This window comes from Sphingobacterium sp. 40-24 (genome assembly GCF_001899705.1).
GTDB lineage: Bacteria > Bacteroidota > Bacteroidia > Sphingobacteriales > Sphingobacteriaceae > Sphingobacterium > Sphingobacterium multivorum.
In genome coordinates this window covers 1-57,671 of the sequence record NZ_MKWH01000060.1, presented here as the reverse complement: position 1 = coordinate 57,671, position 57,671 = coordinate 1, and the positions used below count along the sequence as shown (strand labels likewise).

The 57,671-nt window shown below is 40.6% G+C and carries 46 protein-coding genes and 2 tRNA genes (1 of these 48 running past the window's edge); 36 read left to right on the top strand and 12 right to left on the bottom strand.

Annotated features, from left to right (window positions below):
• The 15 genes from BGP15_RS21960 to BGP15_RS21890 form a co-directional block, all read left to right on the top strand.
• Positions 1-585, top strand: partial view of a heme exporter protein CcmB gene (locus BGP15_RS21960; protein ID WP_046672334.1) — the 3' portion only. Its footprint begins 75 nt before the window's first position; the window shows 585 of its 660 coding nt (coding positions 76-660); its start codon lies beyond the left edge, outside the window; it ends in the stop codon at positions 583-585.
• Between the two features lie 37 nt (positions 586-622).
• Positions 623-1,285 (top strand): cytochrome c biogenesis protein, encoded by a 663-nt coding sequence (gene ccsA / locus BGP15_RS21955; RefSeq protein ID WP_046672333.1) that lies wholly within the window; start codon positions 623-625, stop codon positions 1,283-1,285.
• A 147-nt stretch (positions 1,286-1,432) separates the two neighbouring features.
• Positions 1,433-1,642: a CcmD family protein gene (locus BGP15_RS21950; RefSeq protein ID WP_046672332.1), complete on the top strand. Its 210-nt coding sequence runs from the start codon at positions 1,433-1,435 to the stop codon at positions 1,640-1,642.
• Positions 1,643-1,662: 20 nt separating this feature from the next.
• Entirely contained in the window at positions 1,663-2,646 is a 984-nt protein-coding gene (locus BGP15_RS21945) for a DUF6427 family protein (RefSeq protein WP_115047126.1), read from the top strand.
• A 175-nt stretch (positions 2,647-2,821) separates the two neighbouring features.
• The gene (gene bamG / locus BGP15_RS21940) at positions 2,822-4,147 is read left to right on the top strand and encodes a BamG family beta-barrel-assembly machinery protein (RefSeq protein ID WP_046672330.1); all 1,326 of its coding nucleotides are present in this window, start codon (positions 2,822-2,824) and stop codon (positions 4,145-4,147) included.
• Positions 4,148-4,155: 8 nt separating this feature from the next.
• Positions 4,156-4,785 (top strand): LPS export ABC transporter periplasmic protein LptC, encoded by a 630-nt coding sequence (gene lptC / locus BGP15_RS21935; protein ID WP_286752246.1) that lies wholly within the window; start codon positions 4,156-4,158, stop codon positions 4,783-4,785.
• A 293-nt stretch (positions 4,786-5,078) separates the two neighbouring features.
• Positions 5,079-7,184 (top strand): peptidylprolyl isomerase, encoded by a 2,106-nt coding sequence (locus BGP15_RS21930; protein ID WP_112373868.1) that lies wholly within the window; start codon positions 5,079-5,081, stop codon positions 7,182-7,184.
• Between the two features lie 62 nt (positions 7,185-7,246).
• The gene (locus BGP15_RS21925; RefSeq protein ID WP_286767611.1) at positions 7,247-7,768 is read left to right on the top strand and encodes a DUF2480 family protein; all 522 of its coding nucleotides are present in this window, start codon (positions 7,247-7,249) and stop codon (positions 7,766-7,768) included.
• A 117-nt stretch (positions 7,769-7,885) separates the two neighbouring features.
• Positions 7,886-8,671: a DUF3108 domain-containing protein gene (locus tag BGP15_RS21920; protein ID WP_070563318.1), complete on the top strand. Its 786-nt coding sequence runs from the start codon at positions 7,886-7,888 to the stop codon at positions 8,669-8,671.
• Between the two features lie 5 nt (positions 8,672-8,676).
• Positions 8,677-9,240, top strand: a complete 564-nt coding sequence (locus tag BGP15_RS21915; RefSeq protein ID WP_070563316.1) for a DUF3109 family protein — start codon at positions 8,677-8,679, stop codon at positions 9,238-9,240.
• Between the two features lie 50 nt (positions 9,241-9,290).
• Positions 9,291-10,262 (top strand): polyprenyl synthetase family protein, encoded by a 972-nt coding sequence (locus tag BGP15_RS21910; protein WP_070563314.1) that lies wholly within the window; start codon positions 9,291-9,293, stop codon positions 10,260-10,262.
• A gap of 1 nt (position 10,263) precedes the next feature.
• Positions 10,264-11,316, top strand: coding sequence for a TerC family protein (locus BGP15_RS21905; RefSeq protein WP_115047120.1), 1,053 nt, complete (start codon positions 10,264-10,266; stop codon positions 11,314-11,316).
• Positions 11,317-11,583: 267 nt separating this feature from the next.
• Positions 11,584-12,771 carry a C1 family peptidase gene (locus BGP15_RS21900; protein WP_286752243.1) on the top strand — a complete coding sequence of 396 codons (1,188 nt, stop codon included), beginning with the start codon at positions 11,584-11,586 and terminating at the stop codon, positions 12,769-12,771.
• A 111-nt stretch (positions 12,772-12,882) separates the two neighbouring features.
• A complete protein-coding gene (locus BGP15_RS21895; protein ID WP_286752242.1) occupies positions 12,883-14,121 on the top strand; it encodes a thioredoxin family protein in 1,239 nt (412 codons plus the stop codon).
• 53 nt (positions 14,122-14,174) lie between these two features.
• Positions 14,175-15,413: a thioredoxin family protein gene (locus BGP15_RS21890; RefSeq protein WP_286752241.1), complete on the top strand. Its 1,239-nt coding sequence runs from the start codon at positions 14,175-14,177 to the stop codon at positions 15,411-15,413.
• A gap of 111 nt (positions 15,414-15,524) precedes the next feature.
• On the opposite strand, the gene BGP15_RS21885 is transcribed toward BGP15_RS21890, so the two are convergent.
• Positions 15,525-17,648, bottom strand: a complete 2,124-nt coding sequence (locus BGP15_RS21885; RefSeq protein WP_286770735.1) for a prolyl oligopeptidase family serine peptidase — start codon at positions 17,646-17,648, stop codon at positions 15,525-15,527.
• A gap of 321 nt (positions 17,649-17,969) precedes the next feature.
• Here BGP15_RS21885 and BGP15_RS21880 point away from each other — a divergent pair, with 321 nt between their 5' ends.
• From BGP15_RS21880 to BGP15_RS21850, 7 genes are all read left to right on the top strand, one after another.
• Positions 17,970-20,138: a M1 family aminopeptidase gene (locus BGP15_RS21880; RefSeq protein WP_286752239.1), complete on the top strand. Its 2,169-nt coding sequence runs from the start codon at positions 17,970-17,972 to the stop codon at positions 20,136-20,138.
• Between the two features lie 60 nt (positions 20,139-20,198).
• Positions 20,199-20,954 carry a UDP-2,3-diacylglucosamine diphosphatase gene (locus tag BGP15_RS21875; RefSeq protein WP_070563293.1) on the top strand — a complete coding sequence of 252 codons (756 nt, stop codon included), beginning with the start codon at positions 20,199-20,201 and terminating at the stop codon, positions 20,952-20,954.
• On the top strand, positions 20,936-21,526 hold the full coding sequence (locus BGP15_RS21870) for a Crp/Fnr family transcriptional regulator (RefSeq protein WP_083295835.1): 591 nt from the start codon (positions 20,936-20,938) through the stop codon (positions 21,524-21,526). The genes BGP15_RS21875 and BGP15_RS21870 overlap by 19 nt, the downstream gene beginning before the upstream one ends.
• Before the next feature lie 66 nt (positions 21,527-21,592).
• The gene (locus tag BGP15_RS21865) at positions 21,593-21,922 is read left to right on the top strand and encodes a DMT family transporter (RefSeq protein ID WP_070563291.1); all 330 of its coding nucleotides are present in this window, start codon (positions 21,593-21,595) and stop codon (positions 21,920-21,922) included.
• Between the two features lie 98 nt (positions 21,923-22,020).
• Complete coding sequence (prfA, locus tag BGP15_RS21860; RefSeq protein WP_070563288.1) at positions 22,021-23,094, top strand: peptide chain release factor 1; 1,074 nt, start codon at positions 22,021-22,023, stop codon at positions 23,092-23,094.
• Between the two features lie 73 nt (positions 23,095-23,167).
• Positions 23,168-23,241: transfer RNA gene (locus BGP15_RS21855), tRNA-Asp, on the top strand.
• Positions 23,242-23,299: 58 nt separating this feature from the next.
• Positions 23,300-23,376: transfer RNA gene (locus tag BGP15_RS21850), tRNA-Asp, on the top strand.
• A gap of 63 nt (positions 23,377-23,439) precedes the next feature.
• On the opposite strand, the gene BGP15_RS21845 is transcribed toward BGP15_RS21850, so the two are convergent.
• Complete coding sequence (locus tag BGP15_RS21845; RefSeq protein ID WP_046672314.1) at positions 23,440-23,661, bottom strand: (4Fe-4S)-binding protein; 222 nt, start codon at positions 23,659-23,661, stop codon at positions 23,440-23,442.
• 62 nt (positions 23,662-23,723) lie between these two features.
• On the bottom strand, positions 23,724-24,965 hold the full coding sequence (locus BGP15_RS21840) for an MFS transporter (RefSeq protein WP_070563286.1): 1,242 nt from the start codon (positions 24,963-24,965) through the stop codon (positions 23,724-23,726).
• Between the two features lie 70 nt (positions 24,966-25,035).
• Here BGP15_RS21840 and BGP15_RS21835 point away from each other — a divergent pair, with 70 nt between their 5' ends.
• Positions 25,036-25,224, top strand: a complete 189-nt coding sequence (locus tag BGP15_RS21835) for a hypothetical protein (protein WP_286770734.1) — start codon at positions 25,036-25,038, stop codon at positions 25,222-25,224.
• Between the two features lie 75 nt (positions 25,225-25,299).
• Here the strand turns inward: BGP15_RS21835 and BGP15_RS21830 are convergent, their stop codons facing one another.
• Positions 25,300-29,346 (bottom strand): glycoside hydrolase family 2 TIM barrel-domain containing protein, encoded by a 4,047-nt coding sequence (locus BGP15_RS21830; RefSeq protein WP_286770733.1) that lies wholly within the window; start codon positions 29,344-29,346, stop codon positions 25,300-25,302.
• Positions 29,347-29,729: 383 nt separating this feature from the next.
• On the opposite strand from BGP15_RS21830, the gene BGP15_RS21825 reads away from it, so the two are divergent.
• On the top strand, positions 29,730-30,302 hold the full coding sequence (locus tag BGP15_RS21825; RefSeq protein ID WP_115047104.1) for an RNA polymerase sigma factor: 573 nt from the start codon (positions 29,730-29,732) through the stop codon (positions 30,300-30,302).
• Between the two features lie 24 nt (positions 30,303-30,326).
• The gene (locus BGP15_RS21820; RefSeq protein ID WP_236586131.1) at positions 30,327-31,433 is read left to right on the top strand and encodes a S1 family peptidase; all 1,107 of its coding nucleotides are present in this window, start codon (positions 30,327-30,329) and stop codon (positions 31,431-31,433) included.
• A 79-nt stretch (positions 31,434-31,512) separates the two neighbouring features.
• On the opposite strand, the gene BGP15_RS21815 is transcribed toward BGP15_RS21820, so the two are convergent.
• Positions 31,513-32,148, bottom strand: coding sequence for a peroxiredoxin (locus tag BGP15_RS21815; protein WP_070563280.1), 636 nt, complete (start codon positions 32,146-32,148; stop codon positions 31,513-31,515).
• A 413-nt stretch (positions 32,149-32,561) separates the two neighbouring features.
• Between BGP15_RS21815 and BGP15_RS21810 the strand changes: the two genes are divergently transcribed.
• Positions 32,562-33,698, top strand: a complete 1,137-nt coding sequence (locus tag BGP15_RS21810; protein ID WP_286770732.1) for an acyl-CoA dehydrogenase — start codon at positions 32,562-32,564, stop codon at positions 33,696-33,698.
• A gap of 74 nt (positions 33,699-33,772) precedes the next feature.
• Here BGP15_RS21810 and BGP15_RS21805 read toward each other — a convergent pair whose 3' ends face one another.
• The 4 genes from BGP15_RS21805 to uvrB form a co-directional block, all read right to left on the bottom strand.
• A complete protein-coding gene (locus BGP15_RS21805) occupies positions 33,773-34,177 on the bottom strand; it encodes a hypothetical protein (protein WP_286770731.1) in 405 nt (134 codons plus the stop codon).
• Between the two features lie 9 nt (positions 34,178-34,186).
• A complete protein-coding gene (locus tag BGP15_RS21800) occupies positions 34,187-35,437 on the bottom strand; it encodes a glutamate-5-semialdehyde dehydrogenase (protein WP_070563274.1) in 1,251 nt (416 codons plus the stop codon).
• Positions 35,434-36,465 (bottom strand): glutamate 5-kinase, encoded by a 1,032-nt coding sequence (gene proB, locus BGP15_RS21795; RefSeq protein WP_286770730.1) that lies wholly within the window; start codon positions 36,463-36,465, stop codon positions 35,434-35,436. The genes BGP15_RS21800 and proB overlap by 4 nt, the downstream gene beginning before the upstream one ends.
• 356 nt (positions 36,466-36,821) lie before the next feature.
• Positions 36,822-38,855, bottom strand: coding sequence for an excinuclease ABC subunit UvrB (uvrB, locus tag BGP15_RS21790; protein WP_286770729.1), 2,034 nt, complete (start codon positions 38,853-38,855; stop codon positions 36,822-36,824).
• A 283-nt stretch (positions 38,856-39,138) separates the two neighbouring features.
• Between uvrB and upp the strand changes: the two genes are divergently transcribed.
• The 8 genes from upp to BGP15_RS21750 all read left to right on the top strand — a co-directional run bounded on the left by upp (position 39,139) and on the right by BGP15_RS21750 (position 47,802).
• Positions 39,139-39,786, top strand: coding sequence for a uracil phosphoribosyltransferase (gene upp / locus BGP15_RS21785; protein ID WP_046672304.1), 648 nt, complete (start codon positions 39,139-39,141; stop codon positions 39,784-39,786).
• Positions 39,787-39,890: 104 nt separating this feature from the next.
• Complete coding sequence (locus tag BGP15_RS21780) at positions 39,891-40,364, top strand: ribonuclease H-like YkuK family protein (RefSeq protein WP_046672303.1); 474 nt, start codon at positions 39,891-39,893, stop codon at positions 40,362-40,364.
• A 52-nt stretch (positions 40,365-40,416) separates the two neighbouring features.
• Positions 40,417-41,019: a nicotinamide riboside transporter PnuC gene (pnuC, locus tag BGP15_RS21775; RefSeq protein WP_070563266.1), complete on the top strand. Its 603-nt coding sequence runs from the start codon at positions 40,417-40,419 to the stop codon at positions 41,017-41,019.
• A 23-nt stretch (positions 41,020-41,042) separates the two neighbouring features.
• Positions 41,043-41,576: an AAA family ATPase gene (locus BGP15_RS21770; protein ID WP_070563596.1), complete on the top strand. Its 534-nt coding sequence runs from the start codon at positions 41,043-41,045 to the stop codon at positions 41,574-41,576.
• 150 nt (positions 41,577-41,726) lie between these two features.
• The gene (locus tag BGP15_RS21765; RefSeq protein ID WP_070563263.1) at positions 41,727-42,137 is read left to right on the top strand and encodes a BrxA/BrxB family bacilliredoxin; all 411 of its coding nucleotides are present in this window, start codon (positions 41,727-41,729) and stop codon (positions 42,135-42,137) included.
• A gap of 394 nt (positions 42,138-42,531) precedes the next feature.
• Positions 42,532-44,043, top strand: coding sequence for an amidohydrolase (locus tag BGP15_RS21760; RefSeq protein ID WP_286770728.1), 1,512 nt, complete (start codon positions 42,532-42,534; stop codon positions 44,041-44,043).
• Between the two features lie 196 nt (positions 44,044-44,239).
• On the top strand, positions 44,240-45,142 hold the full coding sequence (locus BGP15_RS21755; RefSeq protein ID WP_070563257.1) for a GLPGLI family protein: 903 nt from the start codon (positions 44,240-44,242) through the stop codon (positions 45,140-45,142).
• On the top strand, positions 45,142-47,802 hold the full coding sequence (locus tag BGP15_RS21750) for a peptidase associated/transthyretin-like domain-containing protein (RefSeq protein ID WP_286770727.1): 2,661 nt from the start codon (positions 45,142-45,144) through the stop codon (positions 47,800-47,802). Before BGP15_RS21755 ends, BGP15_RS21750 begins: the two co-directional genes overlap by 1 nt.
• Before the next feature lie 262 nt (positions 47,803-48,064).
• Here BGP15_RS21750 and lipA read toward each other — a convergent pair whose 3' ends face one another.
• Entirely contained in the window at positions 48,065-48,946 is an 882-nt protein-coding gene (gene lipA / locus BGP15_RS21745) for a lipoyl synthase (protein WP_046672297.1), read from the bottom strand.
• A gap of 149 nt (positions 48,947-49,095) precedes the next feature.
• Between lipA and BGP15_RS21740 the strand changes: the two genes are divergently transcribed.
• A complete protein-coding gene (locus BGP15_RS21740; RefSeq protein ID WP_286770726.1) occupies positions 49,096-51,354 on the top strand; it encodes a beta-N-acetylhexosaminidase in 2,259 nt (752 codons plus the stop codon).
• Positions 51,355-51,708: 354 nt separating this feature from the next.
• Complete coding sequence (gene carB / locus BGP15_RS21735) at positions 51,709-54,528, top strand: carbamoyl-phosphate synthase large subunit (protein ID WP_046672295.1); 2,820 nt, start codon at positions 51,709-51,711, stop codon at positions 54,526-54,528.
• Positions 54,529-54,572: 44 nt separating this feature from the next.
• Here the strand turns inward: carB and BGP15_RS21730 are convergent, their stop codons facing one another.
• Together BGP15_RS21730 and BGP15_RS21725 are read right to left on the bottom strand one after the other, a co-directional pair.
• A complete protein-coding gene (locus BGP15_RS21730; RefSeq protein ID WP_286770725.1) occupies positions 54,573-55,511 on the bottom strand; it encodes a formylglycine-generating enzyme family protein in 939 nt (312 codons plus the stop codon).
• Between the two features lie 168 nt (positions 55,512-55,679).
• Positions 55,680-57,086: a Gfo/Idh/MocA family protein gene (locus tag BGP15_RS21725; RefSeq protein WP_286770724.1), complete on the bottom strand. Its 1,407-nt coding sequence runs from the start codon at positions 57,084-57,086 to the stop codon at positions 55,680-55,682.
• Positions 57,087-57,671: the final 585 nt, after the last annotated feature.

Sequence of the window (57,671 nt, the reverse complement as noted above, 5' to 3'; positions counted from 1 at the left end):
AACGGAATTCTACTATATGTCGTATCAACTGTTTTCGTCTGCTATCAAGCGTTCAAATCAGTTGATACGGCTACATGGAATGCATTATTTTGGATCATTATGCTCTTCGCTTCGATCAATGCAATCAACAAAAGCTTCGTCCAAGAAAACCCAAACCGGCAACTTTACTACTATTCACTGGTTGATCCCAGAGCGATCATTTTAGCGAAAGTCATTTACAATATGATGATGATGACCCTGCTGGCGATCATTGCATATTTTGTCTATTCGACGATATTCAGAAACCCTGTCGGTGATCCAACACTGTACTTCATTTCGGTCATCTTAGGCAGCATCAGTTTCGCCACAGTCTTTACCATGATCTCCGGGATCAGCTCCAAAGCAGGCAACAACAGCACCTTAATGGCCATCTTGAGTTTCCCTGCCATTATCCCACTGTTAATCGTATTAATCAAGCTATCCCGCAATGCAATAGAAGGCCTGGAAAGGGCTTCCAGCAGCAAAGAAATAATCGTATTACTTGCAATTAATGTAATCACCATCACTATTTCTTTATTGTTATTTCCGTACCTTTGGCGAGATTAAGTGTCAGAATTGAGAACAAACTAAATTCAATTTATCCATGAGAAAAAAATGGTGGAAAATATTAGCGGTAATGATTATCTGTGCGGTCATTATCAATGGTCTTTTGGGACCTGTTCCCCGCCTATTCATCCTTCACGAAAGCATACGCAACGTTTATTTTCATGTCCCAATGTGGTCGGCTATGTTCGTTATGTACCTGGTTTCTGTTATTTATAGTATCAAATACCTCAATACGGGCAAACAGGAGTATGATTTAATGGCCATTGAAGCCGTTAATACCGGAATAACATTTTGTTTTCTTGGACTTGCAACAGGTATGCTTTGGGCAAACATCACCTGGGGAGAACCTTGGCCAAACGACCCGAAGCTTAATGGCTCTGCCATAGCAACACTGATGTATCTAGCCTATTTGGTGCTCCGCAATGCGCTGGAAGAAGAACAAAAAAGAGCCAAAATATCGGCTGTGTACAATATCTTTGCATTTCCGATTATCATCGTGTTACTTTATATTCTGCCAAAGATGACAGACTCTCTTCACCCTGGAAGTGGAGGAAACGCAGCCTTTGGCGATTTAAAAATGAGCAGCGAGCTACGCCCTACATTTTATGCCGCGATGATCGGCTGGCCAATGATTGCAGCTTGGATTTGTTCACTTCGCTATAGAGTACGCCTGCTCGAAAAGAAAGACTTGAACGCATAATATTGAACGGCTAATACCGTACTTTATTTCTAAAATAAAGAAATCCGGTAAATCCCAATCAGTAAAAAACAGAATATTACATAAATCAAATAGCGTGTATCGAATCATACATAACAATGAAAACGACACGAATAATATTTTAAACAAATGAAAAAAATAACATTGTCAATCGCCTTACTACTCTTATCAACTTTGAGCACATTTGCACAGGATGATGTTGAGATGGCGACTGGATTACGTAGCGAAGGTAAGATCTACGTTGTTGTATTGGTCATGTTGGTCATTTTTCTAGGTTTGGCTTTCTTCCTTTTCTTGCTCGATCGCCGTATCAGCAAATTGGAAAAAAAGAATAAATAGCATTTTATTGATTGCATACGATGATTATAAGTCAGTTTAGAAATTATTCACCCATCAATATTTTATTTCTATCCATCGTGGGTTTTGTTTTATGCTTAGGCATATTTCTTCACCTTCCGGACAAACTTGATTCTGTAATCTTTGAGCCTGCCTTGGGGAATCTTTTGGGAGAAAATAACTTAATCAACTTCTCTCCTTCGACCAATGTTTTTATCACACTGATCCTGACGATTTCTCAGGCAACGATACTCAATCGCATCACAAGCCATTTTAACCTGCTGGGTAAACCCAGTTTCTTGGTTGCTTTGATGTACATGACACTGGCCAGCCTGTTTTTACCATTTTTGGTACTTTCACCCACACTGATCTGTAATTTCATTTCGATATGGATGTTAAGCAAATTGCTCTCCCTCTATCGGCAGACAGATGTTAAAGCCGAAATGTTTGATCTCGGTATGATTGTAGGTATAGGAAGTCTGATCTACTTCCCTTTTCTGAGTATGTTCGCCTTACTATGGATAGGCCTACTCATTTTTAGGCCATTCAACTGGCGCGAGTGGATCACACCTTTACTTGGCCTAGCAACGGTCTATTTCATCTTAGCGGTTATCTACCTTTGGATGGGTAAAATGGAGCAGTTTTATACCATTTGGCTACCGTTTACCTACAAATTCCCTACTGCTATTCGCATTCAGTTAGTCGATTATCTGGTACTCGTCCCAGTAATCTTTACGTTAATACTCTTCCTCTTGGTATTGAAAGACAATTTTTTCAAAAGTGTCGTGCATATTCGCAAGTCATTTCAACTGTTGTTTTTTATGTTATGCCTTGCGATAGTTTCTTTTTACTGGAATAAAAAACTAACGGAGGCCCATTTTTTACTTTGTGCCCCCTCCATCGCTATTTATATGGCTTATTATTTCACTTATGCCAAAAAGAAATGGTTTTTTGAAGTTGTATATGCCATCATAACACTGACCATAATCTACTTTCAGTTTTTCTAAACGACTGTACAATAAGTGTTTAACCTTTTTTAACAAAATCGGCTTAACAAGCTCGCAAAAATTGAATAGTTTTGTATGCGATTAAAAGCAAAGAACATTTAATATAAGAGTCAGATAACTCGAAAATTTCACTAAAACTAAATAAACATTAGTTTCTCAATTTTATAGATTGACCATGCAGAAACGCTTTACAAGCTCTCTAAGAAATAAATCACTCCAACTGTTGTTAGCAGGTGGAATTTTAGCTAGTTCTACTACCGCATTTGCACAAAAAACGACATCCGCATCACCTTATTCTCAATTTGGACTTGGTCAGATGCGTGAAGATTTATTGCCACAATATAGAGGGATGGGAGGTGTCAATACCGCTGTCCGGAGAATCAATGGCGTGTATAATACCAACCCAAGCAACCCTGCATCTTATTCTGCTACACAGTTTACGACCTTTGATGCTGGTTTATACGGGAACTACACGCAGTTAAATTCGACAACAAGATCGGATAATACCGCTGACTTTGCCTTTAGCCACATCACCATGACATTCCCAATGAAACGATTTGGTGGTATCAGCTTGGGTATTCTTCCCTATTCAGATATAGGCTATCGGACATCTTCAACGGGAACAGTCAATTCTGATCCCTATACGAAAGTTTTCACGGGCGAAGGTGGTTTAACTAAAGCCTATGCAGGTTGGGGGGTACGCATTGTAAAAGGTCTGAGTATTGGTGCCAATATGTCTTATCTATTTGGAACCCTAAATGATTATAGCCGTGTAGAGTTTTTGCCTTCATCCGGAGCATTAAATACACAACAACAAAATAAGCGCGAAATCCAAGGGATTATCTTTGATTATGGTCTGCAATACGAACAACCTTTAAATAGAGAATACTCGTTGATCGTTGGTTATTCAGGGTCGCTCAATAATGATATCAAAGAAAGAGCAACAATTTTTAATACACGGGTTACACCTTCAACGGATCCAGACAACCAAAATATCCCGTTGGATAGCACCTATGTTTCGGACCGTAGCAGCAGGCATTTGACGCTTCCGTTGCGACATAATGTAGGTATTACCCTTGCACGTAACAACCGATGGTTAATCGGGGCCGATTTTAAATATGCCGATTGGTCAAGATTTCAGACCAGAGCGGGTGAAAACGAACTACGGAAGAATTATGGCGTAGCGATTGGTGGTCAGATTACACCAGATGTTACTTCGCTTAAATATCTGAACCAAGTAGACTATAGAGTTGGTTTCAGGTATAATAAAACACAATATTTCTTAAGCGACCAGAATATCAACGATATGGCGGTTACTGTAGGTGTGGGACTGCCGTTGGCAAGAAATCAATTTTCAGGAGCTTTCTCTAAAATAAACTTCTCTGCAGAATTTGGCCAAATGGGCAAAATCAGCAACAGTCTCCTACGTGAACGCTATATTAACTTTAATATCGGCTTTACCCTCAATGACCGCTGGTTTAGAAAACCGCCTTTAGATTAATTAATACGATGGTACGCAAGACATTTGCTTCATCCATATTCCAAAATATATCGCCCCTAGTATTCTTATTTTTACTAGGGGCGCTCTCATTGACCTCTTGCGAACCGGATCTAAAAGAGGTAGACCGCATTGCCAATATGAAAAAGGAAGAGGCGGTCGACATTTCGCGTCATGTCGATATTATTTATAGCGATTCCACACGGGTAAAAGCGAATCTCACAGCCCCTGAAATGCGTATCAAACACGATAGCACCGAAGTATACGAATTTCCAAAAAGCATAAAAATCATCTTTTACGACGACAATTTAAAGGAAACTCAGCGAATTACTTCCGACCATGCTATTCGGCGGGAAAAAGAAAAGACCACCGTATTTACCAAAAATGTGGTGGTTACTATGGCTGACGGTTCTGTCATCAAAACAGAAGAGATCATCTATGACGAAAGTAAAGCCGATAGCAACAGCAACATGACCTTTTATAATCATGTTCCCATTACGGCATTCTTTCGGGATAATCGCGGTAACTTACAAGGTTCATCATTTACTTCGGACAAGGATTTTAAACACGTCAATATAGCCAATGCAACTGGTTATACGGTGATCACCAACAACAGTCTTTTCCCTTCCTTAGGTAAATAACTATTTACAGGCCATAAACCAGATTCAGGTTTAGCTTAACAGCAGGTATAGATCCGAGACAATACCTCCAGGCAGTTTATTTATACGATTAAGTTGTTCAAAACGAATCATTTGAACTAAAAGAGCACAAAAAACTCCACTTTATACAAATAGTTTTCAAATTTGTTTTGTTACATTCAGGAAAATATTCCGTTTTTTTTTATAAAAATTGTATCTTGCACCGCATTTTGCTATGCTATGCATAAATTAACGAAATACAAGTATTTACACAATATAAACACAATAAGCAGACTATGGGATTAATGGGCTTTTTGCGTAACAAAGCTGGTGTCATCTTGACCGCAGCTATGGCTATCGCAATTTTAGCATTTTTACTAGGCGATGTCGTTCGAGGGGGAGCTCCTTTTTGGGCGAGACATCAAAATCGTGTAGGGGAAGTCAACGGAACTGAAATTGAATATCCTGAGTTCAGTAAGCAAGTTGAACAAACAGAGGAAATGTTCAAACAACAAATGGGCGGTGCAGTGACCCCTCAAATGCGGACCTACGCTGTTCAACAAGTATGGAATCAATTTTTATCAAGAGAAATCTTGAAAAAGGAAATTGAAAAAATCGGTTTGACTGTCGGTAAAGACGAATTAAATGATTTAGTGCAAGGTAACAACCCTTCACCTCAAATCGTTCAAGCGTTTACCAACCCACAAACAGGACAATTTGACCCGAGTCAACTGCGTGCTTTTATCACCCAAATGAACACATCAGGTAACCAACAAGTGGCTGAACAATGGGAGGAACTACTGAAAGGCGTTAGAGATGAGCGTTTAAGCAGCAAATATGGCGAATTGCTTTCTAATAGCGTATATGTTACTTCTTTGGAAGCAAACGAAGAATACCAAGAGCGTAATAAACTAGCAGACTTCAAATACATTCTTTTGGATTACGCTTCTGTTAAGGATGCTGATGCCAAATTGACTGATGCAGATTACCAAGAATATTATAATGAGCATAAAAGTATGTTCAAAACACAAGAGGAAACACGTGCGATCCAATACGTAATGGTGGATGCAAAACCTCTTGCAAAAGATTCATTGGCCGTAAAAGAGACCATCAATAAATTGAAACAAGATTTAATTGTTTCAAAGGATGACTCATTGTTCGCTTCGATCAACTCCGACAACAAATTTCCATTCACCTATGTAAAAAAAGGACAATTGAGTCCTTCATTGGATTCCGTTGTCTTCAATGTTGCGGTCGGAACAACTGTGGGACCTTTCTTAAACAACAATGCGTATGAAATTGCAAAAGTTGTTTCTACGATTATCAGTCCTGACTCTGTGAAAGCATCGCACATCCTATTGGACCCTGCTGCTGAAGGTGGCGTTGATAAAGCATTGGCAAAAGCAGATTCGATCAAAGGATTGATTCAAAAAGGAGACAATTTTGCTGCGCTTGCAGTTCAGTTCAGCAAAGATCCGGAGAGCAAAACAAATGGTGGTGAACTAGGTACTTTCACAAGAGGCCGAATGGTTCCTGAATTTGAAAAAGCTGTATTCGAAGGCAAAACGGGCGATATCAAAGTTGTAAAATCGCAATTTGGTGTCCATGTCATTAAAATTGAGAAACAATCAGGAAGTTCAAAATATGCAAAAGTTGCTATCATTGACAAAGTCATCAACAGCGGAAAAGAAACGTTGAACAATGCACATAGCAAAGCAACAGCATTCTTATCTGCAGCTACAGCACAGAACTTTGCTCAAGAAGCGAAAAAACTTGGTCTGGAAGCAAAAACAGCCTCACGCGTAACAGCGATGGACAATGTATTAGATGGCGCCGAAGCTCCACGTGATTTAATCAAATGGGCTTTCGAAGCTAAAAAAGGCGATATTTCAGATAAAGTTTTCGAGACTGAAACCTCTTATATCTTAGCAAACTTGGTCGACATACAGCCTAAAGGAACTCTTTCCTTGGATGCTGTTAAGAAAGATATCGAACCTGCGGTAAGAAATATGGTTAAAGCTAGAATCTTGAAAGATAAATTTGACAAGGCTTTAGCAGGTACATCTTCTATTGATCAAGTAGCACAAAAAGTTGGTAAAGCAGCTATTCACGTTGAAAATGTTGTCTTCGCAAATCCAGTTATTCCTGGTGTTGCATTAGAAAACAAAGTGGTTGGTACTGTTTTTGGGCTACAGCCAAACAAACCTTCCAAAGCGATTGAAGGCAATACCGGTGTATATGTTGTACAAGTAAATGGTTTTACCAATCCTGCCGCGATTTCGGATATCAACGGACAAAAGAAACAAATGCTTGCAGCGAAAGCACAACGCGCTTGGGGATCTATTTTCCGCGCTTTACAAGACAAAGCTGAAATCATTGACAATAGAGTGAAATTCTTTTAAAAGATTTTTAAGTAAATTTGTAGCCGGACGAATTATCGTCCGGCTTTTTTTTTGATGTAAATATGGATATTCAAACAGATATTGTCAACAAAGTTGCGCAAAGTGGGTTAGTCACAGTTGACCTGGCCAACTACCATCCTAAAGCAGACAATGTAGTCTATGATATTAAGGATAATCTCTTCCATGGCTTGATTCTTAAAGAAAAGGATTTCCGAGAATTCATTAAGACACACGACTGGTCGCAATACGAAGGTAAACATGTCGCAATTACGTGTACTGCCGATGCTATTGTTCCGACCTGGGCTTATATGTTATTAGCCAACAAATTGGAACCCTATGCGAAGACAGTTATTTTTGGGGATTCAGAGGAGTTGTTGCGTATGCAGTATGCTGCGGCAATCGAACAGATTGACATGGAACAATTTCGAGATCAACGTGTGGTTGTGAAAGGTTGTGGTGATATTTTTATTCCGGAGTCTACCTTTGTGCAGTTTACGGTAAAATTGAGTAAGGTAGCAAAGAGTATTATGTATGGTGAACCCTGTTCTACGGTCCCCGTATTTAAGCGGACACAGCCTAAATAACTCAGCTTAACATAAGTATAAGTCATCGTCCATGAAGGTCTCATTAACTTCAAAAGTTAAATTTATTTGAATGAAATTAACATTTCTTTTTCAAACAAATTTCGTAAACTTACGTACATGAAACTTATATCGACTTTGCTCCTTTACTTATCCGTTATCGTAAGTACTGCTTTCGCTCAAGATTTACCGCATTTAAAAGAATCGGCATTTAAAGGTGGCGAGAAATTAAAATATAAACTCCGTTATGGCTTTATTTCAGCCGCAACAGGGACATTAACCGTTGAGGATACCAAGGATGGAGCCGGAAACCCTTCCTTTCATCTATACGCTGCCGGCAAAACAGCTGGCGCCTTTGCCATATATACGGTGAGAAATGAATACAACTCGTATATCAACAGCAAGACATTTTTACCGTATTACTATACGGAAAACATTCGTGAAGGAGGATATAGACGGAACGATAAGGTGCGCTTCAACCAGGAGACAAATAGTGTTGTAGGCAACAAGGGGACTTTCAATTCGAAGGTAGATCAGACTTTCGACTTGCTTTCTTCCTATTATTTCGCCCGAAATCTAGATCTGTCGACTGTTAAACCAGGAGAATCTTTTAAGCTGACTTATTTTTTGAATGATGAGATTGCCACCTTAGGCATACAATATATTGGAATAGAAAAAATAAAAACGGAATTAGGCACTTTAGAATGTCTCAAATTCAGTCCTGAGATTAAACCAGGACGTATCTTTAAAAAAAATAGCAAACTTTATCTGTGGGTAACCAATGATGGCAACCGTATTCCGGTCAAAGCCAATGTAGATATTCTAATCGGTTCGGTAACACTGGAATTACTCGAAGCCAGTGGATTAAAATACAAATTGGGACAGAAAGCAAGCTACTCAAAATAATTAGAATGATTGAAGTAGGAAATGTATTGGTGCACGAAGATCTAATCAACAATGACTTTGTGTGTAATTTATCAAAATGTAAAGGAATTTGTTGTATTGAAGGCGATTCAGGCGCACCTTTATTGGAGAGTGAAAAGGCTATATTGGAGGAGATTTATCCCAAAGTAAAGCCCTATATGACCGAGAAAGGTATTGAAGCGATTGAAGAGCAAGGGAAGTATGTTGTCGATATTGATGGCGATCTAACGACCACTTGTGTTGATGGGAATAAAGAATGTGCCTATGTGACCTGGGAAAATGGCATTACAAAATGCGCTATCGAAAAAGCTTACGAACTTGGCGAGGTGCATTGGCGAAAACCCGTTTCGTGTCACCTCTATCCTATCAGGACAACACATTACCCCGAATTCGACGTACTTCACTATGACCGTTGGCATATCTGTAAAGATGCATGCTCATTTGGTAAAGAATTACAGGTCCCTGTATTTAAATTTTTAAAGGATCCTCTCATCCGAACCTATGGTGAGGAATGGTACAAAAATCTTGAGAAAGCAGTCGAAGAGTTGTAACAAAATCACTATCTTTAAGCTTTAACTATTTTGGTATTTCACCCCAATTCATGTCAAAATTAAGAGAGATCCAACGTCCTATTGCCCATGAACTTGAGGCTTTTGAAAAAAAATTCAAAGCTTCAATGAAAAGCTCCGTCCCCTTGTTGGATCGCATTACACAATACCTGATCAAACGTAAAGGCAAACAAATGCGGCCCATGTTTGTGTTCTTTTCTGCTGGGATATGCAACGGAATCAATGAATCCACCTACAGAGGAGCTGCTCTCGTAGAATTGCTGCATACCGCATCACTCGTACATGATGATGTGGTAGACAACTCCTACGAACGCAGAGGTTTTTTTTCCATCAATGCTTTATGGAAAAATAAAATTGCTGTTTTGGTGGGTGATTTTCTGCTGTCAAGGGGCCTGCTCCTTTCTGTAAAACATCAGGATTATCACTTACTAAAAATTGTATCGGAAGCTGTTGATCAGATGAGCGAAGGTGAATTGCTTCAAATCGAAAAGGCCCGTAAACTGGATATCGAAGAGTCTATTTATTTTGAGGTCATTCGAAAGAAAACAGCCTCGCTGATTGCCTCTTGCTGTGCCTGTGGATCGGCTTCTTCGAATGCAGATCAGGAGACAATCGATAAGCTCCATCAATTTGGTGAAAAGATCGGAATTGCATTTCAAATCAAGGACGATTTATTCGACTTTGGTTTAGATGACGTTGGCAAACCACTCGGCAATGACATCAAAGAGAAGAAAATGACCTTACCGTTAATCTATGCCTTGAATCAAGTGACTTCAAGTGAAAAGCGAAGGATCATTAATTTGATTAAAAACCATAATGAAGACACACACAAAGTGGCTGAAGTCATCGACTTTGTCCGCCAGAGTGGTGGGCTCGAATACGCTACAAATAAGATGCTGGAATACCAACAAGATGCTTTCCGGATCTTGGAAGACTTTCCCGACAGTGAATACAAATCGGGGTTGGAGCAGCTGGTAAAATATACAACAGAAAGAAAAAAATAAAATGAGTCACGAATTAATGTTTTTTGGCGGATTCCTCATCTTTATTGCACTTATGCTAGCAATAGATCTAGGCTTATTCTCCAAAGGCGACAAACCTGTTAGCCTAAAGATGGCTAGCATCATGAGCGCCATCTGGGTCTTATTCTCCTTGGGTTTCTATTGGCTTCTCCGTCACTATGGATTTGAATTGCACAATATCCATGACTTGGACCACCTTCAAGAAATCATTACCAAACACCACCACGATATTAAAATCATTCCCGGTGATTTAGCGGCGAGTCTCGAGCTCTACAACAAAAACCTTGGTCTGGAATATATCACCGGTTACGTTGTGGAATATGCCCTATCCGTAGATAATATCTTTGTGATGGTATTATTATTTACTTCTTTTGGCATTCCGGAGCGCTATTACCATAAAGTTTTGGTGTGGGGAATTTTGGGCGCAATCATTATGCGTTTCTTGTTTATTTTCCTTGGTGCAACCCTTATTGCTAAATTCGGCTGGATCCTCTATGTTTTTGGTGCTTTCTTGGTCTTTACAGGGGTCAAAATGTTTATCAACCGTAACCAGGACGAAGAAGTGGATCCACAGAATCACCCGGTCGTTAAATTTGCTTCCCGATACTTTAAGGTAACCCCCAAATTAGATGGTGGACACTTCTTCCATGTAGAGAACGGCGTGAAATATATGACACCGCTATTTCTTGTACTGCTGGTCATAGAATTTACGGATTTGATTTTTGCTGTGGATTCTATCCCTGCAATTTTCTCGGTTACCAAAGATCCCTATGTTGTATTTTTCTCCAATATTTTTGCAATACTTGGATTGCGGTCGATGTTCTTCCTTTTGGTCAATATCATCCACAAATTCCAATACCTCAAAGTAGGTTTAGCATTTTTGCTGGTCTTCATTGGTTTAAAGATGCTGCTGCATCATTGGTTGGCCGAAGTAGGTTTTACAACAACACATTCTTTGATCGTTATTGTCGGCATACTTGCATTGAGTATCATTGCTTCGCTGCTTTTTCCGAAAAAAGCTGAACCGACTGATTAAACGACTATTGAAAGCGTACCGACGGTCATTATTCGGCGAGAAACTCCGGTAATCCGCGCGAAATTACAAACGATACAGAACACCATGGTCAGAAAGAAATTTCTGACCATTTTTATGTGATATTATGCTTTATGCATATCCTATTCTCCAGCAAAAGATTGCAGAAAAACAGCAGATTTTTAAGAACAATTATTTTACAGAGGAATTTACCTTACTAAATTTTATTTATTTAATTTAGCACCACACTAAATTAACAAAATACTAACAATGAATTGGAATAAAACGATTGTACTAGCTGCTTCACTTTTCGCAGCTTCATTCCAAGTACAAGCACAAGACAATTTGATCAATGCGCTAAAAGCAAATCAAAATGACAATAGCAAATCTGGATTTACATTTACTGAAGTTATCAATCTTGGTAACACATCCATCAAAAACCAAGGTTCATCTGGTACTTGTTGGTCTTATTCAGGTAACTCTTTCCTGGAGTCAGAAATGATCCGTATGGGTAAAAAACCAGTGGAGATCTCACAAATCTATACCGCGCGCAACACGTATTTAGATAAAGCACGCACGTATGTACGCCTTCATGGCGGATTGTCATTGGGTGAAGGTGGTCAATTCCATGATGTGTTGAACTCTTTCCGTAAATATGGTACAATGCCGCAATCGGCTTACACAGGTCTTCACTACGGTACTACACGTAACAACTTTGGTGAAATGACCAATATGTTGGATGCGATGTTAGGAGCAGTAGTAAAGGGTAAAACGTTAACGCCAAACTGGGAAAAAGCCTATACCGCTGCGATGGATTCTTATCTTGGGGAAGTACCTGAGAAATTTGACTATAACGGTAAATCCTATACACCGCGCACCTTTGCAGATCAGGTAATCGGTATCAATCCGGATGATTACGTGGGTATTGCTTCGGTAACTGACCACCCATACTACAGCCAATTCGTATTGTTGATTCCAGACAACTGGTCATTCGACCGTTTCTATAATGTTAAGATGAACGATTTAACGGACATTATTGACAACGCTTTACAAAAAGGTTATACGGTAGCTTGGGCTACTGACGTATCAGAAAAAGGTTTCTCTTGGAAAAACGGTGTAGCTTATGTACCAGAAAAACCTTTCGAGGAAATGACAGATCAAGAAAAGTCAACAATGTTTGTTGGTCCTAAACCAGAGTTAAAAGTAACACCGGAAGAAAGACAAAAAGCTTTCGACAACTGGCAGACTACAGATGACCACGGTATGCATATCGTAGGTCTTGTAAAAGATCAAAACGGAAAAGAGTATTACATCGTTAAAAACTCTTGGGGTACAACAAATGACTATCATGGTTATTTATATGCATCAAAAGAATTTGTACGATATAAAACAACTTCTTTGATGTTACATAAAGACGGTCTAACAAAAGATTTAAAATCGAAGATAAATATCAAATAAGCGATTTATCAGTCCACGAAAACACCTCTGAAATTAATACATCAGAGGTGTTTTTGTTTTCAGATTAATTTAATAACTTAAACATAATTATGAATCTTTTGTTGAGTGAGTATGAGAAGTATAATCGCGTTATGCCTTACAATTTTATTCGGGAATTTGGCTCAAGCCCAGACTAAGGGAGTGAAATTTGTAGAAGGGTTGAGTTGGAAGCAGATAAAGGAACGGGCACAAGCTGAGAACAAGTTTATCTTCGTAGAGCTATTTGCAACCTGGTGTGGCCCATGCCAATATATGAGCAATGAGATCTTTCCCCTAGAGCAGGTGGGGCAGCCAATCAATCAGAACTTCATTAGTGTAAAAGTGCAAATGGATTCGACAGAGTCCGACAATGCCAATGTCAAAAAGTGGTATGCTGATGCGCGTGCTATTTCCAATGAATACAATATTCAATCCTTTCCCACATTTCTTATCTTTAATTCCGATGGGCAGGCGGTACACCGGATTGTCGGTGCAAATGATGCTCCCGAATTTGTTGGGCATGTGATGGATGGACTAAATCCCGAAACACAGTATTACACGCTGTTAAAAAAGTTCGAGAAAAGACCCCAAGATATTTATACGGCCAAGCAGATGCTGAAAGCAGCAAATATCGCTTACGATGAAAATACTGCACGAAAGGCAGAAAATACCTTAGCGAATTCATTGGGTACGGATGAGTTATTCAAAAAAGAAAATGTCCATATTTTATTGGCAGCTGCCAAATTCACCAATTCAAAAGCTTTTAATCTTATTCGCAACAATAAAGAGAAAATCGATATTCTATTAGAGTCACCAGGTATTGCCAACCGCACCCTGGCTAATGTTGTCGTCAACGAATTATTTCAGATTAAGATTGATGCCAAACATGAACCCAACTGGGATAGTTATCAGAATGAACTCGCTGCAAAATATCCAGACATCGATTTCATCCCGATGTTCAAGAAAATAAAAGCACACTATTACCTTCAGGTGAAGAATTACGTCGCCATGAAGAATACCATCAATGATTACCTTTCGTCAGAAGATTTTACCCCACACCAATTAAATACCTTTGCCTGGACTATTTTTAATAATAGCAGTGATACTGCATGTATTGAATCCGCGTTAAGCTGGAGCAAGAAATCCATCCTTGAGGATCCAAGCAGTGCATTTTTGGATACCTATGCAAATCTGCTCTATAAGAAAGGAGAGAAAGAAAAAGCCATAAAGTGGCAAAACAAAGCGATCGAAATGGCCAGTGAGGACGATCGTCCTATCTATCAAGAAACACTGGACAAAATGATGAAAGGAATAAAAACTTGGGAAAACTAAACCTATCCCGACCAATACGAACGATTAAATTAAAAATCCAAAATACCAACATTATGAAAAAATTGATTTTAATGCTATTTCTAATTCCAACCCTCCTATTTGCGCAGAGCGAAGGGGTCAAATTTGAGCATGGGCTCAATTGGAGTCAGATTAAAGAAAAAGCAGCTAAAGAAAACAAATTCATTTTTGTAGACTGTTTTACAACCTGGTGTGGCCCCTGTAAATATATGTCGAGTACCATCTTCCCACAAGCCAAAGTAGGCGATTTTTTCAATGCTAAATTTGTCAATGCAAAAATTCAGATGGATAAAACTAAGAATGACAATGAAGATGTAAAATCATGGTACGAAGAGGCCGATCGTTTTGCCAAAGAATATAAAGTTAGAGCCTACCCAACTTTTCTGATCTTTGACTCAAAAGGTACCCTTGTGCATCGTATCGTAGGTGGTGGTGAAGCGGACGATTTTATAGCGAAAGCACAAAAATCACTTGATCCAAATACACAATATGAAACACTATTGGCAAAATTCAATGCCGACCCAACAAATGTAAACATCGCCAAAAGTATGGCTATAGCTGCCAAAGAAGCTTATGATCAAGAGACACAAGCAAAAGCGGAAGGAGTCGTACTGGCGTCCTTGTCTACGGATCAAATCTTTACAAAGGAGAATGTTAGTTTATTACTTTCAGCGGCGAATGTTGTCGATTCTAAGGCTTTTAATTTAATCAAAGACAATCCTGCTAAATTTGATGCCGTTAGTGAAAAAGTGAAAGCAAATGACTTCCTCTCCCAACTGTTGGTTAGTAATGCAGTAAACACCAAAATTCGTGCAAAGGAAACAGTTGATTTTACGAGCATAGAAAAAGAATTGGCGCAAAAATATCCGACTGTGAATACAGAGAAAGCAAGTCTCGAAATGCAACCACGTTATTATGGTTATACCAAAAATTACCCTGGTTTAAGAGATAGCTTCAATAAATACATTGCAAAATATGGTTCAACCATTACCGCTGCAGAACTAAACAACATGGCGTGGTCCATTTTTGAAAACTGCAATGACCCAGCGTGCCTAAAAGCAGCAGCTGAATGGAGCAAATTATCCAACGAAAAAGAAAAAGATGCACCCATGTATTTAGACACTTTTGCAAACATATTATATCGCCTTGGAGAAAAAGAAAAAGCAATTAAAACGCAAGAAAAAGCGATCTCACTCATTACCGATGCTACTCAAAAAGAAGAATATGTAGCAACATTACAGAAAATGAAAAAGGGTGAAAAGACCTGGCAATAAGAAGATATTCGAATAGTCAATGAATAAAAAAAGCCGCAATCAAATTATTGATCGCGGCTTTTTTATGGAGAACAAGACAGACAATATGTTGAGTCTTTGACTGCTGTCCGCTTATTTTAATTCTTTAATACCCATATTCCAAAGGGCAAAAGCATATTTATCAACTGTACTATTGATCAGGACTTCTGTTGACCTTCCCGCACCGTGACCAGCTTTTGTCTCAATACGAATCAATACAGGATTATCACAAGCTTGTTTTGCCTGTAGTTCGGAAGCAAACTTATAGGAGTGCGCCGGTACCACCCGATCATCATGATCTCCCGTAAAGACCATCGTCGCTGGGTAGCAAACTCCAGTTTTCACATTGTGCACCGGAGAATATGCTTTCAGATAGTCAAACATTTCTTTGCTATCATTGACTGTACCATAATCATAGGACCAACCTGCACCGGCTGTGAAGGTATGATAACGCAACATGTCCAAAACACCAACCTCAGGAAGTGCGACCTTGGCTACTTTGGGATCTATTGTCATTGTTGCGCCCACGAGCAAACCACCATTGGATCCCCCCGATAAAGCGGTGTACTCGGGTGATGTATAACCATTCTCCTGAAGATAATGTGCGGCGGCAATAAAATCATTAAACACATTCAACTTATTGAACTGTCTGCCGCCATCATGCCATTTCTGACCATATTCGCCGCCCCCACGTAAATTCGGAACAGCATAAACACCGCCATTTGCCAACCACACCGCAACGGAAGTACTAAAGGCAGGTGTCAAGCTGATATTAAAGCCGCCATAACCATACACAATCGTCGGGTTTTTCCCATTCAAGACAATCCCCTTTTTGTACGTAATAATCATCGGAACCTTAGTACCATCTTTGGATGTGTAGAAAACCTGTTTCGATTCATACTGATCGGAATCAAACTTCACCTTAGGTTTGATATAAAGTGCAGACTGACCAGAATTCACGTCAAACTTATAACTTGAAGAAGGCGTAATGTAATTTGAAAAACCAAAATAAATTTCTTTTTCCTTTTTCTTGCCCGAAAAACCACTCGCTGTGCCTACACCTGGCAATTCTATTTGCCGAATCTTTTTACCGGTATAATCATATTGAATCACCACTGAAACCGCATCTTTCAAATAATTTGCAAAAAGATAACCACCTCCGGTGCTGATCGAAAGCACATTTTCAGTCTCTGGAATAACATCTTTCCAGTTCTCCTTTGCAGGATTCTTCAAATCAACTCTTACCAAACGGTTGTTGGCAGCCTTGTAGTTTGTCTCCAATAAGAAACTATCCCCAATATTGTCAACGACACCTGTATTGGCATCAAAATGATCTTGTAGGCAGACAATCTTGCTATTCGGTTGCTGGAGATCCTGATAATAAAGTTCATTTCCTGTTGTCGTATTTGCAGCGGAAATAATCAGGTAACGTTGATCGTCTGTTAATGAAGCACCGACATAACGTCTCGGTGTTGCAGCACCGCCAAAAACCAATTTATCTGTAGACTGAGCTGTTTTAAGTTTATGGTAGTATAATTTATGTTGGTCTGTTTTTTCAGAAAGTTCAGATCCCTTTGGCTTATCGTAATTCGAGTAATAAAAACCATCGTTTCCTTTCCAAGCAATACCAGAGAATTTGACATCTACTAATGTCTCTCCCACAGGCGCCTTATCTTTGGCATTCAGTACAATGACTTTCCGCCAGTCCGATCCCCCTTCAGAAATAGAATAGGCGACTAAGCTCCCATCCTTTGAAAACGAAACATCGGCCAATGAAGTCGACCCATCTTTCGAGAACGTATTTGGGTCCAAGAAAACTTCTTCTGCTCCTCCCTCCCCCAGTTTACGGTAGAGGACAGCATGTTGCTGCAAGCCATTATTCTTAAAAAAATAAGTGTACTCGCCTTCCTTAAACGGGGTTCCTATTTTTTCATAATTCCATATTTCGGTTAATTGATCTTTTAATTTTGTACGGAATGGAATAGCATTCAAGTAGTCAAAAGTCACTTTATTCTCTGCCTGTACCCAGCTTTTTGTTTCAGCTGAACGATCATCTTCCAACCAGCGGTAAGGATCGGCTATCTTTTCACCCCAAAATTCATCCACGACGGTTCCTTTATTTGTCGTCGGATATGTCAACTGTTGTCCATAACCAGTCGTCGCTGTACCTGCCATACCTATCATCATTAGGATAAGACCAAAATTCTTATTTATCATAAAACCTTATACTTGTTTCAACCAATCTAAGTTTTATTCACTTAGCATTTGAAAATTCAATTTGAGTTGAATATAAACAAATTTATCGACCTCTTACCTACCTCAGGCAGTTTTTTCTCTTCCTCGAATAATAACTAAAAAGCCTAGATTCATCACTTCCCGCTTGTCCTTTACGTTAGCATCCAAACTACCTAAATCAAAGCGAATAAATAAACAAAACATGGGCCGCTCATAGTAGCATTAGACACATTTCTGCAGCGTATATTTTTATCACAACCGAAATTTCTTTAGATTTATTTAAATCTTGAAAATACTATAACCATGTTTAAAAAAGTCATATACCTTTCTTTGTCGATTTCCATTCTTCAAATCGGAATAAGCGAAGCACAACAATTACCTATAGATCAGCAATATCGAGCCACCCCTACCAAGATCAACGATCTTGTCCACACCAAACTCGATGTACGTTTTGACTATACAAACCAATTTCTAAATGGCAAAGAATGGGTCACTTTACAACCCTATTTCTACCCAACAGACTCCCTCCGCCTTGACGCAAAAGGCATGGATATTAAACAGGTATCTTTGGTCAATGGCACACAAATGATTCCCTTGAAATATACCTATGATGATCACTCTCTACTGATTAAGCTCGACCGGAATTACCTTGCAAAGGAGCAATATACAGTATACCTCGATTATACCGCAAAGCCCAATTTATTGAAGGCGCGGGGCAGTGCAGCAATCAACGATGCTAAGGGGCTTTATTTTATCAATCCAGATGAACGCACACCCAACAAACCTCGTCAAATATGGACACAGGGCGAGACTGAAGCATCATCAGCCTGGTTCCCGACAATTGATCGCCCCAACCAAAAGACGACGGCTGAAATCTCCATGACCGTTCTTGACAATTACGTCAGTTTATCGAACGGTGCATTGAGCAATCAACAGAAAAATAGTGATGGTACACGTACAGATACCTGGAAAATGGATTTACCACATGCCCCATATCTATTTATGATGGCCGTTGGTGATTTTAAAATCTATCAGGACAAATACAACAATATCCCCGTTGACTACTACCTTGAACCGAAATATGCACCCTATGCCAAAGATATCTTCGGAAAGACACCGGCCATGATGGATTTTTACAGCAAGACTCTAGGCGTTCCTTACCCTTGGAATAAGTATGCACAGATTGTCTGTCGCGATTATGTCTCAGGCGCCATGGAAAATACAAGTGCAACCCTACATGGCGAACATGTACAAAAGACAAAACGCGAATTGTTGGACGATAATCAGGAGGGAACGATTGCCCATGAACTGTTTCACCAGTGGTTTGGCGATTTGGTAACAGCAGAATCTTGGTCCAATTTGACCATGAATGAATCTTTCGCTACTTTCGGCGAGGTTATCTGGCGTGAGCACGATGGTGGTAAAGATCGTGGCGATAAATCTAGATTTGAAAAACTCCAGTCTTATCTCAAATCGACAAAAAATGGAAAAAGTCCGACTTTAGCCCGTTATTATTATCATGATAAAGAAGATATGTTTGATAATATCAGCTATGCAAAAGGTTCTTTGATTCTCTATGCCTTAAAAGAACAAATGGGTGATGAAGCATTCTATCAATCGTTGAAAAAATACTTGACAGACAATTCCTTTAAAACCGGCGAACCGCAACAACTCCGTCTAGCGATGGAAGAGGTGACCGGAAAAGACTGGGCTCCGTACTTCAATCAATGGTATTACCAAGGCGGGCATCCAATTTTGAAAATCACGACAAGAAACGGAGAGAACAGTATCATCCTGAATGTAGCCCAAATTCAAGATTCAACCGTGCAGACATTCCAGCTTCCCTTAGCCGTCGATATCTATACGAAAAATGGGAAGATCAGACAGACCTTTCAACTCAACAAGCGGAATGCCCAATTTATGATTCCTTTACCTGCTGCTGTTGAATTTATTGATGTCGATCCCGAAAAAACACTCGTTGGTCAAATTCAAATCGATAAGTCAGATGCCGACTATCTGTATCAATATGAGCATGCACCTTCATTTGCTAACCGCGTCGGTGCGATTGCATACGCCTCAAAAAATCCGACAAATACCATCAGCCAGCAAATCTTAACAAAAGCATTGGCGGATACCGATGCGGATCTTGCTGCAACAGCAATTCAAGGGCTCGATTTAAGCAATCCCACGGTTCGCAAATCAACAGAAAAAACAATCTTGACACTTGCAGAGAAATCCGAAGCCTCTGTCATCCGCGCCTCTGCGATTCAAAAGCTCGCACAGACAAAAGATAAAAAATACAAAAGTCTAATTCTGAACGCTGTAAATGACAAATCTTATATGGTTATCGCAAGTTCAATCATGGCGATAAAAAGTGCTTATCCCGATCAACTTCAGCAGTCTTTGAAGCGCATTGATCCCGATGCCACGGAATATCTAAAGGCGCTCATCACCGAATTATCGAAATCATAGCAAATTATATTGTGGCGGCGAATTTTGTATTCGCCGCCATTTTTTTTTAGTTTTGGCCACATGTCAACAAGAACAAAAATTTATTTTGCCTCCGACTTTCATCTTGGATCTTACCCCTTGGAACGTTCACGGGAAAGGGAGCTGCAAATTATACAGTGGCTGGACCAGATCAAAACAGATGCTGCACAGCTCTATCTTGTTGGTGATATTTTTGATTTCTGGTTTGAATATGCCACGGTTGTCCCGAAAGGCTATATCCGCTTTTTGGGTAAATTAGCCGAAATTTCGGATCTCGGCATTCCCATTACTTTATTTAAAGGAAACCACGATATGTGGATGTTTGACTACCTCAAAAAGGAATTAAATGTTCAGATCATCGACAATGAGCTGGAATTAAAACTCAACGGAAAACACTTTTATATTCACCACGGCGATGGATTAGGTTCGGGTGATTACAAATACAAGGTACTCAAGAAAGTATTTCGGAGCCGTCTCTGCCAATGGTTATTTGCGCGGTTGCACCCAAATTTTGGAATCGGAATCGCGACACGCTGGTCCAAACATAGTAGGCTTTCGAATAATGAGGACGAAAAGTTTTTGGGTGAAGACAAAGAATGGCTGATTGGCTATGCAAAGGAGCTGGAGTCAACCCAACATCACGACTATTATATCTTTGGCCATAGACATCTTCCCTATGATGTTGAACTCAACTCCAATAGCCGTATTCTAAATTTAGGGGAATGGATCAATTACCATACCTATGCAGTATGGGATGGTGAAACTTTACGTTTGGAAAAATGGGCGAGCAAATCCTAATTTCTTTATCCGATTGCCTGAACGGTTACCACTTTCTAACGCCTGAAAGTGCTGTAAAATTGGAGCAGGTCAGTAAGAAAATCACAGCGAAAAGAAATAGCCTGCTGATCGAACAGGACAAAATTCAAAAAAATCTCTATTTTTTGGCTTCCGGATTAGCCCGCGTTTACTACGAGACGGCCAACCGTCAGATTACCTTGGATTTCGTTTCACCCGGTGGAACGCTCATATCCATGAATAGTTATGTCCATGATACCCCGGGTTATGAAAATATAGACCTTTTGGAGGACAGTGTTGTTTATCAGATAGACCAAAAGCAACTTTTTGATCTCTACGAAAGTGATATTGCCATTGCCAACTGGGGAAGAAAGATGGCTGAACTTGAATTTATCAAGGCCGAGCAACGAACCATGTCCAAGCTCTTTAATACTGCCCAAGAGCGCTATGCCGAGTTACTTCAAAAATACCCTCAATATATTCAACGGATCAAACTTGGTTACATCGCCTCCTATCTCGGTGTCAGTCAGGTTACCCTAAGCCGGATTCGCGCAAATATTCACACAAATTTTTAACATTTGTAAAAATTATTATCGCCCTAAAGCCGGATCTTTGTATCGAAACAAAAAATCAAAAAAGATATGAACTGGGTATTTTTAATATTGGGTGGATTATGTGAAATCGGCTTTACGACCTGCTTAGGTAAAGCCAAAGATGCGACCGGAAATGCGCAATGGCTCTGGTACGGTGCCTTTGTCGTATTCTTATTTGCAAGTATGGGCTTATTGATCAAAGCTACACAGACACTTCCCTTAGGCACAGCTTATGCTGTTTGGACCGGAATAGGTGCAGTAGGCACAGTTTTAATGGGGATCATCTTCTTTAAGGAGCCTGCAGATTTTTGGCGCATATTCTTTATTTTCACGCTGATTGCTTCCATCGTGGGACTAAAAGCAGTTTCCTCTCATTAATAGCAGGCTAGGTTGTTTAAAAGCAACAAAATTTCCTTACTTTTGTACACTCAATAGTAATCTAGGTCATACATTCCTAGAAGAAGCATTTTTGATATATGTTAGATAAATTACAAGCGATAAAAGAAAGATGGGAAGAAGTGGAAGCTGAATTGAGCAACCCTGATACCATGCAAGATATGAAACGTTTTGCCAAATTGAATAAAGAGTACAAAGATTTGGGCAAAATCGTGGATCAGTACCATATTTACAAAAATATGGTGAGTAATATTGATACCAATAAGGACATCATCATGAACGAGAAGGATCAAGAACTTCGTGAGATGGCTAAAGAAGAATTGGATCTTTTATACGTAGCAAAAGAAGAAAAAGAAGAAGAAATTCGCTTAATGTTGATTCCGAAGGATCCTGAAGATGCGAAAAATGCCATTATCGAAATTCGTGGTGGATCAGGTGGTGATGAAGCAGCCTTATTCGCTGGCGACCTTTACCGCATGTACACACGTTATTTCGAAACCAAAGGCTGGCGCAACGAAGTAATGGACGTTACCGAAGGAACTTCTGGCGGTTATAAGGAGGTGATCTTAAAAGTCATCGGTGAAGACGTTTACGGACAATTGAAATACGAATCAGGTGTACATCGTGTACAACGCGTTCCGGATACGGAGACACAAGGTCGTGTACATACTTCTGCAGCATCTGTTGCAGTTCTTCCTGAAGCTGAAGATGTCGATGTTGAGATCAATCCGGGTGATATTGAATTACAGACATCCCGTTCAGGTGGTGCTGGTGGACAGAACGTCAACAAGGTTGAAACAAAAGTGCAGTTGACGCATAAACCAAGTGGTATCGTTGTGGTTTGTCAAGTAGAACGTTCTCAATTAGCCAACCGTGAGTTAGCGATGGAGATGTTGCGGAACAAACTTTACGAGCTCGAGTTGAACAAAAAGAACGGCGACATCGCTGCAAAAAGAAAAACTTTGGTATCTACTGGAGACCGTTCGGCAAAAATTCGTACCTATAACTACCCACAAGGTCGCGTAACGGAGCACCGTATTGGAATGACGATGTACAACTTACCGGCAATTATGGACGGTGATATTCAAGGTATTATCGATGCATTGCAGTTTGCGGAGAATGCAGAGAAGATGAAAGACGGTCAAGTAGATTAGTTTTTTTTCAAAAAATCTTTGCAGATACGTAAACAAACGCTATATTTGCACACCTTCTGAGGAGAAGGGTTGAGGTCTGGTAGTTCAGCTGGTTAGAATACATGCCTGTCACGCATGGGGTCGCGGGTTCGAGTCCCGTCCAGACCGCTTCAAAAGAGAGAGAAATCTCATATGTTCTTTAACAAAATAAGTTTTTAAGATTTTAGGTCTGGTAGTTCAGCTGGTTAGAATACATGCCTGTCACGCATGGGGTCGCGGGTTCGAGTCCCGTCCAGACCGCCAACAAGAAAAGCATCATTTATAATTAAATGATGCTTTTTTTTTGCCTTAACAATACAACAACTATTATTTTTTCAATTCGTACTGAAGTGCTCCAGAAGGGCAATGCTTGATCTGTTCAATCAATTCCGCTGTACTGGCATTTTGGGCTGTGATCCAAGGCCTATCTTTCGGATGATACACATTTGGGAGACTCTTCACGCAAACCGCAGCATGTGCACAGCGTTCAGGTATCCAAAGAACGGTTATCTCTCCATTTGGATGTGGATATCTAACTATTTTTTCCATAATTCCATCTCTCTTTAGCAATTTATATTTTAAGAACTAATAACGATAAGAACAATTTTGTTTTAAGAATTGGCTTTTCGCTTTTTAATCATACTGCTCACCCGGTAGATCATAAAAATACCGATGATAGAGAGCAGAATCACACTCATCCCCAATGTAGGATAATGTTCCAAGGGGCTTTCTTTTGTTTCTTGAACAATGATTACACCTGCTAGCGAAGCTGCCACACCTCCTGCCAGCTGCTGCAACGATGAACTGATACTCATAAATGCACCCCGATCTTTCATCTCCGGAACAGCCGTGATCAAAGCGGAAGAAGGCGTCATCCGACTTAAAATGCCCGCCATCATTAAAATGTTTAAGATAACAACAATATAAAATGGAGTAACACCTAGGTTCGTGTAGATAAATACGACAACCATGAGCCAAAGGGAAGCGAACGCGAAAATCTTAAACTTATCGTAACGGTCGCTCAATTTCCCGACGATAGGCATAATAATCAATGAAGCGATACCCGAAATCATAAACAACATCGGCAGCTGCTCGTGGCTAACTTTGAGGTTATTGACTGCAAAAGCACTTCCAAAAGGCATCATCATATAACCTCCAATGGATAGCAAGGCTGTTGCAGCAAAGCCGATACGATATTCTCGCTGTGAAAAAGTCAGCCAAAGGTGCTTTAACGCAGATTGATGTTTCTGAAGACCGATATGTGCTGTAATCGGAATGAGTTTAATTGCAATGATAATGACAATAATTAAAGCCATCACGGCAATCCATAAAAAGGCACTATGCCAGCCCCAATTGTTTGCGATATACAGACCTATCGGAATGCCTAGGACCTGGCTGGCGCCAAAGCCCATCTGTACAAAGCCCATCACACGTCCACGTTGCTGAAGCGTAAAGATATCGGTGATAATAGCCATGGAGATCGAACCAATGACCCCTCCAAAGAGGCCTGTGATAATTCGAGCAGCGACCAAAGTCCAATAATCGTTGGCAAAACTACAGCAGAAAGTTCCGATAATAAAGCCAGAATAGAAAAAAAGCAGCAGCTTCTTTCGATCAAAACGATCGGCAAAGCCCGCGGTAAGCAGCCCCGAAGCACCCGCGCTAAAAGCATAGGCCGAAACCGCAATGCCAAATTGAGCTGGTTTGAGATCGATGGCTTTCATCAGGATATCCCCCATCGGTGACATCACCATAAAATCAAGCACGACCGTAAATTGTGTCATGGCCAATAAAAAGACCACCAGTTTTTGGTATGCCGTAAAAGGCGCATTATCAAGTTTATTTATTTCCATACTGTCCGGTTTGCCTCGGTTTAAACTGGCCTAAAAATACAGAAGTGCGCGAACATTATATGTAATAAGTTTGCAAAATTATCGCCCGAGACCTTACCTTACCTTACCTTACCTTACCTTACCTTACCTTACCTTACCTTACCTTACCTTACCTTACCTTACCTTACCTTACCTTACCTTACCTTACCTTACCTTACCTTACCTTACCTTACCTTACCTTACCTTACCTTACGTGAAACGAAACGATCGCACTATTTAATCTTATCCTAGGTCGCCAACAAAAAAGCCAGCACCTGTTTGACAGGTGCTGGCTCAATATGCGATTTAAAGCAAATTACTCAGCGATAACAGCAAATTCAGCTCCGGAAGCATAATCATCACCACGTTGGGAGTTAAGTCCTGTAAAGCGGATATAACGTCCTTTCACAGGCTTTTCGAATCGAACAGTTTTTAATTTTTTATTCCGTTCAAAAGATCCGGACATCACATCTTCCCAGTTCTTCCCATCTTTACTCACCTGGATCTTATAATCCTTGATATCACCATTCGGTCCATCCTGTCTTGGTAGAAAAGTGAAGCCCTTAATTGTTTTGCTACTTCCAGCATCAAAATCAACCCAATGTGGATACTGTGCTACGGTAACCGAATACATCGTGTGCCAAATCGAGGAAGGATCTCCATCCAATAGGTTCTTGGCATCCCCTTCACCAGTCTCCTGACTTGAAGCAAAAACAACCTCCATTGGAATGGTTTCGATTTTAGTGTATTGTTGTGTTACCTTCAATTTTTCATTTTGCTGATACCAAGCCGTTACTGTACCACCGGCGCGTAAGTCAAAAGGCGCTTTATAGACACTTGCCTTTGCATTGTTCAAACTGTATAATACGGTCTCATTTTTATTTCCCGATTGAATAGAAACTTCTCCATTTGAACTTCTTGCCAACGAAATGGGCGCGTCACCGGCAGTCGCTATCTGAGCCTTTGCTATCATATCATTGTTCTGAATCGGACGGATAATGAAACCGATAGCCGTTGGTACTGCTTTCACACGGTCCTTTTCTAACGGTGGCCCTTGTCCACAGCTATTACCACCAAGTCCTGTTACAGCTGCATCAAGATGCACGTGTACGCCCGAACTTTTTGGTAATTGATAAGGGTGCGGTGCAAAGGTCAACTCAAGCTCACTATAGTCCAAAGCGGATGTTGATAAATGCTCTTTCGCAATAAAAACAACTCCCTGTCCAGCATTATTTGTCAATGCTGTCCAACGCACATCCTCATTGTTACTCATATTTTGCGGATTAGGCCATGGCACAAACTGATCTTTTACAGTGCTTTTGTGCAATTCAATAAATTGTGCTGTCTTCCGATCAGCATAATTATTGATCGGTCCACGTCCATAATAACTATAATTGCCATACTCGGTCGGTAATTGCAAAGCATATCCCAATCGAGCTAATACAACACTTGCATTATTGGATGTAATACTCGACGACAATTCAATAGAGCCATCCTTATAAATTGTCCAGATCTGATTGCTTGTAAATTTAAAATCATCTTTGCCAAAAGGCTTATCCGTATGCTCTTTAAGCGTGTAGGTTCCCGAAGTTCCCCCCAACAAAGACGCGCCATATGGAGCTTGCGATTCAACCGTAAACGCCAATACAACTGTTCCATCTTTCTTGGTATAACTGTTTGAAGACAAAACCTTATGTTTAAGGTTATGTAATCCTTTTTCAAACCATTGTTGGTAAGCCCAGTTGTCATTGTCAACCGGAGCACGTAGTGCATCCAATTTTGGGCCTTCGCCATCGCGGATAACTTGTTTACCGGCATATGTTAGATTATATATCGAGCCTGTTTTATTGTCAAACTTCGCGATAAACTGATCTCCTTTCACCACCTGCAAATCACCTTCTTTGGAAAGCGACGGAGCCCCTCCTTGTGCAACAGCGGAAATCAACGGTTTATTTTCAGCCGCTTTGACAAACAGTTGTTCCTCCATTTGAACAAAACCTTTGGCCGCCCAAGGTCGATCTGTATTGAGAATAAACTGTACTTTTACAAAATACTCCGATCCCGCATCTAACTGCGCATAATTTATCGGCAATATAAGCTGCTTGCGTTGGCGCGCTGTCGGCAAATCAGCGGCACTGATTGTACCTGCACTATTTTTTACTTCTACTCCATCCTTATATAGCGACCATTGAACCTGATAATCGGATAGATCTTTAAAATAATTTTTATTGAAAAGCTCAATTTTCCCCTGTTGAATATCAACAGCCTTTACGCCCGCATTTTGGTACACTTTCTTGACCTCAAAATACTGTGGTTTAGGTTTCATATCGGCAAAGATCAACCCATTATTGACAAAGGTTCCATCATTGGGTTTGTCTCCAAAGTCGCCGCCATAAGCGAGAAAGCGTTCGCCGGTCTTCTTATCGTAATAATACATGGCCTGATCAATCCAATCCCAAATGGCACCGCCCATAAAGAAGTTGGTCGATTCGATGGCTTCCCAATAATCAATTAGGTTACCAACGGCATTACCCATGGAATGTGAATACTCCGAGATATGAAATGGATATTTCAATTTGTAAGTGCCTTTTACAGCTCCTCTTACCCAGTCTATTGAGGGGTATTGATTGGAGCCCATATCAACGATTGTATTGTTACGCTCGTATTGAACAGGTCTTGACGTATCGATTTTCTTGATAGCCTGATAGGCGGCCACGAAATTATCACCCGGACCGGCTTCATTTCCTAAAGACCAGATAACCACTGCCGGATGGTTGATGGTCGAATGCACCATCTCGATATTACGGGCTACATGGGCATTTTTCCATTCAGGAACATGAGAAAGAGACTCTTTGCCATAATAATATTCATGGCTTTCGATATTGGCCTCATCCTCGAGATAAATTCCATATTTATCGCATAAATAATACCAATAAGCAGGTTCTGGATAATGCGAATTCCGGACATGGTTGATATTCGCCCGTTTCATTAATTTCACCTCAGCTTCCATCTGTTCTCTGGTCACTACTTTGCCATGTTCAGGATTGGTTTCATGACGGTTGACGCCTTTCAGTTTCACCGTCTTACCATTGACATAATAATAACGTCCGGCCAAGCCAAATTCATCATCCGCAGCCTTGGTATCTTTAATCTCAACCTTTCTAAATCCAACATAGGTAGAAATAGTCTCAACCGTTTTGTTCTTTTTATCCTTCAATTCAGCCACCAAAGTATACCGATAAGGTAATTCGGCAGACCATTTATCCGGATTTTTGACGTTCAACGTTGCGGCGACGCTATTAGAAACTTGACCATCCAGGGCTGGCACAGCTGATGAAGCTTCTGTCTGATCAACAAGGGTATTCTCGTCACTGTATAGCTTATTTTTATAAAGTGAATAAACTACTTTATACCCTTCAGCTTTCTTATTACCCAGATTGCGTACAGTACTCGTAATTTTCAACGAACCATTTTCGTAATTGCTGTCCAAGTCTGGAATGGCCGCTAAATCGCGAATCTGAACTTTTGGCGTTGAAGTAAGCGAAACATCCCGAAATATCCCGGGCAATCTAAACATATCCTGATCTTCCAAAAAGGAAGCGTCCGAACTCCGGTAAACTTCAACAGCCAACACATTTTCAGCACCCTTTTTTAAGTAAGGCGAGATATTGAAAGATGCGACGTTTCTGGAATTTTTTGAAAATCCGACATATTTGCCATTTATCCACAGGTAGAAAAAGGAGTCTACACCATCAAAATTGATAAATACCTCACGACCGTCCCAATGAGTAGGTACTGTAAAGTTACGTCGGTACGATCCCACTTCATTACGGTAGACATAAGTTGTCCAATCTTGGGCTGGTGTCCGCATAACTCCACCGCGCCAATCATCGACCTTTACTTGATGATGAAAGATCACACGTTGGTTGGTATAAATAGGTACACCATATTTTAAGCTTCCATCCTTCTGTATACCATAAATATTCCAGCTCATAGGGACTGGAACAGATTCCCAGGCACCCACATTATAATTCGGATCATAAAAGTCCTTTGGTCGCTCTTCCGGGGTCTTTACCCAGTTAAACTTCCAGGATCCATTGAGCGAAAGCCAATAGTTACTATGCTCGGGAAGTACTTTTCGCGCACTTTCTACGTTCTGAAAGGAGAAGAACGACGCATGCGGCAACTCCTTATTAAGTGATAATAATTGAGGCGATTCCCATTCATTCCCTTTTGGAGCCGTTGTGGCTCCATACTGGAAACCGTCGATAGATGACGTAATCGTTTGCCCTATCGTGACGGTAGTGTCCAGCGACAGCAATGAGGCTAGAATCGTTGAAAAAATAACAGAGTTTCTTAACATAATGTAATTAAGCAATTTAGTCCAGGAAACCAAATGTAACTTCATTTTGTAGTAATAACAAGCAGATTATTAAAGCACTCGATTGCGAAACTTTTTCGATACAAAAAAGATCATATCGAACTTTAAAATTGTTCTATAGGTTCTCCATTTGAGGATCGTACATAAAACAATGTAAAAACGTAAAAAATTGACCCGGCGAAAAATAACGATGTCCTCCCAAAAGAAGCTGATTCCAATAAAAAACAAATGCTTTCGGTTTCAAGGAATAAGCCTTATTTTTGGGGATAGATTTCACTTTAAACAAATAAAAGTTTACGTTTGAAAATATTTCGAAGAATTTTATTTTTCAAAGGGTTACAATTTAAGCATTAAGGTATTAATAGGTGAGTAAATTCAGTAAATCAGTCCTGCTAGAAAATGATGAGCAAATCATTGAAGGCATCAAAGACGGCAACAGCTTGGCGATAGATGCTATCTACAAGCGGTACTATCCGTCTATAAGCCATATGATCTTGCAAAACAATGGAAGTGAGGATGAAGCGAAAGATATTTTTCAAGAAGCTGTCATTGTGCTCTACGATAAAGTTTCCAAAGGGAACTTTGAGCTCAGCAGCAAACTTAAAACATATCTTTACTCGATTTGCAGAAGGCTTTGGCTTAAGCAACTCAATCGTGCTGGTTTTGGCAACAGTGACATTAGCGGTTATGAAGATTCCTTATTTGAGGAAGAAGATCTACAACAGCATCAAGAACTTGAAAAGAAGTTCGACCAAATGGAACTTGCCTTAGAGAAAATGGGAGAACCTTGTAAGACAATCTTACATGATTTCTACATCTTAAACCATTCGATGCAGGACATCTGTGATAAATTTGGTTATACCAATACAGATAATGCCAAGACTCAGAAGTATAAATGCCTACAACGGCTGAAAAAAATATTTTTTTCAACAGATTAAAATTAGTGTAACACCATGGGAACAATGAATCAAAAAGAATTTTTCGAATTAGCAGACCAGTATCTTCGCGGCGAATTATCGGCCGAAGAAAAAGCTGCATTTGAATCTTTTTGTGCTGATCAGCCCTCCTATGCTGCCCAATTACAACAACACCGCGAATTTGTTGCCAATATGAAAGAAACCAGTCAACGGCTGGATTTCAAAAATGCTTTAGCACAATCAGCAAAAGAATACCATAAAACCCAAAACAAACCCGCAAAGGTAGTTCCTATAAAACAATCAGCGGTAATTTCACTTTGGGAACGCATCAAAGCAAGTTCTTTAGTGGCTGCAGTGGTAGCGGTATTTGCAGTATTTGGCACATTATGGCTGAGCGGTTATTACAGCAACCTCGAGAAAGCATCTTCCGATTACAGTGCATTACGTAGAGACATGAACAATGTCAAAAAGAACGTCAACGCACACAACGCTGCTATCAGGGATATCAATGACAAAAAATCTGTAAAAGGTACCGAAAGCCAGTTTGGTGCAACAGGATTTATGTTGACGACAGATGGCTATGTCGTCACCAATTACCATGTCATTAGCGGGGCTGATTCGATCTATTTACAAAATAGTAAAGGCGAATCGTATAAAGCACAAATCGTACACACCGATCCAAGCAAAGACTTGGCGATCTTATACATCGCAGATAAGACCTTTAAGAAAGCTAAAAGCTTACCTTACACGTTCAAAACGTCGACTTCAGATCTTGGTGAAGATATTTATACGATCGGGTTTCCTCGGGACGAAGCAGTATATGGTCAGGGATACCTAAGTTCATCAACAGGTTATGCCGGTGATACCATCGCTTATCAGATCTCCGTACCTGTCAATCCAGGTAACAGTGGCGGTCCGGTATTGGATAGCAGAGGTAATGTGATTGGTATTATTTCCGGAAAACAACGTGGCATAGATGGTGCCGCCTTTGCAATCAAAACGAAATCAATCTTGAACGCCTTAGCGGACATACCAAGTGATTCACTGGTTACCGGTCTTAAGATCAACAAAAAGAATAGCTTGGCAGGTTTACCAAGAACAGAACAAATCAAGAAAATGCAAGACTATATCTACATGGTTAAAGTCTATTAGGAGGCATTTAGAACTTATAAAAAAGGCAACGTTTTTCAACGTTGCCTTTTTTTGTTCTTTAATTCCAAGGGCTTACTCCCTATAGATTAGGCTGTGGCGTCGTTCTCAAATACGGTTTGATCTCTTTGAAGCCTTTTGGAAATTTAGCAGGAATATCTTCTGTCTTGATCGCTGGCACAACAATAACATCTTCACCATGCTTCCAGTCAGCGGGCGTAGCGACTTGATAATCGGCAGTTAACTGTAAAGAATCAATGACCCGTAAAATTTCATCAAAATTACGACCTGTTGATGCTGGATAGGTCAGCGTCAATTTGATCTTTTTGTCAGGACCGATAATAAATACGGAACGTACGGTCGCTGTTGCGGAAGCATTTGGGTGGATCATATCGTACAATTCGGATACATGATGATCTTCATCAGCAATAACCGGAAAATTCACTTCGGTATTTTGCGTTTCATTGATATCCTTAATCCAATTCAAGTGATCGTTTACATTATCGACGCTTAGCGCAATGGCCTTCACACCCCTCTTGTCAAATTCAGATTTCAATTTTGCCGTACGGCCCAACTCTGTAGTACATACCGGCGTATAATCTGACGGGTGCGAAAAGAAAACGACCCAGCTATCTTTGATATAATCGTGAAAGTCTATTTCACCAATGGTTGTTTGCGCTTTAAAATTTGGCGCTTCATCCCCTAATCTTAAACTCATAATCTTATTTTTTAAATGTGTTTAAATTATATAGTCTACAAATATAGTAGATTAAATTTAGCAAACAAGTAATTCTTCAATTTTTTAAATTGAAATGAAAAAACTAAACTTAATCCAATTGAAAGTAAGGATTTTACACTTATAAACAAAATGAAAACCAACATGCCCCTTGCTACTTGTCCGCCCTACCCTGGCCATTACTTTCCAAAATGCTTATAATGATTAGCTCAAGTAGTTTAAAAAGTAATTTGTTATATTACTATGCCTGCATAATATATATTTTGTATATTTGAGTATGTTGGTACACCGAGCTCATAAAATGATTGTGAGTTGGGAGGAAACTTTTTGACAGCAAACCTTATTATATATACGTTATCGGCTTGGTAACTGATGAACCAAAAAACTGAAATGCCATGAATTTTGAATTAAGCGAAGAGCATAAAATGATCCGCGACGCAGCGCGGGAATTTGCCCAGGAGCTAAAGGCTGGGGCAATCGAGCGCGATGAAGCCGCAAAATTTCCAACAGATTTTGTCAAGCAAATGGGCGAACTCGGGTTTATGGGTATCATGACCCCCGAAGCTTATGGCGGAGCTGGAATGGATACGTTGGCCTATGTTCTCGTGCTCGAAGAAATTGCCAAAATTGATGCCTCAGCGGCCGTTATCGTATCCGCCCACAATTCCCTGGTATTATATGGACTCAATGCTTATGGTACAGAGGAACAAAAACAAAAGTACCTGATTCCTTTAGCGAAAGGTGAAAAACTTGGTGCTTTTGCGTTGTCAGAACCTGAAGCTGGTTCGGACGCCTCCTCACAGCATACCACCGCCGAAGATAAGGGGGATCACTATCTCCTAAATGGTACAAAAAATTGGATCACCAATGGTGGCCATGCCGATATCTATCTTGTCATTGCACAGACACATCCTGAAAAAGGCCACAAAGGAATCAATGTATTGATCGTTGAAAAAGGGCTGCCGGGATTTACCATTGGTCCTAAAGAAAACAAATTGGGTATCCGTAGTTCCGATACCCATTCACTCCTATTTTCCGATGTTCAGGTTCCCAAGGAAAACCGTATCGGAGAAGATGGCTTCGGATTTAAATTTGCTATGAAAACACTCGATGGCGGTCGCATTGGGATTGCGGCACAGGCCTTAGGAATTGCTGCGGGTGCCTATGACCTTGCTTTGGCTTACTCAAAAGAACGAAAGACCTTTGGAAAACCGATTTCGGATCATCAGGCCATACAGTTTAAATTGGCCGACATGGAAGTTGATATCGAGGCAGCTCGACTTTTGACGTATAAAGCTGCCTGGACGAAAGACCAGGGGCTTCCTTACGGTAAAGAAGCTGCCATGGCCAAACTGCATGCATCTGAAGTTTCCATGAAACACACTGTCGAAGCTGTACAGATCCACGGTGGCTACGGTTACGTAAAAGAATATCATGTCGAAAGGTTAATGCGCGACGCAAAAATCACGCAAATATATGAGGGAACCTCTGAGATCCAACGTCTGGTGATTGCCCGTGAGATCCTGCGCTAAGGTCTCCGTCATGCAATGAACCCAAAAAGTTAAACACTTTTTTAGGACATTGCATGACGGAGAGCTTTATTAATCTAAAGACTCTTCAATTTGTTATCGATCATAGCAAGATATTGATAATCCTGAAAGGCAAAGCTTGCCGTTTCTGCCATCGCCAGATTCAAAATAAACTTTGCTTTACGAAGTAAATTCTCCTGATTGCCATCTGTAGCATTCAACCCATCAAATAACAACGTTAAAGCCAATGGATGTAGTTGCTGAATTTGAAGATCTGTTTTGAGATATGCCGAAAGTTTATTTTCGGAAAGATTTAAAAAATAGGTCCTACTCTTTTCGAAGAATTTCTCATAAGCATCTTCAAATACTGCTGGATCAGTCGGCTCCGTAAAAGCATCATGCCCTTCTGTCCATATGCGAAGAAATTTACCAATTTCTTCGATCCAATTCATCAATACATCTTTCTTAAAACTTAATCCCATGATCTATGCTTATCTGATCTGTCCATTTCCGCGGACAATCCACTTCTCTGTTACCAATTTTTCCAATGCAAATGGTCCACGGGCATGTAATTTTTGGGTCGAGATACCTATTTCCGCACCCAGACCAAACTCACCTCCGTCCGTAAAACGTGTAGATGCATTGGCATATACCGCGGCAGCATCCACTGTATTCAAAAATTGTTCAATATGGAGTTCACTGGAAGAAACAATACATTCCGAATGTTTGGAAGAATATTTTGCGATATGCTCCAAAGCTTCGTCCAAACTGGTGACCGTCTTTATTGAACACTTCAAATCTAAAAATTCTCTTCCAAAATCGGCTTCATCTGCGCGCTTTAAATTTGAAAAATGTTGACCCTGTAATACCTCATAAGCTGTAGGGTCCGCGAAAACTTCCACCTGAGCATCTTCAAAATAAGTTTTCAATTTCGTTAGGAACTCGGCAGCAACAGCACGATCGACCAAAACAGTATCTAAAGAATTACACACCGATGGCCTGGAAATTTTAGCATTGGCAACAATTTTCGCTGCCATATCCAAATCTGCTGTACGGTCCACATAAGTATGGCATACTCCTGCTCCAGTTTCAATAACTGGTACTTTAGCGTGTTCCCTGACATAATCGATCAGCGACTGTGAACCCCGTGGTATGATAATATCCACGAATTGGGTAGCTTCCAATAATTCCGAAACATGCTTCCTATCAACAGGCAACAGTTGCACAATAGTTGTTGCAATACCATACTGCTCCAAGACAGCATGGATCACTTTCAACAACGCCTCGTTGGTGTGTAACGCGTCCGAACCACCGCGCAATAGACAAACGTTACCCGACTGAATACACAATGCAGCAACGTCTATCGTCACATTAGGTCGCGATTCGTAGATGACCCCAACGACTCCGAGTGGAACCGTAATTTTCTCGATCTCCAATCCATTTGGCAATATCTTTTTTAGTAATAACTGATCTGTTGGATCTGCCAACTGAGCGATCTGCTTAACACTGTCAGCCAAACCTTTTAGACGATCGCTATTGAGCAAAAGACGATCCTTTTTGGGGTCGTCATCAGCCATACGATCCAAATCAATCTTATTGGCTTTTAATACATCAGTAGTATGTGCGATAAGACCTTCTGCGATGGCATTTAAAATAGTTATTTTGGTATCAGGAGCCAGTTGTTGCAAAATTTGTTTTGCTTTGGCCGCCGCCTGAAGTTGGTTTAAGATGGATTCACTCATAATAATACAATATCATTTGCATGTGCAATTTCTACATTTTTTTTACTGGTCTGGGACAAAGCGGATGAATCCATCTTCGCGCGGGCAACGGCAATAGTTAAGCCTTCTAGATTGACAATATTTAACACTTCTCCTTTTTCAAAATGCTCGACGATACGGGTTACCCCCACAGCGAGTAAACTTTTGTGCTTCAATAATGCTTCCTCCGCTCCACGATCAACCATCAATTCCCCTTTTATTAAACTTCCACTCGCGAGCCATTTCTTGCGGGAAGAGATCTTCTTACTTTGAGCCAGACACAATGTGCCAGTCTCGTGCTTAACCGCTTTTTGTATCGCCTCCTCGGTTTGCATACTAAAAATCACCACAGCAATCCCCATTTGATTGGCCAATCGGGCAAAGTTCAATTTCGAGGTCATTCCCCCTAATCCTACGGAAGATTTATCCTTCCTTGCCAGCCCTAAAATATCCCGGTCAATTGTTTCAATTTGCGGTATAATCTTGTTGTTTGCATCCAACACACCAGGAACGGAAGTGCTAAACAGTAATTTTTCGGCACCAAAACCAACAGCAATCAAGGTTGCCAGCTCATCATTATCTGAAAACTTCAGTTCTTTATTACTCACCACATCATTTTCATTTGCGATTGGAATAACATTGTTCCGCCACAATTCCTCATACGTATTTTTCAATTGTAGAAATTGATCCCGATTGGAAAAGTGATGTCGCTCACATAAACTCTGCGCCAATGAAATTTTAAACGGTCGGAAATAAGTAGAATACGTATTAATCAATATAGGGTTCCCAATTGCAGCAGCTGCTTTGCGTTCGGATAGCGTTCCTGTGTAGCTGGGCAGAAAACGTTTACCGGCAGCAACAGCACCTGAAGAGACCAAGACGATATTGTATTTCTTTTGTAAGGAAGCAATTTGCCTAGCGATCTCCAAAACAATACGTTCATCAACTTCTCCCTCTTTCGTGGTAATAGAAGCCGATCCAAATTTGACAACGAGAATTGGCTTTTTCATTTTTTAGTATGTTTTAGTTTAGATTTGAGCACTAATTTACTGAGAAGAATTTGATTTACGCAAAATATGTTAACAATTGAACAATATAGTTCAATCGTTAACCTTAGGAAGTACGGCCCAATCTATTAGGTCCAGGAGCATTCGTGTACCCGGCGTTTATCCCGTAGGAAATTTTACTTTGGCAGAATGCTGCGGAAAGCACAAAAAACAGTATTATGCTGTAGATTAAATGTTTCATATGTACCCAATTTATTTACAATTGCTACAAATATGGACGGTGGAATCTTAATTTATACGCTATTTAGCGTCGTTTAACAAATCTTAAATTGATTAACAATAACTAAAACCGACTTCCTTTACGAAGGGAATCGCTCTTCATAGAGCTTCTCCAAGGAGAACATTTCATCACGATATTTCGCTGCTTCCAAGAAATCCATTTCTTTCGCTGATTTATCCATTTTCTTCCGTACGTTATCGATCGCTTTCTTCAGATCCTTCTCACTGAGATACTGCATCACTGGATCAGCTGCAATGGCCTGCGACGGATCAGGTTCAACATAAATTTTAGGTTCAATACCCGAGAAATCAGCAACAGAAGTCTGCTCTAAGATCTCCTCTCTTGTTTTGCCCACAGTACGCGGTGTAATGCCATGTTCCAAGTTATATTTCATCTGCTTGTCTCGGCGACGATTGGTTTCATCTATTGTGACGCGCATGCTATCCGTCATTTTATCCGCATACATAATAACCCGACCTTTATCATTCCGGGCCGCGCGACCAATCGTCTGAATAAGCGATCGTTCGGAACGCAGAAAGCCCTCCTTATCCGCGTCGAGAATAGCAACAAGCGTGACCTCCGGCAAATCAAGCCCCTCACGAAGTAAATTCACCCCGACCAGGATATCAAATTCACCCAAGCGGAGCCCCCGCAAGATTTCAACCCGCTCCAAGGTTTTAATTTCAGAGTGGATATAACGGACTTTTAAGTTCAGCTTGGTCATATATTTGGAAAGTTCTTCAGCCATGCGTTTGGTCAATGTAGTAGCCAAAACACGTCCTCCCTCTTTAATGGTCTTATCGACTTCTTCCAAGAAATCATCGACCTGATTAATCGCTGGTCGTACTTCAATAATTGGATCCAGAAGTCCTGTTGGGCGAATGACCTGCTCAACGACAACACCTTCGGTCTGCTGCAGTTCGTAATCGCCCGGAGTCGCCGATACATAAATCGTCTGATTTGTCAAGGATTCAAACTCCGGAAAGTTTAAAGGTCTATTATCCAAAGCCGCGGGCAACCTAAACCCATGTTCTACCAAGGAAACTTTTCGCGATCGGTCACCTCCATACATCGCACGTAATTGCGGTAAGGTCACGTGACTCTCATCAATGACCAACAGGTAATCTTCCGGAAAATAATCCAGCAAACAGAACGGACGCATCCCCGGTTGTCTACCATCAAAAAAGCGGGAATAATTTTCAATCCCCGAACAATAGCCCAGTTCACGCATCATTTCCAGATCATAATTGACGCGCTCCTCTAAACGCTTCGCCTCCAGCATTAAGCCCTCGTCTTCCAGTTGCGTTTTCCGTTGCATCAATTCATCTTGGATAGCCCAGATCGATTCTTTGAATTTTTCTTTCGGTGTAACGAAGAGATTTGCTGGAAAAAGAGCAAGATCTTCCATCTTGTTGAGCGTTTTCCCTGAAATGGGATCGATCTCACTCAGTTCGTCAATTTCATCCCCAAAGAATGAAATCCGAATAGCATTATCCAAGTATGCCGGAAACACGTCCACTGTATCACCTTTAACCCGAAAGGTACCCCGTTTAAACTCTGTGGTCGTTCGCGAATATAAAATCTCCACCAACTTATGCAGTAAAGCGTTTCTAGTGACAGTCATACCGACCCCAAAACGAAAGATAGACCGGGAGAAATCTTCCGGATTTCCCATACCGTAGATACAGGATACCGAAGAGACGACAACAATATCACGCCGTCCCGACATCAATGACGACGTGGTTGCCAACCGCAGCTTTTCGATTTCCTCGTTAATCGCCAAATCCTTCTCGATGTAGGTATTTGTCGAAGCAATAAAAGCTTCGGGTTGATAATAATCGTAATAAGACACAAAATAGTTGACCGAGTTATTGGGAAAGAACTGTTTGAATTCACCGTACAACTGAGCCGCCAAAGTTTTATTGTGGCTTAAAATCAATGTCGGCTTTTGGGTTTCCTGAATCACATTGGCAACAGTAAAGGTTTTGCCCGATCCCGTTACCCCCAAAAGCGTCTGGTATTGCTCTGCCTGCTCTACCCCTGCTACCAACTGCTTAATTGCTTCTGGCTGATCGCCTGTGGGTTTGTACTCCGATGTCAATTCAAATTTCATATATTTCCTATTTCTTTAAGAAAACCATTCAGGCCTTTTCCAGCAAACATTGCACCACGAATTGCTTGAGCCCTAAGCTCAAAAACAGTTTTTGTAATCCGATGGTTTCAATCTGCTTCAAGACGATTTGTTGACCTGTGGTCCAGGCCATATCCTGCTATGGTCTTACACAAATTTACTAAAAATTTTACCATTTTAGCGCAAACTATAATAATACCATAGATGTTATTACTTTCAATTGATTATTTATTATCTTTAGCTTAACTGAACTAGCACACACGCCATGGTCACTATTCTATCTACCCAAAATAGCATTGCAAATCATTTTATTGCCGAACTGAGAGATATTACGATTCAACAGGATCGCATGCGCTTTCGTCGGAATCTGGAACGATTAGGTGAAATTTTCGCTTATGAAATCAGCAAGACGATGGCTTATAAACCTGTTGAAGTTGAAACTCCGTTAGGTGTGGCCAAAACCCATCTCTTGATGGAACAACCCGTACTCGCTACAATTCTGAGAGCGGGGCTTCCCTTTCATCAGGGACTTTTAAATGTATTTGATCATGCCGACAATACCTTCATTGCGGCCTATCGGCATACCAAAAAGAGCGGTGAGTTTGAAATTCATAAAGAATATGTCAATACACCAAACTTAGATAATCGTACAGTAATCATTGTAGACCCCATGTTGGCCACAGGAAAGAGCCTTGTATTATGCTGTAAGGATCTCCTGGCCGAATATGACATCAAGGAATTACATATTGTTGCAGCCATTGCATCCGAGGAAGGACTGAATCACGTTCAGGCTTTTGTACCTACGGCGCACATCTGGGTAGGTGACGTCGACCACGAACTGACCTCAAAAGCTTATATTGTACCTGGACTCGGTGATGCCGGAGACCTGGCCTACGGTGTAAAACATCATTAATGTGGATAAATTATTTAAAACTGAATTAACACTTAGATCATTGAAATTCAGTAAATTTATGTCAATGATGAAGTTTAATTTTTTTATATCTAATCTATATCGCTATGAGATGGCAAAAATACAATGGCGAATCCATTCGCTCCACGATTTTCGATGCTGTTGAGGAAGTCATTAAACGAGAAGATGCCCTAGGGAATAAGCTCAAGGTTTATATAGGCACCGATTCCCAAGTCAAGAGAGGCATCATCGACTTCGCTACAGTCATCGTCTTTCTCCGGGAACATAAAGGTGGATTTATGTTTATCCAACGGGACAAAAGGCATCACCGAATGAGCATTAAAGAAAGGATGCTGCTCGAAGTCCAAAAATCCATCGATATAGCCTATCAACTCTGCCCCCTCCTCGAAAAACACAAAGTAGACCTCGAAGTCCACGCCGACATCAACACCAATCCAAATTTCCAGTCAAATGTTGCCCTGAAAGAAGCCATGGGGTATATTATGGGTATGGGGTTTGTTTTTAAGGCTAAGCCCGAGTCCTTTGCCAGTACCAATTGCGCGAATAAACAGGTTCAATAACGGACTATAGGGCAGACTTTGTATATTTAGGGTGTAATTTTTAATACACCACATGCAGGATTTTTTTCAGCAGATTGCACGTCAATTTGCCCAGACCTCTTGGCTCGAATGGTTAGGTACCCTGACAGGCTTTCTTTGTGTCTATTTGGCCGCTAAGCAAAATATATGGAACTGGCCAATCAGTATCATCAGCGTAGCGTCCTACGCGATTCTGTTTTATAATGCCAAACTGTACGGAGATACTGTACTACAGTTCTACTTCCTGTCCACAGCTGTGTACGGTTGGTATTATTGGATAAGACGAAAAGAAGAAAAAAAGAAACCTATCGTCAAAGCCAGCAATGGGCAGCTGCTCCTTTGCCTCCTGGCAATCCTGATCCTAACACTATCAATCGGTTATCTCCTCGATAGCAAGACAAATTCCGATGTCCCTTATATTGATGCATTCTGCACCTCCGTAAGTTTTGTTGCTCAATTTCTGATGACGCGCAAAGTGCTTCAAAATTGGCTCTTATGGGTATTTGTGGATATTTGTTATATCCCGCTCTATATACACAAAGACCTTATGCTGACCGCAGTACTCTACCTTGTTTTCACGCTCATCGCTTGGAATGGCTATCGCGATTGGCAGAAAACCTATAAAAATTTTGCGTAATATTGCGTATCAAAACGATCGATGTGGGAAAAGATTTCATAAAAATTGCCGTTGTTGGCCCCGAGTCCACCGGAAAATCAACGATGGCACAATTTCTTGCCAAGGAATTTCAGACGGTATGCGTACCCGAGTATTCACGTTATTATTGCCAAAGCCTCAACAATAAATATACCCTGCAGGACGAAGTCAATATGTTTTATGGACAGGTAGCCCTAGAGGAAGCCCTGATCCCTTTAGCGCAAGACCAGCTCCTCATCTGTGACACCACCTTTCTTACGGTAAAAATTTGGTCAGATCATCTTTTCGGTCATACGCCGCAGGAAGTCACCGATAAAATTCAACAACATGTTTATGATCTCTACCTGCTGATGGATATCGATCTACCTTGGCAGGATGATCCACTACGGGATTTTCCCGAACAGCGCGAACACTTCATGGAGATCTGGAAAAGCGAATTGAACGCCATTAATGCGAATTACCGTCTTATTTCCGGGCTCGGCGACCAACGTCTTGAAAATGGACTTCATGCGGTAAAAGATTTTCTGACATTGATTTGAGACAAGTGTCTTGACGAAGCAGCCTTTTACAGCTATATTTGTAAGCATAAAGTATAGCTGTTGTTTATACGGACTAAAAATACTTGCCCAGCGACAGAAAGCTTTATAGAAACAATTAAAATAGAATATTAACATTTTACTTAAGAAATAATGTATCCAGAATATTTAGTAACTCCAATGCGTCAAGAGTTAGTTGATGCAGGATTCGAAGAATTAAAAACTCCTGAAGCAGTTGATCAGGCTATCGCATCAGAAGGAACTGTCTTTGTGGTTGTAAACTCTGTTTGTGGTTGCGCTGCAGCAAATGCACGCCCAGCTGCAAAAGCTGCTGTAAAAAATGAAAAACACCCAGCTAAATTGGTCACTGTTTTCGCAGGTATGGAAACTGATGCTGTAAACACTGCACGTAACTACATGTTGCCTTATCCGCCATCTTCTCCAGCAATGGCTTTATTTAAAGACGGAAAATTGGTACACATGATTGAAAGACATATGATTGAAGGTCGCCCGGCACAAATGATTGCTGACAATTTAGTTGCAGCATTTGACGAGTACTGTTAATCACGTATTTTGATTTTTGAATTAAAAAGGCTGTCCAAGTTATTTGGATAGCCTTTTTTGTATTTGGATAATCCGTATTCGCATTACTTTTCCTTCAGGTTGCCTTTCACTACTTTACTGATGATCTACTGTCCCAATAATACGCGACAATTCAGCGTAGGTACTTCACGTAAAGCAATTCGATAAGTCAAAACCCCGAGTCCGCATCTCCAATAGATCTAGCCCCAAGCCTAGTTTCCGTTTATTCAAAGCTTTTTGCTATTTTTAGGTTATGAAAACCTTCCCAATCATCATTTTTTTGTTCTGCTTGACAATCATTTCATGTTCACCACAAACGAAAGTGGACCTCATTGTTTATCATGCGCAAATATATACTGTAGATTCGGCTTTTAGTATGGCACAAGCTTTTGCTGTTAAAGACGGTAAATTTATTGCCATCGGTTCCGATGAAGAAATACAGCGGAAGTACAAAGCAATAGAAAAAATTGATGCGCAGGGGAAGGCCATTTATCCGGGATTCTACGATGCTCATGCTCATTTATTTGACGAGGCCGAACTAATGGATCAAGTCGACCTAAACGGTAGCGATTCTTTCGAGGAGGTTATTCAACGTGTCAAAAACTACCAGCAAAAAAATCCGGACAAAACTTGGCTGATCGGTGGTGGCTGGGACCAAAATCACTGGAAAGATAAAACTTTCCCAACCAAGGACCTACTCGACAAAGCTTTCCCAGATATCCCCGTCTACCTCATGCGTGTAGATTATCATGCGGCGGTAGCCAACTCCAAAGCGCTAGAATGGGCCAAATTAACCAGTATTCCCACGATTCGTGGCGGTGTGGTCGGCGGGAATAATAATATCCCCAATGGCCTCTTGATCGACAATGCAATGGATCTTGTCAATAAGACAATCCCGGTTCCGAGTGAGAAAGACTACTTAAGAATGCTCAAGCGAACGCAAGACTCCCTCCTTTCCGTCGGTCTAACCACTATTGTAGACGCAGGTTTATCAAAAGAAAGACTCGATCTCCTAAAAAAATACTATCGCGAAGGACAGTTGAAAATTAGAGATTATGCCATGATCCTCGGCATTCCCCAAAACATAAAGTCATTTATCGATCAGGGTTTCTATGAAACGGACCGTTTCGAGATCAAAGGGTTTAAACTGCTCGCCGATGGTGCATTGGGATCTCGTGGCGCATGCCTCCTCGCACATTACCATGATGCCCCCACCCACGGCTTTCTCCTCCATAGCCCCCAGGAATACGAAGCCATGATCAAACAGATTGCCGAAAGTAAGTTTCAGGCAAATACCCATGCAATAGGCGATTCGGCCAATCGTATTATTCTGGATATCTATGGCAAATACCTCCACAATAATGGTGACCGTAGATGGCGCATCGAGCACGCCCAAATTATATCGCCTACAGATTTTGACAAGTTTCGAAAGTATCAAATCATACCATCTGTACAACCTACACACGCAACCTCCGATATGTACTGGGCCAAAGATCGACTTGGTGAAGAACGTATGAAAAGCGCTTACGCTTATAAGCGTCTGTTGGCAGAATATGGCAAACTCGCTTTGGGGAGTGACTTTCCGGTTGAACATTTTAACCCCATATATGGTTTCCACGCCGCTGTAGCACGTGTCGACAAAAAAGGCTATCCTAACCACGGGTTTCAGATGCAAGATGCCATAAGCCGTGAAGATGCCTTAAAAGGAATGACGATCTGGGCGGCATATTCTTGTTTTCAGGAGAAAAAACGAGGAAGTATCGAAGTGGGAAAAGATGCCGATTTTGTTATCCTCGAAAAGGATATCTTGAAAATTCCAAATGAGCAACTGCGAAATGTAAAAACAGAACGGACAGTAATTGCAGGTGAGACCCTGTTTAAAAGATAACAAGAACTGATATGCCTAGCCATACCCAATAAACTTATACCGCTAACGAAACAAGATAGCTAACAAAAGTATTGCTAACAAGTCAAACCTTTCTTAACCTGCATTAGCACAACCCTAGGGAGGATAATAACGAAAAGTTCAAATAAATTTTTATAATTACGAATGTTTCGTATATTTACGATATAAACATATATTTATGAAATATTCATTATCAATCCTACTGTCTGTGGCCACGCAGCTATTATTTGCACAAGAGCGTACTCCTGCCATCGCTAAAGTACATTACGAATTCAAACATGTCAATGACAGTACCCAACGGGACCAATTTTTACGCGATGAAACAGTGGTTTACCTGAATCAGCAGGGCAGCTACTATACGTCATATTCATCCAAACGCATGCAGGAAGAGGTCAAAAAACAGATGGAAGATCCCGCATTTTCCGGCAATCTAACCCTTACTACGCGCTCTTCGCCCTCATCATCATCTTATCTAATCAACCCCGATCAAAATAAAATAACAGAGGTAATATCCGTTGCTAGTGACCATTTCTCCATTACTTCACCATATCCCACACAGGATTGGGAAATCTTGGGAGATCGTAAAGAAATCGGTGGTTACAATTGCCAAAATGCGAAGGCAACATTCAAAGGCCGCACCTATATCGCCTGGTTTACAACCGAACTTCCATTTTCCTATGGTCCCTGGAAACTTCATGGTCTACCCGGACTTATCCTTGACGCACGGGACACAAAAAATGAAGTGATTTTTGCTTACGCCGGATTCGATAAAATTGAAGATGGAAAAACATTTGTCGAACTGCCACAAAATACCATCGCAAGTACGGCAGATGAAGTAAAGAAAATTCAGGAAGCCTTTAAGGCCAATCCTCAAGCCTACATGCAAGCGCAATCCGGAAAGAATAGAGCCATCAATGTAGGCTCAAACGGAAACATCGTTGCCGTTCGATCCGGTAATTCAGGTGGAAGCTCCCCTATTGGTGCTTTGGATCCATCCAAAATAAAAAGTTTCAATATTTCAAGAGACGATAAATACAAACCTTCGAAGGTTACCAATAATCCGATAGAGCTGACGCCTTAATGAAAGTATTTCTATGTTTATTTATAGTCGTTTTGCTTGGGCAAATAACCTTTGCCCAGCAAACGATTAGTGGAACGGTCCAAGTGGATAAGACACAGCATCCCGTACCCTTTGCCAGTGTCAACATCCTTTCAGACGGTAAAATCATCGCTTTCAAGCCGACAGATAAAGATGGGCGTTTCACAATCACATTGACAAAGGAATATGCGAGCCTTTACCTGCAGATCAATCACCTTACTTACGAAAAATTTGAACTCAAACTTGGCACACAGACATCCAATCTTCGGATCGCCCTCGTTCCAAAAACCAATCTGCTACAAGACGTCATTGTAAAGAGCAAACCTAAAGTGAGCCGTTCAAATGATACGATTTCCTACGACGTCGGATCTTTTGCCAAAGAGGAGGATCGCAATATAGGCGACGTAATCAAACGCCTTCCGGGCATGGAAGTTACCGAATCGGGGCTTATAAAATACCAGGATAAAACCGTTTCTAAACTTTACATTGACGGTGACGATCTGTTGGAAAATCGCTATGGTGTAGGTACACGGACAATCCCGCATAAAATGGTAAAGGACATTCAGGTGCTCGACAATCACGAACATTATAAGGTCCTTAAAAATAAAAGATTTACAGACGACGTCGCCATCAATCTCGTTATCAAAGAGGAAGCTAAGCTGAAGCTCACTGGACAGGCCAAAATTGGCGTCGGCACCCCCAATCTCTATGATCCTGAATTGAATTCAATCCTATTCAACAAGAAAGTAAAGATGCTGAATGTTCTCAACGGGAATAATACAGGTCATGATCTTTCCGGAGATATTATTGGAGCCAATCAATCCTCTTTACTGGCCAAGTTCGGCAGCTCGACTATCAACAATCTCCTGGCGACGAGCACAACAGGCAGTCCAAATATTCCTAAAAACAATTATTACTTCAACAATACCGGTTCACTGAACACCAATAACCTATACAACCTCAAGAATCTCTGGCAGCTAAAATCCAATATTCAGGTTTTATACGACAACGATAGGCAAAATAATGCCTCAAACACGCAATACCTGCTCGATGATGGTGACGTTTATTTTAATGAGCAAAATCACATGAAAACAGCGCGTTGGCTTGGCGCAGCCAGACTTTCGGCATCTACCAATACGGAAAAGAAATATGCGAGCAATACTTTATCATTTGAATATGAAAAAAAAGATATTACAGCGTTGCTGGCAAACTCCTCAGGGCAGATCGAGCAGTTCCAAAAACACCACATCAAGGGATTCAGCAACTTGTTCAGCTATATACCCCAACTTAAAAACAATGACATTATTGCAATCAACTGGTCTTTAAATTATGGCAATAAACCGCAGACATTACAGATCTATCCCGGTGTTTTTCCAGAAATACTCAACGATAGCATTCCCTATAAAAGCAGCCGCCAGCAAATCGAAGTTCCTTCCTTTTTTACGGAGATCAGTACAGGTTATCGCTTCAATAAAGGCAGAATCAAACAATATTATCAAATTGGCTTCAATACAGATCGCCAACATTTCAACTCACTCCTTACCATAGTAGATAATGAGCAACGTGTTCGAACATTGGGCGATAATACCCGTAATAATCTGTATTGGAGCAGATCCCAAGCGTTTATTACACCGCAATATTCCTGGAAAACAAATCGATTTGAAACCCAGCTCGAGATCCCGATCACCTATTTGTTTACGCATTATGAAGATGTCAGCCATCAACTGGCCACGTCCAAAAATTCCATGCTGATCAATCCTAATTTAAAAGCAAGATGGCAGATTTCACAAGAAGACTATCTTCAATTTAACTATCAATTTGCGCAGGATATAGGCAATATTGAAGATATATACCGTGGTGCCGTATTACGGAACTATAGAATGCTTAGCCAAAATAATGCAGCGCTAAATGAATCCAAAAAACATACGTTTAATCTCAATTATAATTTGGCCCGCACCCTAAAAGTATTATTTGCAAATGCAGGTATTAGCTATACAAGATCGCTTTCCAACACGATGTTATCGTCCGTTATAAAAAATAACATCACCGAAAACATATTGGTCAATATGGATAACCTGCAAGATCGATGGTCATCTCAGATCGGATTTGATAAATACATCTTCCCTTTGGCAAGTACCCTCAAACTAAAAGGAAGCATTTCTTACTTCAAATACAATCAATTGTTAAACAATGCGCTAGTGCCTACTCGAAGTATGAGCTATCTATTTCAGCCCAGTATTGAAGCTAAGGTATTTAAATCTTATAATATTTCCTATTCAGGACTATTCAATTGGAGCCAGAGCAAACAACAGGGCCTTGACAATGCGATCCAAAACAAAACTACCACCATGATGCATAACATAGGCTTTCCAGCCAGTCCCTTTAAAAATGGCTTTATGCGGCTAAACCTACGTAATCTTTCCACCTTTCAAACAAACATGAAGAATGCAAGTTATACCTTCATCGACTTTTTTACGCGCTATAAGATCAACAAGTGGAAAATGGATATCGAATTGGAAATGAATAATTTGGCCAATATCAAAAACTATCGCACCTACCTGATGACGGCCAATATGATTTCACAGAATGAATTTGAACTTCGCGGGAGAACAATTTTACTTCGTACAGTTTTCAACCTTTAAGACTCGAACCATCGGAAAGAAACAATTACGTTTTCTAGTGCTCGTCTATTGTTGTGCCCATAGACCAATCTCTTCCAATTGAAATCTCGCTATTTTAGCAGATTATCGATGATGAACAAGAGTAATAAGTTTTTCAACCCCTAGAGGCAAACCGTTTCATTTAAAAAAAAATAGAAAAAAGAAGCCTGAGCAAAAAAATCACCCAGGCTTCTTTTTATATCTTGCGAAAAATATTCTTTGTTAAAAAACTTAGAAATGTTTTCTATTGCATATCAAATAAATGTTTCTCTGCATGGTAAGAAGAACGAACCAGCGGTCCAGACTCCACATACTTGAATCCCATTTCCAAACCAATTTTCTGATATTTCTCAAATTGTGCAGGTGTAATCCACTCGATTACAGGATGGTGAGCTTTGGTAGGCTGTAAATATTGCCCCAGTGTCAAAATATGTACCCCAACGTTATATAAATCTTGCATTGCCTCGATAACATCTTCCTCTGTTTCCCCTAAACCAAGCATAATTCCTGATTTTGTACGGAGTCCAGCTTCAGAAATTCGACGCAGACACTCAAGTGAACGATCATATTTAGCTTGAACGCGAACTTCTCTTGTCAAACGACGTACAGTTTCAAGGTTGTGCGAAACAACCTCGGGACGTACTGCAATCACGCGGTCCAAATTATCCCATTGTCCTTTAAAATCTGGCAAAAGTGTTTCTAAGGTTGTTTCAGGACTTTCCCTTCGGATGGCATTTATTGTCTCCGCCCATATTATCGAACCACCATCTTTTAGGTCATCACGATCCACCGAAGTGATCACACAATGTTTTACCTGCATTAACTTAACAGAATTGGCAACACGATTAGGTTCATCCAGATCCACCGCCAACGGACGGCCTGTTGCTACCGCACAAAATGAGCAAGAACGTGTACAGATATTTCCCAAAATCATGAAGGTTGCCGTTCCAGCCCCCCAACATTCGCCCATATTCGGGCAATTTCCACTCTCACAAATTGTATGTAATTTATGCTCGTCTACAAGACTTCTGACATGTCTATACTCTTTACCAACAGGCAATTTGACACGCAACCAATCAGGCTTGCGTTGTGCAGGAGTTGCCGGAATAACTGGAAGTTCAATCATACAACAAAGTTAAGGATTAAAAATGTAATTTCTAACCGTCAATTTGTTGGTTTTATATCATAAAAAATGAGCGATTGCCGTCAATAATAGAATTATGAAACAAAAATTAGGATATTTGTGTTGATTATCATTAATCTAATAACAAAACTATGCGACTGAGCCGATCTTTATCCATGTTGTTACTTGGGGGTGCAACCATTTTTACAGCACAAGCCCAAACCAACTTTGACATTATACCCAAACCTTCGAAAATCACCTTGGCTACTGGAACATACGCTATCCCTGCACATCTTCAGGTTATTGTTTCAGATGAATTTCAGGAGGCGACACAGTTACTTACTGAACACCCCGCCATCAAAAGCCTCACTGTCGAAGTACTCAAGAAAAATAAAAAAGGCCCTAAAGAAGGCTTTCGCATTATTAAAGCTGTCGATGCAGATAATCTGAGTAAGAACGCCTATTCCATTCAAATCGATGAAAAAGGCCTGCTACTCAGGGCTTGGAATGTACCTCAGGTGATCAATGGGATTTACACGCTGGTTCAATTAGGCTATCTACAAGCCGATCCAAGTAAAGTAGCCTATGCGACTATAGTCGATGAGCCTCGCTTTGCCTATCGTGGCTTACACCTGGATGTATCGCGTCATTTTATGCCACTATCCTTTGTAAAAAAGTATATCGACATCATGGCCATCTATAAGTTCAATAACTTTCATTGGCATTTAACCGACGGAGCGGGGTGGCGACTGGAGATTAAAAAGTACCCAGAGTTAACACAAAAAGCGGCCTGGCGAACACATACGAGCTGGAAAGATTGGTGGAACAATGGTCGTCAGTATGTAGAAAAAGGTACGCCAAATGCCAGCGGTGGATTCTATACACAGGAAGAGGCCCGCGAATTGGTCGATTATGCTGCCCGCAAAGGAATCAATGTTATTCCCGAAATAGAAATGCCCGGACATTCGGAAGAAGTATTGGCCGTATATCCCGAACTCTCCTGTTCCGGAAAGCCCTATAGTCAGGGAGAATTCTGCATCGGCAATGAAAAAACCTTTGAATTTCTAAAAAATGTATTGGATGAAGTCCTCACAATATTCCCTTCCCAGTACATTCATATCGGCGGTGACGAAGCTGAGAAAAAGCATTGGGAAACCTGTCCAAAAGATCAGGCACTCATGCAGAAAGAAGGACTGAAATCTGTCGACGAACTGCAGAGCTATGCCATCAGACAAATGGATCAATACCTGCAATCTAAGGGTAGAAAACTGATCGGTTGGGACGAAATCCTACAAGGGGGACTTACCGAAGGAGCTACCGTCATGAGCTGGCGCGGTGAAGATGGCGGCATAAAGGCCGCAAATGCAGGCCATGATGTCATCATGACTCCCGGTTCACACCTCTATTTTGATTCTTATCAGACAGACCCTCGGACACAGCCTGAGGCCATCGGCGGTTACCTGACACTGGATAAGGTGTATTCATATGATCCTATTCCAGCGGCCATTCAAGGAGATAAAGCCAAGCATATTCTCGGAGCACAAGCGAATATATGGACAGAATATGTTCCTACCACCGAACACCTTGAGTATATGGTATTCCCACGTGCATTGGCTTTAGCAGAGGTCAATTGGACCAATAAAGATGGGAAAAGCTGGACTGACTTTCGTCGAAGACTGCAATCTCATTATAAGCTTTTACAAGATCTGAACGTCAATTATTACCGTCCTTCCTTTAATGTCGCTTATACGGCCACCTACAATGCAGCTAAAAACAACAATAAAATTATGCTGACAACCGAGCAACTAAAAACAGATCAGATCCGATATACCATTGATGGCAGTGAGCCTACAATCCAGTCTACGCCGTATACCGGACCATTTGAACTCAGCTCGACAGGCCATATCAATGCGGCTTATTTTCTAGATTCTATCAAAATTGGTCCAACCCTATCCTTTGATATTGACATTCATCGCGTTATCGGAAAAAAAGTAACGTACAACACAGCATGGTCGGGATATCCAGCACAAAAAGATTCTACCTTAACAAATGGAATCATGGGTGGTCTTTCCTATCACGATGGCCAATGGCAAGGATTCACCAGTCCGATTGATGTGGTCGTGGATATGGAACGTAGAGAAGAAATACACCAGGTAGCCATGAATTTTATGCAGATGATTGGCCCGGGCGTTTACATGCCCGGAGAAATGGAAGTCCTGCTTTCGGATAATGGCCGTACCTTCAGATCGGTAGGAACAATCAAAAATGATATATCCGATAAAGAGTCCAAGTTGACTTTCAAAAGGTTTGAACTCAAACTTGACAAAGCACAGCAGGCGCGTTATATAAAGATCAAAGCCAGCAATCCTAAAAAAGGTTACTTGTTTACAGACGAAATCATCGTTTATTAAACACATCTGGACAGTTTTCTAAACCTGCATGTTTTATTGACTTGTGGTTTCTCATTAAAGCATCAATGAGTTCAAAACTCACTGTTATCGGAAAACAACAACCTTCATGATTTCACAGCACCAATAGCTCTAAAATCATGAAGGTTCTATACTCGTTTTTGTTTTTCAGGACTACTTTTCCAATAAACGGCATTTAATTTTGAAATATTATTAAAATAAATACTTAATTTTCAAAATTTAAAATGTAACTTTGCACTCCGACAAAGCAGTCGGAATGACCCTTCCCCATGAGCTATTTTTGATTGTCTTTGCTCAGATTTACAATAGGAAATTTAATTTTTTGAACTAGATATAATGCCAAGAAACACTTCCATTAAGTCGGTTTTAATCATCGGATCAGGTCCCATCGTTATCGGTCAAGCTTGTGAATTTGATTATTCTGGATCTCAAGCATCCCTTTCATTGAAAGAAGAAGGTATTGAAGTATCCATCATCAACTCAAACCCTGCAACAATCATGACGGACAAAGTTGTTGCGGACAATGTCTACTTACTTCCATTAACTTGCGAAAGTATTGAAGAAATTTTGCAAAAACACAACATTGACGCTGTACTTCCTACCATGGGTGGCCAAACGGCTTTGAACTTATGTATCGAAGCTTCCAACCTAGGCCTTTGGGAAAAATACAATGTAAAAGTTATCGGTGTTGATGTTGCTGCCATTGAAAAAACTGAAAACCGCGAAGAATTCCGTCAATTAATGGTTGATATCGGTGTGGGCGTTGCAACATCCAAAATTGCAAACTCATTCCTTGAAGGTAAAGAAGCGGCACAAGAGATTGGCTATCCGCTTGTTATACGTCCATCTTATACCCTTGCAGGTACAGGAGGTGGATTTGTTCACAGAAAAGAAGATTTTGACGCAGCCTTAAATAGAGGTTTACATGCATCACCAACACATGAAGTTTTGGTTGAACAAGCTGTATTGGGCTGGAAAGAATTTGAGTTGGAATTACTTCGCGATACCAATGACAATGTTATCATCATCTGTACTATTGAAAACTTTGATCCAATGGGTATCCACACTGGAGACTCGATCACTGTTGCACCAGGCATGACATTATCAGACAAATGTTATCAAGATATGCGTAATCAGGCTATCCTGATGATGCGTTCAATTGGTACATTTGCGGGTGGTTGTAACGTTCAGTTCTCTGTAAACCCAGAAAACGAAGAGATCATCGCCATCGAAATCAATCCACGTGTATCACGCTCTTCCGCTTTAGCATCGAAAGCAACGGGTTATCCAATTGCGAAGATTGCAGCTAAACTGGCGATCGGTTACAACTTAGATGAATTACAAAATCAGATCACAAAGACAACATCCGCATATTTTGAACCAACATTGGATTATGTGATTGTTAAGATCCCTCGTTTCAACTTCGATAAATTCAAAGGAGCAAACAAGGAATTAGGTCTACAGATGAAAGCGGTAGGTGAAGTAATGGCAATCGGCCGTACATTTATCGAAGCTTTACAGAAAGCATGTCAATCCTTGGAGACTGGCCGCGCTGGTTTAGGTGCTGATGGTCGTCAATGGAGAAACCTTGACGAAATCATGGATAGTCTCGAACATCCAAGTGGTGACCGCTTATTCCATATCAAAGATGCTTTCGAATTAGGCGTTCCTTTGGAATCGATCCGTAAGGCAACACGTATCGACAAATGGTTCTTGGTACAGATCCAAGAGTTGGTACACCTTGAGCAAGAATTACGTCGTTATCAATTGAATAATATCCCGCGCGACTTCTTCATGACCTTAAAACAAAAAGGTTATTCAGATGTACAAATTGCATGGTTATTAGGAAATGTAACCGAGGATCAAGTGTACGATCGTCGTAAGGAGTTAGGGATCAACCGTGTTTACAAAATGGTCGATACTTGTGCTGCAGAATTCCCGGCACAAACACCTTATTACTATTCGACATTCGAAGAAGAGAACGAATCCATCTCTTCAGATAGAAAGAAAATCATCGTTTTAGGTTCTGGTCCAAACCGTATCGGTCAAGGTATCGAGTTCGACTACTCTTGTGTACATGGTTTATTAGCTGCTAAAGAATGTGGTTACGAAGCGATTATGGTTAACTGTAACCCGGAGACTGTATCGACAGACTTCAATATGGCTGATAAATTATACTTCGAGCCCGTATTCTGGGAGCACGTACGTGAGATCATCGAATTAGAAAAACCCGAAGGTGTTATCGTTCAGTTGGGTGGACAAACAGCTCTTAAAATGGCTGAGCGTCTAGAGCAACTTGGCGTAAAAATCATCGGTACTTCATTTGAGAATATGGACTTGGCGGAAGACCGTGGCCGTTTCTCCGATTTATTGAAAGAATTGGAAATTCCATATCCAAGATACGGTGTAGCAACTTCAGCAGAAGAAGCATTACAAGTTGCAAACGAAGTTGGCTACCCAGTATTGGTGCGTCCTTCTTACGTATTGGGCGGACAAGGAATGAGTATTGTCATAAATGACGAAGATTTAGAAAAAGCTGTCGTTAACTTATTGAAAAATCTTCCTGGAAATCATATTCTGATTGACCACTTCCTGGATCGTGCAGAAGAAGCTGAATCAGATTCGATCTGTGATGGTGAAGATGTACACATCATTGGTATGATGGAACATATCGAGCCTGCAGGTATCCACTCTGGTGACTCATCGGCGGTATTACCTCCATTTGGCCTATCACAAGCTGTTCAGGACAAAATGGAAGAATATTCTATTAAACTAGCAAAAGCATTGAACGTAAGAGGTTTATTAAACATTCAGTTTGCTGTCAAAGGTGAAAATGTGTATGTTATCGAGGCTAATCCACGTGCATCACGTACAGTTCCTTTTATCGCTAAAGCTTATGATGTTCCTTACATCAATATCGCAACTAAAGTCATGTTGGGTGTCAATAAATTGAAAGACTTTACGATTGAACGTAAATTACAGGGTTACGCGATTAAAGAACCTGTATTCTCTTTCAATAAATTCCCTGAAGTAGACAAGCAATTAGGCCCTGAAATGAAATCAACTGGTGAAGCAATTCGCTTTATCAAAGATCTTCACGATCCTTATTTCAGAGAATTGTACAATCAAAAATCAATGTTTTTGAATGCACAATAAGGCATATCAATCAAATAGAAAAGGCTTGCAAATGCAAGCCTTTTCTATTTGATATCTTTCACACAGCGAAATCCAACATTATTTGTAGGACTGTTGACCTCCCCTTTTCCTCTGCTTCCGGCTTTATACCTTTCACAATATTGATCGTTGCAAAGAAATGACCCGCCCCGTTGAACGCGTTTTTCAAGGTTTGGCTCCTGCGGATCATAAGAATCCTGTGGTCCTTTGGGATTCACTGTTGTACTATGCTGATAGTAATCGGGCCTATAAAAATCAGCACACCATTCCCACACATTCCCTTCCATATCATACAGTCCCAACGCATTTGTCTGAAATGATTTTACAGGTGCAGCCCCCTCAAACCCATCTTCCTTTGAATCTTGCACAGGAAATTTTCCCTGATAAATATTTGCGGTCCATTTACCATTAGGCTTCAAGTCCTTTCCCCAATAATACAAGTCGTCGTTTGCATCATTACGTCCCCTAGCCGCATATTCCCATTCCGCTTCCGTAGGCAATCTCTTGCCTGCCCATTTCGCATAAGCTGCAGCATCTTCATAGGCAACCTGAACAACGGGATAATTCATTTTGTCCTTTATTGAGCTATTCGGTCCCTCGGGATGTTGCCAGTTTGCACCAGGGACATACTCCCACCACATCAGGTAATTATTTAATGAATTAAGTTCTTTGGGCTTAGAGAACACAGCCGATCCCGGGACTAACATCTTGGGATCCACTCCCGGAAAATCTTTCGGATCCAACTCCCGCTCAGCAACAGTTACATAACCCGTCTCCTTTACAAACTGCGCAAACTGTGCATTTGTGACCTCATGTTCATCCATATAAAATGAATTTAGTTCAACCTGATGTAGGGGCTTACTATCTTCAAAATTTGAACTTCCCATTAGAAATTTGCCCCCTTCGACCAATATCATTTTGTCCGCATTCTTGCTTTTTAGCTGGGCAATTTGGGATTTTATCATACCAGCGCGCGTAGGTATATTTTCCCCAACACAACAGGAAAGTGTATCCTTGGTGGAAAATAACGATAAACAGGTAATTAGAGTCAGATTGAATAACATAATTAAAGATAAACATAAAAGGGGAACAATAAAAAGTTCCCCTTCAATAAGTCATTTTATAAAGGAGGGCTATACGCCCAATTCTATATTTTCTTTTTTCGCTGATCTCGAACGGATAGGCGTATTTCCGCCACCTTTTAACGTGATTTCTACCGGCGTATTATTTTTCCATGCACCTTTTGTGAAATCCGGGACATCAACTGTTTTACAGTTCTTTTCGACAGATTCGAAACTCAACGGTACGATACAACTCCATGAAGCAGCGTCATAGACATCCTGATCCAAAGGTAATCCATTGCGCAAACAATCAATTAGACGCCAGTCCATCATAAAATCCATCCCACCGTGTCCACCGACCTGCTTTGCCTGCTCACCAATATATTTTACCAATTCTGGGGTGTATTTATCATACAGTTCCTTCAATTTCTGTTCTGTAATGAATTCATGACCAAAAGCAATATTCTCCGTAGGGTACTTTTGTGCAAACCCTTTGGTACCACTCAGTGTATGTAGCCTAGAATAAGGTCTAGGAGAAGTAACATCATGCTGCAACATAATCGTTTTCCCTTTGGCCGTACGGATAAGCGTTGTATTCATATTACCACGGTATTTCTTTCCTACAAATTCCTGAAAAAAAGAATCCTTAGCGGCTAACTCTTTCGCTTTCTCTCCCATCATAAAATCACTGGAAGACATCGCCACAAGATGATCCATTTTATCCCCTCTATTGATATTTAAGCATTGTGCCACAGGTCCAAGTCCATGTGTAGGGTACAGATTTCCATTTAGTTTTATATTTTCTCTTAGGCGCCACATGTTATCATAGCCATTTTTTGCAAAGTTAAGATCAAGCAAATCGTGAATATAAGCACCTTCGGCGTGAACGAGCTCGCCAAACAAGCCTTGGCGCACCATATTCAATGTCAGCATTTCGAAGAAATCATAACAGCAGTTCTCCAGCATCATACAATGCTTTTTAGTTGCCTCGGATGTTTTTACCACATCCCAACAATCCTTGATTGTCAAGGCGATCGGGACTTCACAAGCCACGTGATTACCCGCTTTCATCGCCGCAATACTCATCGGAGTATGATAATCCCAAGGCGTACAAATATAGACCAGATCAAGCTTCTCTTCTTTCAACAAGGATTTCCAGCCATCTTCACCTGAATACGTTTTAGGAGCTGCTAGACCTTTCGATGTAACAATTTTTGTTGCGCGCTCCACCCGGTCTGGATGCTTGTCACAAAGTGCGACAATTTCGCATCCCTCAATAAAGGACAAGCGTTCAACAGCACCAGGACCGCGCATACCCAGTCCTATCACCGCTACTCTGACTTTATCGATTTTTGGAGCTGCATAGCCAGACATATTAAACGACGCGGCTGCCGTATTGGCATTGACCAAAGTAGGGAGTGAAACAGCCAGCGATGACAATATTCCGGCTTTTTTAAGAAAATCTCTTCTAGAATCCATAATTTAAAGTTCATATAAATTTAAAGGGACCAATTGGTCCCTCTAAAAAATCACCTATTTTAAAACAAACTAAACAGTCAATAGAAAAAATCCTTTTGGATCGGATTTTATAGTTGGTTCTATTTAAAGAACTTAATCTCTATAACAATAATATAACACTTTTTTCTAAATAAAAAATGAAACTTGAAAGCAATCGTTTGCTTAATCTACACAAACGATTGCTTAAATTTTTATCTTCGTTGTTTTTCAATCGATATTCTGCAACCACAGAGTTTTTAATAATGAAATTCCGAGTAGAATAATGGCATTGCTACAATATAATCCAGCAATGATTACTAATGAATGCCGAGCTGCATTTGTTATCGTTAAGCAATTGTAACTTCACAGAGACCTAGCTAGAGGTATAATGTTATCGGGTTCCTGATCGGGATATGTAGATGAGAAATAGTATGTGGATACAATGATATCTGCCTTATTAAGCTTAATAATAGTGTAGGGATCATACCGAAAGTTTGGGGGGTAAAGTTTTTAAGCATACAGTTTCATTACTCTATATAAGAAGAATGTGGTGTCTCTTACGCCCCG

Excerpts from the sequence above, each read along its gene's own strand:
- ccsA (WP_046672333.1), top strand. The coding sequence starts at position 623 with ATGAGAAAAAAATGGTGGAAAATATTAGCGGTAATGATTATCTGTGCG.
- BGP15_RS21950 (WP_046672332.1), top strand. The coding sequence starts at position 1,433 with ATGAAAAAAATAACATTGTCAATCGCCTTACTACTCTTATCAACTTTG.
- BGP15_RS21945 (WP_115047126.1), top strand. The coding sequence starts at position 1,663 with ATGATTATAAGTCAGTTTAGAAATTATTCACCCATCAATATTTTATTT.
- bamG (WP_046672330.1), top strand. The coding sequence starts at position 2,822 with ATGCAGAAACGCTTTACAAGCTCTCTAAGAAATAAATCACTCCAACTG.
- lptC (WP_286752246.1), top strand. The coding sequence starts at position 4,156 with ATGGTACGCAAGACATTTGCTTCATCCATATTCCAAAATATATCGCCC.
- BGP15_RS21930 (WP_112373868.1), top strand. The coding sequence starts at position 5,079 with ATGGGATTAATGGGCTTTTTGCGTAACAAAGCTGGTGTCATCTTGACC.
- BGP15_RS21925 (WP_286767611.1), top strand. The coding sequence starts at position 7,247 with ATGGATATTCAAACAGATATTGTCAACAAAGTTGCGCAAAGTGGGTTA.
- BGP15_RS21920 (WP_070563318.1), top strand. The coding sequence starts at position 7,886 with ATGAAACTTATATCGACTTTGCTCCTTTACTTATCCGTTATCGTAAGT.
- BGP15_RS21915 (WP_070563316.1), top strand. The coding sequence starts at position 8,677 with ATGATTGAAGTAGGAAATGTATTGGTGCACGAAGATCTAATCAACAAT.
- BGP15_RS21910 (WP_070563314.1), top strand. The coding sequence starts at position 9,291 with ATGTCAAAATTAAGAGAGATCCAACGTCCTATTGCCCATGAACTTGAG.
- BGP15_RS21905 (WP_115047120.1), top strand. The coding sequence starts at position 10,264 with ATGAGTCACGAATTAATGTTTTTTGGCGGATTCCTCATCTTTATTGCA.
- BGP15_RS21900 (WP_286752243.1), top strand. The coding sequence starts at position 11,584 with ATGAATTGGAATAAAACGATTGTACTAGCTGCTTCACTTTTCGCAGCT.
- BGP15_RS21895 (WP_286752242.1), top strand. The coding sequence starts at position 12,883 with ATGAGAAGTATAATCGCGTTATGCCTTACAATTTTATTCGGGAATTTG.
- BGP15_RS21890 (WP_286752241.1), top strand. The coding sequence starts at position 14,175 with ATGAAAAAATTGATTTTAATGCTATTTCTAATTCCAACCCTCCTATTT.
- BGP15_RS21885 (WP_286770735.1), bottom strand. The coding sequence starts at position 17,648 with ATGATAAATAAGAATTTTGGTCTTATCCTAATGATGATAGGTATGGCA.
- BGP15_RS21880 (WP_286752239.1), top strand. The coding sequence starts at position 17,970 with ATGTTTAAAAAAGTCATATACCTTTCTTTGTCGATTTCCATTCTTCAA.
- BGP15_RS21875 (WP_070563293.1), top strand. The coding sequence starts at position 20,199 with ATGTCAACAAGAACAAAAATTTATTTTGCCTCCGACTTTCATCTTGGA.
- BGP15_RS21870 (WP_083295835.1), top strand. The coding sequence starts at position 20,936 with ATGGGCGAGCAAATCCTAATTTCTTTATCCGATTGCCTGAACGGTTAC.
- BGP15_RS21865 (WP_070563291.1), top strand. The coding sequence starts at position 21,593 with ATGAACTGGGTATTTTTAATATTGGGTGGATTATGTGAAATCGGCTTT.
- prfA (WP_070563288.1), top strand. The coding sequence starts at position 22,021 with ATGTTAGATAAATTACAAGCGATAAAAGAAAGATGGGAAGAAGTGGAA.
- BGP15_RS21845 (WP_046672314.1), bottom strand. The coding sequence starts at position 23,661 with ATGGAAAAAATAGTTAGATATCCACATCCAAATGGAGAGATAACCGTT.
- BGP15_RS21840 (WP_070563286.1), bottom strand. The coding sequence starts at position 24,965 with ATGGAAATAAATAAACTTGATAATGCGCCTTTTACGGCATACCAAAAA.
- BGP15_RS21830 (WP_286770733.1), bottom strand. The coding sequence starts at position 29,346 with ATGTTAAGAAACTCTGTTATTTTTTCAACGATTCTAGCCTCATTGCTG.
- BGP15_RS21820 (WP_236586131.1), top strand. The coding sequence starts at position 30,327 with ATGAATCAAAAAGAATTTTTCGAATTAGCAGACCAGTATCTTCGCGGC.
- BGP15_RS21815 (WP_070563280.1), bottom strand. The coding sequence starts at position 32,148 with ATGAGTTTAAGATTAGGGGATGAAGCGCCAAATTTTAAAGCGCAAACA.
- BGP15_RS21810 (WP_286770732.1), top strand. The coding sequence starts at position 32,562 with ATGAATTTTGAATTAAGCGAAGAGCATAAAATGATCCGCGACGCAGCG.
- BGP15_RS21805 (WP_286770731.1), bottom strand. The coding sequence starts at position 34,177 with ATGGGATTAAGTTTTAAGAAAGATGTATTGATGAATTGGATCGAAGAA.
- BGP15_RS21800 (WP_070563274.1), bottom strand. The coding sequence starts at position 35,437 with ATGAGTGAATCCATCTTAAACCAACTTCAGGCGGCGGCCAAAGCAAAA.
- proB (WP_286770730.1), bottom strand. The coding sequence starts at position 36,465 with ATGAAAAAGCCAATTCTCGTTGTCAAATTTGGATCGGCTTCTATTACC.
- uvrB (WP_286770729.1), bottom strand. The coding sequence starts at position 38,855 with ATGAAATTTGAATTGACATCGGAGTACAAACCCACAGGCGATCAGCCA.
- upp (WP_046672304.1), top strand. The coding sequence starts at position 39,139 with ATGGTCACTATTCTATCTACCCAAAATAGCATTGCAAATCATTTTATT.
- BGP15_RS21780 (WP_046672303.1), top strand. The coding sequence starts at position 39,891 with ATGAGATGGCAAAAATACAATGGCGAATCCATTCGCTCCACGATTTTC.
- pnuC (WP_070563266.1), top strand. The coding sequence starts at position 40,417 with ATGCAGGATTTTTTTCAGCAGATTGCACGTCAATTTGCCCAGACCTCT.
- BGP15_RS21765 (WP_070563263.1), top strand. The coding sequence starts at position 41,727 with ATGTATCCAGAATATTTAGTAACTCCAATGCGTCAAGAGTTAGTTGAT.
- BGP15_RS21760 (WP_286770728.1), top strand. The coding sequence starts at position 42,532 with ATGGCACAAGCTTTTGCTGTTAAAGACGGTAAATTTATTGCCATCGGT.
- BGP15_RS21755 (WP_070563257.1), top strand. The coding sequence starts at position 44,240 with ATGAAATATTCATTATCAATCCTACTGTCTGTGGCCACGCAGCTATTA.
- BGP15_RS21750 (WP_286770727.1), top strand. The coding sequence starts at position 45,142 with ATGAAAGTATTTCTATGTTTATTTATAGTCGTTTTGCTTGGGCAAATA.
- lipA (WP_046672297.1), bottom strand. The coding sequence starts at position 48,946 with ATGATTGAACTTCCAGTTATTCCGGCAACTCCTGCACAACGCAAGCCT.
- BGP15_RS21740 (WP_286770726.1), top strand. The coding sequence starts at position 49,096 with ATGCGACTGAGCCGATCTTTATCCATGTTGTTACTTGGGGGTGCAACC.
- carB (WP_046672295.1), top strand. The coding sequence starts at position 51,709 with ATGCCAAGAAACACTTCCATTAAGTCGGTTTTAATCATCGGATCAGGT.
- BGP15_RS21730 (WP_286770725.1), bottom strand. The coding sequence starts at position 55,511 with ATGATAAAATCCCAAATTGCCCAGCTAAAAAGCAAGAATGCGGACAAA.
- BGP15_RS21725 (WP_286770724.1), bottom strand. The coding sequence starts at position 57,086 with ATGGATTCTAGAAGAGATTTTCTTAAAAAAGCCGGAATATTGTCATCG.